This window comes from Leisingera sp. F5 (genome assembly GCF_001593695.1).
The window spans coordinates 1-51,349 of the sequence record NZ_LUKH01000034.1 but is presented as its reverse complement, the minus strand read 5'-3'; the positions used below and the strand labels follow the sequence as shown (position 1 = coordinate 51,349).

General features: G+C 62.4%; 68 protein-coding genes and 1 tRNA gene. 23 read left to right on the top strand and 46 right to left on the bottom strand.

Annotated elements, in window-relative coordinates:
* Both A2I95_RS19635 and trpB read left to right on the top strand, forming a co-directional pair.
* Positions 1 to 211, top strand: a 211-nt coding sequence (locus tag A2I95_RS19635) for a hypothetical protein (RefSeq protein ID WP_291732404.1), incomplete at its 5' end; no start/stop codon positions are given.
* A 65-nt stretch (positions 212 to 276) separates the two neighbouring features.
* Complete coding sequence (trpB, locus tag A2I95_RS19630) at positions 277 to 1,536, top strand: tryptophan synthase subunit beta (protein WP_291732402.1); 1,260 nt, start codon at positions 277 to 279, stop codon at positions 1,534 to 1,536.
* Positions 1,537 to 1,592: 56 nt separating this feature from the next.
* Here trpB and A2I95_RS19625 read toward each other — a convergent pair whose 3' ends face one another.
* The 3 genes from A2I95_RS19625 to ychF all read right to left on the bottom strand — a co-directional run bounded on the left by A2I95_RS19625 (position 1,593) and on the right by ychF (position 3,679).
* Positions 1,593 to 1,913, bottom strand: coding sequence for an antibiotic biosynthesis monooxygenase (locus tag A2I95_RS19625; RefSeq protein WP_291732400.1), 321 nt, complete (start codon positions 1,911 to 1,913; stop codon positions 1,593 to 1,595).
* Positions 1,914 to 2,029: 116 nt separating this feature from the next.
* Positions 2,030 to 2,407 carry a DUF2237 domain-containing protein gene (locus A2I95_RS19620; protein ID WP_291732398.1) on the bottom strand — a complete coding sequence of 126 codons (378 nt, stop codon included), beginning with the start codon at positions 2,405 to 2,407 and terminating at the stop codon, positions 2,030 to 2,032.
* Positions 2,408 to 2,581: 174 nt separating this feature from the next.
* Entirely contained in the window at positions 2,582 to 3,679 is a 1,098-nt protein-coding gene (gene ychF / locus A2I95_RS19615; RefSeq protein ID WP_291732396.1) for a redox-regulated ATPase YchF, read from the bottom strand.
* Positions 3,680 to 3,885: 206 nt separating this feature from the next.
* Here ychF and A2I95_RS19610 point away from each other — a divergent pair, with 206 nt between their 5' ends.
* From A2I95_RS19610 to A2I95_RS19580, 7 genes are all read left to right on the top strand, one after another.
* Entirely contained in the window at positions 3,886 to 4,383 is a 498-nt protein-coding gene (locus tag A2I95_RS19610) for an acyloxyacyl hydrolase (RefSeq protein WP_291732394.1), read from the top strand.
* A gap of 93 nt (positions 4,384 to 4,476) precedes the next feature.
* The gene (gene trpA, locus A2I95_RS19605) at positions 4,477 to 5,268 is read left to right on the top strand and encodes a tryptophan synthase subunit alpha (RefSeq protein WP_291732391.1); all 792 of its coding nucleotides are present in this window, start codon (positions 4,477 to 4,479) and stop codon (positions 5,266 to 5,268) included.
* A 140-nt stretch (positions 5,269 to 5,408) separates the two neighbouring features.
* Positions 5,409 to 6,575, top strand: coding sequence for an alpha-hydroxy acid oxidase (locus tag A2I95_RS19600; protein ID WP_291732389.1), 1,167 nt, complete (start codon positions 5,409 to 5,411; stop codon positions 6,573 to 6,575).
* Positions 6,576 to 6,712: 137 nt separating this feature from the next.
* Positions 6,713 to 7,351, top strand: a complete 639-nt coding sequence (locus tag A2I95_RS19595; RefSeq protein ID WP_291732385.1) for a 50S ribosomal protein L25/general stress protein Ctc — start codon at positions 6,713 to 6,715, stop codon at positions 7,349 to 7,351.
* Positions 7,352 to 7,490: 139 nt separating this feature from the next.
* Positions 7,491 to 8,732 (top strand): FAD-binding oxidoreductase, encoded by a 1,242-nt coding sequence (locus A2I95_RS19590; protein ID WP_291732382.1) that lies wholly within the window; start codon positions 7,491 to 7,493, stop codon positions 8,730 to 8,732.
* Between the two features lie 76 nt (positions 8,733 to 8,808).
* Positions 8,809 to 9,486: an aminoacyl-tRNA hydrolase gene (gene pth, locus A2I95_RS19585; protein ID WP_291732380.1), complete on the top strand. Its 678-nt coding sequence runs from the start codon at positions 8,809 to 8,811 to the stop codon at positions 9,484 to 9,486.
* 16 nt (positions 9,487 to 9,502) lie between these two features.
* The gene (locus A2I95_RS19580) at positions 9,503 to 10,423 is read left to right on the top strand and encodes a nucleoside hydrolase (RefSeq protein WP_291732378.1); all 921 of its coding nucleotides are present in this window, start codon (positions 9,503 to 9,505) and stop codon (positions 10,421 to 10,423) included.
* Between the two features lie 1,116 nt (positions 10,424 to 11,539).
* Here A2I95_RS19580 and A2I95_RS19575 read toward each other — a convergent pair.
* The 38 genes from A2I95_RS19575 to A2I95_RS19390 form a co-directional block, all read right to left on the bottom strand.
* Positions 11,540 to 12,544: a hypothetical protein gene (locus tag A2I95_RS19575; RefSeq protein ID WP_291732376.1), complete on the bottom strand. Its 1,005-nt coding sequence runs from the start codon at positions 12,542 to 12,544 to the stop codon at positions 11,540 to 11,542.
* An 89-nt stretch (positions 12,545 to 12,633) separates the two neighbouring features.
* Entirely contained in the window at positions 12,634 to 12,921 is a 288-nt protein-coding gene (locus tag A2I95_RS19570; RefSeq protein ID WP_291732373.1) for a hypothetical protein, read from the bottom strand.
* A 51-nt stretch (positions 12,922 to 12,972) separates the two neighbouring features.
* On the bottom strand, positions 12,973 to 13,443 hold the full coding sequence (gene ssb, locus A2I95_RS19565; protein ID WP_291732371.1) for a single-stranded DNA-binding protein: 471 nt from the start codon (positions 13,441 to 13,443) through the stop codon (positions 12,973 to 12,975).
* Entirely contained in the window at positions 13,430 to 13,663 is a 234-nt protein-coding gene (locus A2I95_RS19560; RefSeq protein ID WP_291732369.1) for a hypothetical protein, read from the bottom strand. Before A2I95_RS19560 ends, ssb begins: the two co-directional genes overlap by 14 nt.
* The gene (locus tag A2I95_RS19555) at positions 13,663 to 14,901 is read right to left on the bottom strand and encodes a sigma factor-like helix-turn-helix DNA-binding protein (protein ID WP_291732368.1); all 1,239 of its coding nucleotides are present in this window, start codon (positions 14,899 to 14,901) and stop codon (positions 13,663 to 13,665) included. The genes A2I95_RS19560 and A2I95_RS19555 overlap by 1 nt, the downstream gene beginning before the upstream one ends.
* A complete protein-coding gene (locus tag A2I95_RS19550; RefSeq protein WP_291732366.1) occupies positions 14,895 to 15,320 on the bottom strand; it encodes a bacteriophage spanin2 family protein in 426 nt (141 codons plus the stop codon). Before A2I95_RS19550 ends, A2I95_RS19555 begins: the two co-directional genes overlap by 7 nt.
* On the bottom strand, positions 15,317 to 16,066 hold the full coding sequence (locus tag A2I95_RS19545; RefSeq protein ID WP_291732363.1) for a M15 family metallopeptidase: 750 nt from the start codon (positions 16,064 to 16,066) through the stop codon (positions 15,317 to 15,319). Before A2I95_RS19545 ends, A2I95_RS19550 begins: the two co-directional genes overlap by 4 nt.
* A 2-nt stretch (positions 16,067 to 16,068) precedes the next feature.
* A complete protein-coding gene (locus tag A2I95_RS19540; RefSeq protein ID WP_291732360.1) occupies positions 16,069 to 16,191 on the bottom strand; it encodes a hypothetical protein in 123 nt (40 codons plus the stop codon).
* A complete protein-coding gene (locus A2I95_RS19535; protein ID WP_291732358.1) occupies positions 16,178 to 16,528 on the bottom strand; it encodes a hypothetical protein in 351 nt (116 codons plus the stop codon). Before A2I95_RS19535 ends, A2I95_RS19540 begins: the two co-directional genes overlap by 14 nt.
* A gap of 36 nt (positions 16,529 to 16,564) precedes the next feature.
* Complete coding sequence (locus tag A2I95_RS19530) at positions 16,565 to 16,987, bottom strand: DUF4376 domain-containing protein (RefSeq protein ID WP_291732355.1); 423 nt, start codon at positions 16,985 to 16,987, stop codon at positions 16,565 to 16,567.
* On the bottom strand, positions 16,984 to 17,316 hold the full coding sequence (locus A2I95_RS19525) for a hypothetical protein (protein WP_291732353.1): 333 nt from the start codon (positions 17,314 to 17,316) through the stop codon (positions 16,984 to 16,986). The genes A2I95_RS19530 and A2I95_RS19525 overlap by 4 nt, the downstream gene beginning before the upstream one ends.
* 11 nt (positions 17,317 to 17,327) lie before the next feature.
* Entirely contained in the window at positions 17,328 to 18,437 is a 1,110-nt protein-coding gene (locus A2I95_RS19520; RefSeq protein WP_291732351.1) for a hypothetical protein, read from the bottom strand.
* A gap of 13 nt (positions 18,438 to 18,450) precedes the next feature.
* Positions 18,451 to 22,563 carry a DUF1983 domain-containing protein gene (locus tag A2I95_RS19515; protein ID WP_291732348.1) on the bottom strand — a complete coding sequence of 1,371 codons (4,113 nt, stop codon included), beginning with the start codon at positions 22,561 to 22,563 and terminating at the stop codon, positions 18,451 to 18,453.
* Complete coding sequence (locus A2I95_RS19510; protein WP_291732406.1) at positions 22,560 to 22,997, bottom strand: hypothetical protein; 438 nt, start codon at positions 22,995 to 22,997, stop codon at positions 22,560 to 22,562. Before A2I95_RS19510 ends, A2I95_RS19515 begins: the two co-directional genes overlap by 4 nt.
* Positions 22,997 to 23,656 carry a hypothetical protein gene (locus A2I95_RS19505; RefSeq protein ID WP_291732346.1) on the bottom strand — a complete coding sequence of 220 codons (660 nt, stop codon included), beginning with the start codon at positions 23,654 to 23,656 and terminating at the stop codon, positions 22,997 to 22,999. Before A2I95_RS19505 ends, A2I95_RS19510 begins: the two co-directional genes overlap by 1 nt.
* 3 nt (positions 23,657 to 23,659) lie before the next feature.
* Positions 23,660 to 24,328, bottom strand: a complete 669-nt coding sequence (locus tag A2I95_RS19500) for a hypothetical protein (RefSeq protein ID WP_291732344.1) — start codon at positions 24,326 to 24,328, stop codon at positions 23,660 to 23,662.
* A complete protein-coding gene (locus tag A2I95_RS19495) occupies positions 24,328 to 26,394 on the bottom strand; it encodes a hypothetical protein (RefSeq protein WP_291732343.1) in 2,067 nt (688 codons plus the stop codon). Before A2I95_RS19495 ends, A2I95_RS19500 begins: the two co-directional genes overlap by 1 nt.
* Before the next feature lie 174 nt (positions 26,395 to 26,568).
* Positions 26,569 to 27,006 (bottom strand): GTA-gp10 family protein, encoded by a 438-nt coding sequence (locus A2I95_RS19490; RefSeq protein ID WP_291732341.1) that lies wholly within the window; start codon positions 27,004 to 27,006, stop codon positions 26,569 to 26,571.
* A gap of 3 nt (positions 27,007 to 27,009) precedes the next feature.
* Positions 27,010 to 27,420, bottom strand: coding sequence for a phage tail tube protein (locus A2I95_RS19485; RefSeq protein ID WP_291732339.1), 411 nt, complete (start codon positions 27,418 to 27,420; stop codon positions 27,010 to 27,012).
* A gap of 82 nt (positions 27,421 to 27,502) precedes the next feature.
* Entirely contained in the window at positions 27,503 to 27,919 is a 417-nt protein-coding gene (locus A2I95_RS19480; RefSeq protein WP_291732337.1) for a DUF3168 domain-containing protein, read from the bottom strand.
* A complete protein-coding gene (locus A2I95_RS19475; RefSeq protein ID WP_291732335.1) occupies positions 27,912 to 28,310 on the bottom strand; it encodes a hypothetical protein in 399 nt (132 codons plus the stop codon). The genes A2I95_RS19480 and A2I95_RS19475 overlap by 8 nt, the downstream gene beginning before the upstream one ends.
* Positions 28,307 to 28,663, bottom strand: coding sequence for a head-tail adaptor protein (locus tag A2I95_RS19470; RefSeq protein WP_291732333.1), 357 nt, complete (start codon positions 28,661 to 28,663; stop codon positions 28,307 to 28,309). Before A2I95_RS19470 ends, A2I95_RS19475 begins: the two co-directional genes overlap by 4 nt.
* Positions 28,660 to 29,241, bottom strand: coding sequence for a hypothetical protein (locus A2I95_RS19465; RefSeq protein WP_291732331.1), 582 nt, complete (start codon positions 29,239 to 29,241; stop codon positions 28,660 to 28,662). Before A2I95_RS19465 ends, A2I95_RS19470 begins: the two co-directional genes overlap by 4 nt.
* Before the next feature lie 6 nt (positions 29,242 to 29,247).
* Positions 29,248 to 29,646 (bottom strand): hypothetical protein, encoded by a 399-nt coding sequence (locus A2I95_RS19460; protein WP_291732329.1) that lies wholly within the window; start codon positions 29,644 to 29,646, stop codon positions 29,248 to 29,250.
* Between the two features lie 99 nt (positions 29,647 to 29,745).
* Positions 29,746 to 31,041 carry a phage major capsid protein gene (locus A2I95_RS19455; protein WP_291732327.1) on the bottom strand — a complete coding sequence of 432 codons (1,296 nt, stop codon included), beginning with the start codon at positions 31,039 to 31,041 and terminating at the stop codon, positions 29,746 to 29,748.
* Positions 31,042 to 31,098: 57 nt separating this feature from the next.
* Entirely contained in the window at positions 31,099 to 31,689 is a 591-nt protein-coding gene (locus A2I95_RS19450) for an HK97 family phage prohead protease (protein WP_291732325.1), read from the bottom strand.
* The gene (locus A2I95_RS19445) at positions 31,682 to 32,998 is read right to left on the bottom strand and encodes a phage portal protein (RefSeq protein ID WP_291732323.1); all 1,317 of its coding nucleotides are present in this window, start codon (positions 32,996 to 32,998) and stop codon (positions 31,682 to 31,684) included. The genes A2I95_RS19450 and A2I95_RS19445 overlap by 8 nt, the downstream gene beginning before the upstream one ends.
* A 13-nt stretch (positions 32,999 to 33,011) precedes the next feature.
* The gene (locus A2I95_RS19440; protein WP_291732321.1) at positions 33,012 to 34,730 is read right to left on the bottom strand and encodes a terminase large subunit; all 1,719 of its coding nucleotides are present in this window, start codon (positions 34,728 to 34,730) and stop codon (positions 33,012 to 33,014) included.
* Positions 34,730 to 35,209: a helix-turn-helix domain-containing protein gene (locus A2I95_RS19435; protein WP_291732319.1), complete on the bottom strand. Its 480-nt coding sequence runs from the start codon at positions 35,207 to 35,209 to the stop codon at positions 34,730 to 34,732. Before A2I95_RS19435 ends, A2I95_RS19440 begins: the two co-directional genes overlap by 1 nt.
* A gap of 60 nt (positions 35,210 to 35,269) precedes the next feature.
* A complete protein-coding gene (locus A2I95_RS19430; protein WP_291732317.1) occupies positions 35,270 to 35,671 on the bottom strand; it encodes an HNH endonuclease signature motif containing protein in 402 nt (133 codons plus the stop codon).
* A 123-nt stretch (positions 35,672 to 35,794) separates the two neighbouring features.
* A complete protein-coding gene (locus A2I95_RS19425; RefSeq protein ID WP_291732315.1) occupies positions 35,795 to 36,517 on the bottom strand; it encodes a hypothetical protein in 723 nt (240 codons plus the stop codon).
* Positions 36,518 to 37,044: 527 nt separating this feature from the next.
* Positions 37,045 to 37,281 (bottom strand): hypothetical protein, encoded by a 237-nt coding sequence (locus A2I95_RS19420; protein WP_291732313.1) that lies wholly within the window; start codon positions 37,279 to 37,281, stop codon positions 37,045 to 37,047.
* 591 nt (positions 37,282 to 37,872) lie between these two features.
* Entirely contained in the window at positions 37,873 to 38,244 is a 372-nt protein-coding gene (locus A2I95_RS19415; protein WP_291732311.1) for a hypothetical protein, read from the bottom strand.
* Entirely contained in the window at positions 38,241 to 39,884 is a 1,644-nt protein-coding gene (locus A2I95_RS19410) for a phage/plasmid primase, P4 family (RefSeq protein WP_291732309.1), read from the bottom strand. The genes A2I95_RS19415 and A2I95_RS19410 overlap by 4 nt, the downstream gene beginning before the upstream one ends.
* Positions 39,868 to 41,028 carry a CHC2 zinc finger domain-containing protein gene (locus A2I95_RS19405; RefSeq protein WP_291732308.1) on the bottom strand — a complete coding sequence of 387 codons (1,161 nt, stop codon included), beginning with the start codon at positions 41,026 to 41,028 and terminating at the stop codon, positions 39,868 to 39,870. The genes A2I95_RS19410 and A2I95_RS19405 overlap by 17 nt, the downstream gene beginning before the upstream one ends.
* The gene (locus A2I95_RS19400; RefSeq protein ID WP_291732306.1) at positions 41,025 to 41,462 is read right to left on the bottom strand and encodes a helix-turn-helix domain-containing protein; all 438 of its coding nucleotides are present in this window, start codon (positions 41,460 to 41,462) and stop codon (positions 41,025 to 41,027) included. Before A2I95_RS19400 ends, A2I95_RS19405 begins: the two co-directional genes overlap by 4 nt.
* 247 nt (positions 41,463 to 41,709) lie before the next feature.
* On the bottom strand, positions 41,710 to 41,913 hold the full coding sequence (locus A2I95_RS19395) for a hypothetical protein (RefSeq protein WP_291732304.1): 204 nt from the start codon (positions 41,911 to 41,913) through the stop codon (positions 41,710 to 41,712).
* Complete coding sequence (locus A2I95_RS19390) at positions 41,906 to 42,178, bottom strand: hypothetical protein (protein WP_291732302.1); 273 nt, start codon at positions 42,176 to 42,178, stop codon at positions 41,906 to 41,908. Before A2I95_RS19390 ends, A2I95_RS19395 begins: the two co-directional genes overlap by 8 nt.
* Positions 42,179 to 42,398: 220 nt before the next feature.
* Here A2I95_RS19390 and A2I95_RS19385 point away from each other — a divergent pair, with 220 nt between their 5' ends.
* The 3 genes from A2I95_RS19385 (at position 42,399) to A2I95_RS19375 (ending at position 44,341) form a co-directional block, all read left to right on the top strand.
* Positions 42,399 to 42,710, top strand: a complete 312-nt coding sequence (locus A2I95_RS19385; protein ID WP_291732300.1) for a hypothetical protein — start codon at positions 42,399 to 42,401, stop codon at positions 42,708 to 42,710.
* Between the two features lie 226 nt (positions 42,711 to 42,936).
* Positions 42,937 to 43,071: a hypothetical protein gene (locus A2I95_RS19380; RefSeq protein ID WP_291732298.1), complete on the top strand. Its 135-nt coding sequence runs from the start codon at positions 42,937 to 42,939 to the stop codon at positions 43,069 to 43,071.
* Positions 43,072 to 43,273: 202 nt separating this feature from the next.
* Entirely contained in the window at positions 43,274 to 44,341 is a 1,068-nt protein-coding gene (locus A2I95_RS19375) for a site-specific integrase (protein WP_291732294.1), read from the top strand.
* Positions 44,342 to 44,395: 54 nt separating this feature from the next.
* Here the strand turns inward: A2I95_RS19375 and A2I95_RS19370 are convergent, their stop codons facing one another.
* The 3 genes from A2I95_RS19370 to A2I95_RS19360 all read right to left on the bottom strand — a co-directional run bounded on the left by A2I95_RS19370 (position 44,396) and on the right by A2I95_RS19360 (position 45,606).
* Positions 44,396 to 44,599, bottom strand: coding sequence for a hypothetical protein (locus A2I95_RS19370; protein WP_291732293.1), 204 nt, complete (start codon positions 44,597 to 44,599; stop codon positions 44,396 to 44,398).
* A 9-nt stretch (positions 44,600 to 44,608) separates the two neighbouring features.
* The gene (locus tag A2I95_RS19365; RefSeq protein WP_291732291.1) at positions 44,609 to 44,815 is read right to left on the bottom strand and encodes a hypothetical protein; all 207 of its coding nucleotides are present in this window, start codon (positions 44,813 to 44,815) and stop codon (positions 44,609 to 44,611) included.
* A gap of 158 nt (positions 44,816 to 44,973) precedes the next feature.
* Positions 44,974 to 45,606, bottom strand: a complete 633-nt coding sequence (locus A2I95_RS19360) for a recombinase family protein (RefSeq protein WP_291732289.1) — start codon at positions 45,604 to 45,606, stop codon at positions 44,974 to 44,976.
* 113 nt (positions 45,607 to 45,719) lie between these two features.
* Between A2I95_RS19360 and A2I95_RS19355 the strand changes: the two genes are divergently transcribed.
* The 9 genes from A2I95_RS19355 to A2I95_RS19315 all read left to right on the top strand — a co-directional run bounded on the left by A2I95_RS19355 (position 45,720) and on the right by A2I95_RS19315 (position 48,927).
* On the top strand, positions 45,720 to 46,226 hold the full coding sequence (locus A2I95_RS19355; RefSeq protein ID WP_291732287.1) for a hypothetical protein: 507 nt from the start codon (positions 45,720 to 45,722) through the stop codon (positions 46,224 to 46,226).
* A 249-nt stretch (positions 46,227 to 46,475) separates the two neighbouring features.
* A complete protein-coding gene (locus A2I95_RS19350) occupies positions 46,476 to 46,658 on the top strand; it encodes a hypothetical protein (protein ID WP_291732284.1) in 183 nt (60 codons plus the stop codon).
* A 13-nt stretch (positions 46,659 to 46,671) separates the two neighbouring features.
* Positions 46,672 to 46,890: a hypothetical protein gene (locus A2I95_RS19345; RefSeq protein WP_291732282.1), complete on the top strand. Its 219-nt coding sequence runs from the start codon at positions 46,672 to 46,674 to the stop codon at positions 46,888 to 46,890.
* 22 nt (positions 46,891 to 46,912) lie between these two features.
* Positions 46,913 to 47,131, top strand: coding sequence for a hypothetical protein (locus tag A2I95_RS19340; protein ID WP_291732280.1), 219 nt, complete (start codon positions 46,913 to 46,915; stop codon positions 47,129 to 47,131).
* 15 nt (positions 47,132 to 47,146) lie between these two features.
* Positions 47,147 to 47,638, top strand: a complete 492-nt coding sequence (locus A2I95_RS19335; protein ID WP_291732278.1) for a DNA N-6-adenine-methyltransferase — start codon at positions 47,147 to 47,149, stop codon at positions 47,636 to 47,638.
* 18 nt (positions 47,639 to 47,656) lie between these two features.
* A complete protein-coding gene (locus A2I95_RS19330) occupies positions 47,657 to 47,881 on the top strand; it encodes a hypothetical protein (protein WP_291732276.1) in 225 nt (74 codons plus the stop codon).
* An 8-nt stretch (positions 47,882 to 47,889) separates the two neighbouring features.
* Positions 47,890 to 48,168 (top strand): ASCH domain-containing protein, encoded by a 279-nt coding sequence (locus tag A2I95_RS19325; RefSeq protein ID WP_291732274.1) that lies wholly within the window; start codon positions 47,890 to 47,892, stop codon positions 48,166 to 48,168.
* Positions 48,169 to 48,179: 11 nt separating this feature from the next.
* Entirely contained in the window at positions 48,180 to 48,416 is a 237-nt protein-coding gene (locus tag A2I95_RS19320) for a hypothetical protein (RefSeq protein ID WP_291732273.1), read from the top strand.
* 130 nt (positions 48,417 to 48,546) lie between these two features.
* Complete coding sequence (locus tag A2I95_RS19315; protein WP_291732271.1) at positions 48,547 to 48,927, top strand: hypothetical protein; 381 nt, start codon at positions 48,547 to 48,549, stop codon at positions 48,925 to 48,927.
* Between the two features lie 77 nt (positions 48,928 to 49,004).
* On the opposite strand, the gene A2I95_RS19310 is transcribed toward A2I95_RS19315, so the two are convergent.
* Together A2I95_RS19310 and A2I95_RS19305 are read right to left on the bottom strand one after the other, a co-directional pair.
* Positions 49,005 to 49,265 (bottom strand): hypothetical protein, encoded by a 261-nt coding sequence (locus A2I95_RS19310; RefSeq protein ID WP_291732269.1) that lies wholly within the window; start codon positions 49,263 to 49,265, stop codon positions 49,005 to 49,007.
* 248 nt (positions 49,266 to 49,513) lie between these two features.
* Positions 49,514 to 49,601 (bottom strand) — tRNA-Ser (locus A2I95_RS19305).
* 308 nt (positions 49,602 to 49,909) lie between these two features.
* Here A2I95_RS19305 and A2I95_RS19300 point away from each other — a divergent pair.
* On the top strand, positions 49,910 to 50,497 hold the full coding sequence (locus A2I95_RS19300; RefSeq protein ID WP_291732267.1) for a hypothetical protein: 588 nt from the start codon (positions 49,910 to 49,912) through the stop codon (positions 50,495 to 50,497).
* Between the two features lie 610 nt (positions 50,498 to 51,107).
* Positions 51,108 to 51,349 (top strand): hypothetical protein (locus tag A2I95_RS19295; RefSeq protein ID WP_291732265.1); only part of this gene is annotated, 242 nt, incomplete at its 3' end.

Below are 51,349 nucleotides of genomic sequence, written 5' to 3'. Positions count from 1 at the left end.
CTGGGAGCCATTGAGGAAGAAGCGAGCGGAAACCCATCGGGGCTCGCGGCGACGAAATGCCGGGCCGCTCAAAGAAGCCGGATATACATCAGCAATCGTGATCTCCAGACCAGAGCCAGCCAGACCGCTGCAATCAGGCGGGGTCCATATACATCCACACAAGATATTCTGGCAGGGCAGCGGCCTGCGCCGGATGAACCTGCTTGCATGAACCCCTCTTTACCAAGGCAGCGGCGCGCTATAGTCATTGCGGGCGCTGCGAGAGAGGGAACAACCATGGCCGACGATCTTTTCAACAGCTTCATGAACGGTCCGGATGAACAGGGGCGTTTCGGCATCTTTGGCGGGCGGTTTGTTTCGGAAACCCTGATGCCGCTGATCCTGAGCCTTGAGGAAGAATACAACCGGGCCAAGGACGATCCTTCCTTCTGGGCCGAGATGAAAGATTTGTGGACGCATTACGTCGGCCGCCCCAGCCCGCTGTACCACGCCGAGCGGCTCAGCACAGAACTGGGCGGCGCCAAGATCTATATGAAGCGCGACGAGCTGAACCACACCGGCGCGCATAAGGTGAACAATGTGCTGGGCCAGATCCTGCTGGCACGCCGTATGGGCAAGACCCGCATCATCGCTGAAACCGGCGCGGGCCAGCATGGTGTGGCCACCGCCACCGTCTGCGCCAAGTTCGGCCTCAAATGCATCGTCTACATGGGCGCCCATGATGTGAAGCGTCAGGCTCCGAACGTCTTTCGCATGCGTCTTTTGGGCGCTGAAGTCATCCCGGTCACGTCGGGCCGCGGTACACTGAAGGACGCGATGAACGACGCGCTGCGCGATTGGGTGACCAATGTGCGCGACACCTTCTATTGCATCGGCACCGCGGCCGGCCCGCATCCGTACCCGGCGATGGTGCGCGATTTCCAGTCGATCATCGGCAAGGAAGTCCGCTGGCAGCTGGCCGAGCAGGAGGGCGAAGGCCGTCTGCCGGATACTGTGATTGCCGCTATCGGAGGCGGCTCCAATGCCATTGGCCTTTTCCACCCGTTCCTGGATGACCCCTCGGTGAAAATCATCGGGGTTGAGGCCGGCGGCAAGGGGGTGGATGACCGGATCCAGCACTGCGCGTCGCTGACCGGCGGCCGCCCCGGCGTGCTGCACGGCAACCGTACCTATCTGCTGCAGAATGAGGACGGCCAGATTCAGGAAGGCTATTCGATTTCCGCAGGTCTGGATTACCCGGGAATTGGGCCGGAACATTCCTGGCTGCATGAAACCGGACGCGCCGAATATGTCTCGATCACCGATAAGGAAGCGCTGGAAGCCTTTCAGGTCAGCTGCCGCACCGAGGGCATCATCCCGGCGCTGGAGCCGTCGCACGCGCTGGCCCATGTGATGAAGATCGCGCCCAGGCTGCCATCGGACCACATCATCGTGATGAACATGTGCGGCCGCGGCGACAAGGACGTGTTCACCGTCGCCAAGCACCTGGGGTTCGATATGTCCGACACCGAAGAAGGCCGCAGCTTCGAGGAGTAACGGGCGCTTCCCGGAAACGCAAAAGGCGCTCTGCGGGGCGCCTTTTTCTTTTGGGGTCAGGCCTCGTGCAGGACGGTTTCGAACCCTTCGAACTGCGGATGCCCCAGGATCGGGCTTTCGCCTTCGCGTTTGCCCGCATCGCGATGCGCGGCGCGGAACTGTTCGGATTTGGTCCAGGCCTCGAAATCCGCGCGGCTGTCCCAGATCACGTGACTGGAATAGAGGCGGTGATTTTCACCCTCCGGGCCTTTCAGCAGGCGGAATTCACGGAACCCCTTCAGCTCTTTCAAGCGGCTTTCCCGCTGTTTCCAGATGGTCTCAAAATCGGCTTCGCGGCCCGGGCGGATCTTGAAGCGGTTCATGGCGATATAGCTCATGCAGGAGCCTCCTTATAGGTGTGGCGAAATGCGGGGAGGCTGGCGCAGGCGAGGGTCCGGCAGGCTGGCTTGACGATGCAATAACGATACATCCCGCAGCAGGTCAATGCGGCAGATCAGGCCGGGTCGGCTGCATAGCTTTGCAGCACGCTCAGCGGCACGATCTCCAGCGCACGCTGATGCGTGGCCTCCAGATGTACCTTGGGGGCGCAGCCTTCGTCTGCGGCCTGCAGAAAACGGGCAGCACACAGGCACCAGCGGTCCCCGGGCTGCAGGCCGGTGAAGCCGAACTCGGGCCGCGGGGTGGACAGATCGTTGCCGACATATTTGCTGAACGCCAGAAACTCGGCTGTGGTCACCACGCAGACAGTGTGGCTGCCGTGATCCTCGGCGCAGGTGTTGCAGTGCCCATCGCGGAAAAAGCCGGTCACCGGCGCGGTGGAGCAGGGCGCCAGTGCGCTGCCCAGAACGTTGAGACTGTCGTCTTTTTCCATGAAAGTCTGTCCTTGACGCGTTTGCGGGTAATGGTAGCGCGATTGCGCAGCCGGTCCCGGGAATTCAGGTGAGAGATATCTGCTGCGCTCAGGATTGCCCCAGCGGGCTGTAAAACGCAAACCGCCCGCCAGGCGGGCTGACGGGCGGTTGAAAATCAGGCTGCAATCCTCGGGTTACTTGCTGAACAGGAAGTGCAGCACATCTCCGTCTTTGACGACGTAGCTTTTGCCTTCGGCCCGCATCTTGCCGGCTTCCTTGGCGCCTTGCTCGCCATTGCAGGCAATGAATTCATCATAGGCGATGGTCTCGGCGCGGATGAAACCCTTCTCAAAGTCACCATGGATCACGCCGGCCGCCTGCGGCGCTGCAGTGCCGGTGCGGATGGTCCAGGCGCGGGCCTCTTTCGGGCCGACAGTGAAATAGGTTTCCAGATGCAGCAGTTCGTAACCGGCGCGGATCAGCCGGTCGAGACCGGCCTCGGCCAGACCCATTTCCTCCAGGAACATCTGGGCTTCGTCGGCTTCCAGCTGGCTGATCTCTTCTTCGATCTGGGCCGAGATGATCACATGGGAATTGCCCTGCGCCGCGGCCATTTCCGCGACCTTGGCGGAATGCGCATTGCCTTCAACCGATTCCGACTCGCCCACGTTGCAGACGTACAGCACCGGCTTGGTGGTCAAAAGCTGCAGCATCTTCCAGGCCTTAGCGTCGTCCGCGTCGACCTCCACCAGGCGGGCGGGCTTGCCGTCTTCCAGCATCGCCTGTGCTTCGGCCAGCAGGCGGTCCTGCTGCTGGGCCTCCTTGTCGTTGCCTTTCAGCTTGCGCACCAGGTTGGCGCGGCGCTTTTCGATGCTTTCAAGGTCTGACAGCATCAGCTCGGTCTCGATCACCTCGGCATCGGCCACCGGATCGACACGGCCATCCACATGGGTCACGTCGCCGTCTTCAAAACAGCGCAGCACATGGGCAATGGCATCGGTTTCGCGGATGTTGGCCAGGAACTGGTTGCCCAGCCCCTCGCCCTGCGACGCGCCTTTGACCAGGCCTGCGATGTCGACAAATGTCATCCGGGTCGGGATGATCTGCTTGGAGCCGGCAATCGCCGCCAGTTTGTCCAGCCGCGCGTCCGGCACGCCCACTTCCCCCACATTGGGTTCGATGGTGCAGAACGGAAAATTGGCCGCCTGCGCCGAGGCGGTTTTGGTCAGCGCGTTGAACAGTGTCGATTTACCCACGTTGGGCAGGCCGACGATTCCCATTTTAAAGCCCATGCCGGCCTCCTGATACCACTTGGGAGCTGCTTCTAGGCACCATTGGACGCCCGTGCAAGGCACGTATGGCTGGCATATGTGCCACAATCGGCTTTTGTGCGGGGCTGCACAGTAAGCCCTCATATTGCTTTTTCGTGATGCAGCTTGGAAAAGCAGGGCAGATAAATATCTTAGAGCCAAACAATTAATACCGTGAGGGGCTTGAAATGAAGAACACAGCTTTGCTGGCGGCGGCACTTGGTGCTGCCATGACCATGCCTGCTGCGGCGCAGGAAGTGACGCTGGGTCTGGGATACTCCGATTACCACCGGGAAGTCGCTGAAGACGGCGCCGTGTTTGCGCTGGATTACCTGCACACGCCGTTTCACGAACGCGGGCGCCTGTCGGCCCGGTTCGGCGCCGGGCTGGAAGTGCAGGAGACCGGTGATATCTTTGCCGGTGTCGGCATCAGCGGAACGATCGACCTGAACAACAACTGGTTCATTGAGACCAGCGTGATGCCCGGTGCCTATCACGACAGCGAGCCGGGCAATGATCTGGGGTCTGCATTCGAGATCCGCAGCCTGCTAGCGGTGGGTAAGCGGTTCCAGAACGGCAAGGCTGTGTCGCTGGCGTTCAGCCACAAATCCAACGCTTCCACCGCGGATGAGAACCCGGGCGTGAACTCGCTGACCCTGCGCTGGCATGTTCCGCTGAGCCGCTAAGGGACGCATTCACCGGGCTGCGGCGCGGCCCGGGATTGATTTCCCGCGCAACATTCGGCACACCGGGGCGGACAGATTTCAAAAGGCCCGCCCATGACCCGTATCGATGCCAAATTCGCCGACCTGAACGCCGCCGGAAAGAAAGCCTTTGTCACCTATGTGATGGCGGGCGACCCCGACTATGAGACTTCTCTGGAAGTGGTGAAGGGACTGCCTGGGGCCGGCGTGGACATCATCGAGCTGGGCCTGCCCTTCACCGATCCGATGGCGGACGGCCCGACTATTCAGCTGGCCGGGCAGAGGGCGCTGGACGGCGGCATGACGCTGGAACGGACGCTGCAGCTGGCAGCGGATTTCCGGAAGGAAGACAGCACGACTCCGATTGTGCTGATGGGCTATTACAACCCGATTTATAACCGCGGCGTGGACACTTTTCTGGACGACGCCAAGGCGGCTGGCATCGACGGGCTGATCGTGGTGGACCTGCCGCCGGAAGAGGATGACGAACTGTGCATCCCGGCGCAAAAGGCAGGGCTGAACTTCATCCGCCTGGCAACCCCGACAACTGACGATGCGCGCCTGCCCAAGGTGCTGCAGAACACCTCCGGCTTTGTCTATTATGTCTCGATCACCGGCATCACTGGCGCGGCTGAGGCCGAGGCCACCGACGTTGGACCCGAGGTCGCCCGCATCAAGGCGGCCACCGATCTGCCCATCATCGTGGGCTTTGGCATCAACACGCCCGAGAAGGCGCAGAACATCGCCTCGATCTCGGACGGCGCGGTTGTGGGCAGTGCCATTGTCAGCCAGATCGGCGCGGGCAAATCTCCGGCCGAGGTGCTGGCATTTGTAAAGTCCCTGGCGGATGGCGCGCACCAGGGCTGACGCTCGGACATAGCCTGATTTGAAAAGCCGCGCCTTCGGGGGCGGCTTTTTGCGTCTCTGGGGTGCGGCAATCGCGGCGTTGCCTTTGCCGCGATCAATTGGTAAGAAAACTTTACCAAAAGAAAGCGGGAGAAAGTCCAGTGCCGGTGATCACCAATATCAACGACCTGAAGCGCATCTATGAACGCCGTGTGCCGCGGATGTTCTACGACTATGCCGAAAGCGGCAGCTGGACTGAGCAGACCTTCCGCGAAAACACCTCGGATTTTGAGCAGGTCCGCCTGCGCCAGCGGGTGGCGGTGGACATGACCGGGCGCACGACGGCCAGCCGGATGATCGGCCAGGATGTGGCGATGCCGGTTGCACTGGCGCCGGTCGGGCTGACGGGGATGCAGCACGCCGATGGCGAGATAAAGGCGGCCCGCGCGGCGGAAGACTTCGGGGTGCCGTTCACCCTCTCCACCATGTCGATCAACTCGATCGAGGAAGTGGCAGAGGCGACCTCCAAGCCGTTTTGGTTCCAGCTTTATACGATGAAAGACGAGGATTACATCCGCCGCCTGATCCAGCGGGCCAAGGATGCCAAATGCTCGGCTCTGGTGATCACGCTGGACCTTCAGATCCTGGGCCAGCGCCACAAGGATCTGAAGAACGGCCTGTCCGCGCCGCCCAAGCTGACGCCGGCCACCATTGCCAACCTGATGACCAAATGGACCTGGGGATTGCAGATGCTGGGCGCCAAACGGCGCAATTTCGGCAATATCGTCGGCCATGTGCAGGGGGTCTCGGACACCTCGCAGCTGGGGGCCTGGACGGCCGAGCAGTTTGACCCGGCGCTCGATTGGGGCAAGGTCGAAAAGCTGATGGAGCTGTGGGGCGGCAAGGTGATCCTGAAGGGGATCCTGGACGCTGAGGACGCCAAGATGGCTGCCAAGCTGGGCGCCGATGCCATCGTGGTGTCGAACCACGGCGGGCGGCAGTTGGACGGGGTGCTGAGTTCGATCCGGATGCTGCCGCAGATCATGGATGCCGTAAGCAATGACGTCGAGGTGCATTTGGACAGCGGCATCCGGTCCGGCCAGGACGTGCTGAAGGCACTGGCGCTGGGGGCCACGGGCACCATGATCGGCCGCGCCTTTGTTTACGGGCTGGGGGCAAGGGGCCAAAAGGGCGTCACCGAGGCGCTGGAGGTGATTCGCAAGGAGCTGGACACCACCATGGCGTTGTGCGGCGAACGCTCGGTCGAGGGCCTTGGGCGCCATAATCTGCTGGTGCCGCAGGATTTCGGCGGGCGCTGGCAGGAATAACGCATGAGCGGGGCCTGAGCGGGGTCTTTCGGGGGGCTTTACCCCTTCCAAAATTGCCGCAAGCGGTCTATAGGCACGGCTTCACGCGGGGTGACAGCCTTGGAGGCACTCCGCCCTAGATACATTGGAGAATAGACATGGCAAAAGAGATTCCTGATCTCGTCGCCGAAGTACGTGCGGGGACGGGCAAGGGCGCCGCTCGCGCTGCGCGCCGCGCAGGCATGGTACCGGGCGTTGTTTACGGTGGCGATGTGGATCCCGTTGCGATCCAGATCCCGTTCAACGTTCTGCTGAAAAAGCTGAAAGCCGGCCAGTTCAAATCCACCCTGTGGAATCTGAAGGTCGAAGGCCAGGACGACGTGCGCGTGATCTGCCGCGACGTTCAGCGCGATGTGGTGAAGGACCTGCCGACCCACCTCGACCTGATGCGCCTGCGCCGCACTTCGAAAGTCAACCTGTACATCCCGGTTGAGTTCATCAACGAGGACGAAGCACCCGGTGTCAAAAAAGGCGGCATGCTGAACGTGACCCGCCCCGAGGTTGAGCTGGTTGTGACCGCCGGCGACATCCCCGAGAAGCTGGTTGTCGATCTGGCAGGCCTGAACATCGGCGACGTTGTCACTATCTCGTCGATCGATCTGCCGGCCGGCGCCAAGCCGACCATTGACCGCGACTTTGTGATTGCCAACATCGCATCCCCGGGCGGCCTGACCGCGTCGGATGACGAAGACGGTGAAGGCGAAGACGGCGAAGCGCTGGAAGCTGCAGAAGAATAAGATCTGTTCCCAAGCGGAACGGCTGGCGGGCTCCCATCCGGGGGCCCGTTTTCTTGTGGGCGGTGCGCCTGACAGCAAGTGATTGACTTTTCCCTGCACCGCTGTCCCATTTCCGGCTGAGGACAGGGGAGAAACGGGCATGGCGGATTTTGACATTGCCATTGCGGGCGCTGGCGCGGTGGGGATGAGCTGCGCGCTGTGGGCGCAGATGCGCGGGCATAAGGTGCTGCTGTTGGACCCTGAACCGCCCGGATCCGGCACCAGCTACGGCAATGCCTGCACCCTGGCGACCTATGCCTGCCTGCCGGTGAATGATCCGTCGGTGCTCGCCAGCCTGCCGCAGCTGATGTTCTCCAAGGATAGCCCGCTGTCGCTGTCATACGCCCATGCGCTGCGTAATCCGCGCTGGATGCTGTCCTTTCTGGCCAATTGCCGTGCGGCGCCTTCGCGGCGGATTGCGGGCCAACTGGCGGATTTGCTCTCGCACGCAGATGCCGGGATCAATCCGTTGATCGAGGCGGCGGACGCGCAGGATCTGGTGGTCGAGCGCGGCCAGCTGTCAGTCTGGTCAACTGTGAAGGCTGCCGAGGCAGCGACGGCAGGGCTTGAGCGCCGCCGAGCGCTGGGCGTGCCCTGGCGCGAGGTCGCACCTGATGAGGCGCAAGAGATGGAGCCGGGCCTGCAGTCGCCGGTCAAACGCGCGGTGCATTTTCACGCCGCACGGCACTTGCGCGACCCGCAGGAATTCATCACCCGGATGCACCGGGCCTTTACGGAACTCGGCGGCACCACACTGCGGGCGAAGGCAGAGGCGGTCCGGGCCTCGGGCACGGGCGTGGAGGTGCAGGCGGAAGGGCAGAGCATCACTGCGGCCCATGCGGTGATTGCCAGCGGCGCGTTCTCGAAACGGATCAAGGGAGCAGGGACGGATAAGCTGCCGCTCGGCACTGAGCGTGGCTACCATCTTATGTTCAAGGATGAGGCGCACCGGGTGACCCGTCCTGTGGGTTGGGGCGAGGCTGGGTTTTATGCGGTGCCACACGCACAGGGGCTGCGACTGACCGGCACGGTGGAGATCGCAGCGCTGGATGCGCCCATGAACAAGCGCCGGCTGGCCTATATCGCCCGCAAGGGGGCAGAGATGCTGGGCGCATTGCCGGACCCGGACAGCGAATGGCTGGGCTACCGCCCAACCATGCCCGACTCGCTGCCGGTGATTGGCCGCAGTCCGCAGTCGGAGCGGGTGCTTTACGCCTTTGGCCATCAGCACATCGGGCTGACCCTTGGCGGCATCACCGGGCGGCTGATCGCCGATCTTGCGGAAGGCGGTCAGCCGAATGTGGATCTGGCCCCCTATGCCGCTACCCGCCCCTTTGCCTGACGCCGCGCGGCACTGGATTCCGCCGTCCAAATAGGGCATCACTCGGTTTCCTTGACACGCAGATTGAGCACCGCCCATGAAACTCTTTGTCGGCCTTGGCAATCCCGGCCCGAAATATGAGCGCAACCGCCACAACATCGGCTTTATGGCGCTGGACCGGATTGCCGGCGATCACGGGTTTTCCCCCTGGAAATCCAAGTTCCAGGCACTGATCAGCGAGGGCAATCTGGGCGGCGAAAAGGTGCTGCTGCTGAAGCCGCAGACCTTCATGAACCTGTCCGGCCAGTCAGTGGGCGAGGCGATGCGGTTTTACAAGCTGACGCCGGCGGACGTAGTGGTTCTGCATGACGAACTGGACCTGGCACCTGGCAAGGCGCGCATGAAACAGGGCGGCGGCCATGCCGGCCACAATGGGCTGCGCTCTATCCATTCGCATGTCGGTGCCGATTATGCGCGGGTGCGGCTGGGGATCGGCCATCCGGGCCACAAGGACGCGGTCGCGGGCTATGTGCTGCGCGATTTCCCCAAGGCGGATGAAGGCTGGCTGGACGATGTGATGCGCGGCATCTCCGACGGTGCCGCAGACCTGGCCAAGGGCGACGGCGGCAAGTTCATGAATGCGGTTGCCCTGCGCGTGGCGCCGCCGCGCAGTTCCACCACCAAGCCCAAGGCTGAGGTGAAACAGCCCGCCAAGGCAGAGCCGGCGCCGGACACCCGCTCGCCACTGGAAAAGCTGATGGGCAAGTTCAAGTAAACCGGGAGACAGGCAGATGGTGAAACTGATTATCGACACCGATCCGGGCATCGACGATGCGATGGCGATCTTCTATGCCGCCGCGGCGCCGGATATTGATCTGCTGGGTCTGACCACGATCTTCGGCAATGTGACGACCGCCACCGCCACCCGCAATGCGCTGCGCCTGCTGGAGGCCGCCGGGCTGGATGTGCCGGTCGCTGCTGGTGCCACAACGCCGCTGCTGCTGCCGCCCTTCAAACCCTCGGCCTATGTGCATGGCGAAGAGGGCTTTGGCGACATTCCGGCGGCAGAGCCCAAGGGCAAACCGCTGGACGAGGAGGCCGCGGATTTCCTGTGCCGCATGGCGCGGGAGCATAAGGGAGAGCTGGTAGTCTGCCCGATCGGCCCGCTGACCAACATTGCATTGGCGATGCAGCGTGACCCGGACTTCATCCGCAACGTGAAATCCGTCGTGGTGATGGGCGGCTCGCTGGAAGAAGGCGGCAATATCACGCCGCACGCCGAGGCCAATATCTACCACGACCCGCACGCCGCGGATGTGGTCTGCAAGGGGGGCAGCAAGGTGGTGTTTGTCGGGCTGGATGTCACTCACCGGATCCTGTGCCGGCCGGAGGATTTTGCTGCCATCGCTGCACAGTCGCCGGACCTGGGCGGCATGCTGCAGGAGATGTCGCATTTCTATATCAAGTTCTACAGGGAGGTTGCCGGCCTCAACGGTTGCTCGCTGCACGACCCTGCGGCGGTGATTGCCTGCACCCATCCGGACCTGTTCGGAATGCGCGACGTGCCGCTTGAGGTGTCCTGCGAGGGCGAAACCTCCGGCGCGACCCTGGCTGCACCGGACAGCGCACGGGCGCCGGTCAAAGTCTGCATGACGGTAGAGGCGGACGCGGTGAAATCGCTGTTTTTGCGGCGCTTGGCGCTGTTGCCGTAACTCCGGGCGCGGTATTGCGCTCCTTGCCCCGGGGCGTTTCTCTTTGCGAAGACTGTCGATATCAGCTTGATGGTTTGATCACGGGCAACCGGACAACAGGATGCGCTGCTCCGCGGTCTGCGGGGCGGGCATTGGCTCCAAATGCAAGCTGCCGCTGCAGCTTTGACGGGCAGGATCAGCGCCACCCCGCGTCTTTGCCCGCTTTTTCCTTCTGCACCCAAGGCCATAGGCCACTAGTAGGATCGGATGGCTTCACTAGGCGGAGAAACTCAACGCGTGATATGCCTAGGCGAGCAATTCGGGCTATGATTTGTAGCTGTACACGGATGAATGCGGCAGCCAAGAAATAAGCAAGCCAATGAGAATAAACGTGTGTGTCCAGCGTGTGTGGTTTTGTGTGTGGTCACCCATTCATAAGTCATTGAATCTTATGCAAAAAGCATGGGTGGCGGAGACGAAGGGATTCGAACCCTCGAGACCCTTCCGGGCCTACTCCCTTAGCAGGGGAGTTACTTGCACCGTCATGGTGCTGATTTAATTTAAAAATCAAGGGCAGCAAAACAGGGCTGCACGGATTTTGCACGGGTTTCGCATGGGTTTCGCAAAATGCACACCCGGCCGCGCGCCGCAGGCACAAAAAGGCCGGGGCCTTACAAAGCCCCGGCCGCGGCGGCGCCACCCGAAGGACGCGCCGCAGGCACCATGCAAAGCACGCTTTACCGTGCGGACCGGTCAGCCCAGAATATACTCCAGCACCTGGGCCTCCAGCGCCTCCAGACAGCCGGAATTGTCCAGCACCAGGTCCGGCTCCACATCCAGCCGTTCAGAGCTATGGAATTCTCCGTCCTTGGAACCCTCGAGACCCTTCCGGGCCTACTCCCTTAGCAGGGGAGTTACTTGCACCGTCATGGTGCTGATTTAATTTAAAAATCAAGGGCAGCAAAACAGGGCTGCACGGATTTTGCACGGGTTTCGCATGGGTTTCGCAAAATGCACACCCGGCCGCGCGCCGCAGGCACAAAAAGGCCGGGGCCTTACAAAGCCCCGGCCGCGGCGGCGCCACCCGAAGGACGCGCCGCAGGCACCATGCAAAGCACGCTTTACCGTGCGGACCGGTCAGCCCAGAATATACTCCAGCACCTGGGCCTCCAGCGCCTCCAGACAGCCGGAATTGTCCAGCACCAGGTCCGGCTCCACATCCAGCCGTTCAGAGCTATGGAATTCTCCGTCCTTGGCAATCTCCGCCGCGCGGCCCTTCACTTGCCAGACCTGGCGGACGCCCATCAGCTGGTCCACATCAGTGCCCCGGACAGCCGCCGCCTCATTGGCCATGCGCACATCCTCAAAGACCACCCGGCCGCCCGCATCCAGAATGTCGCGTGCCCGACGCATGGCAATTTCCACCCAGAAATCCGGGTGCATCAGATTGCGGCCCCATTCGGTGCCCAGCGTCTGCATGGCATAGCGCGGGCTGCGGCCGCCCAGGTCTACAATCTCCGCCTCTTTCAGGTCGCCCGCCAGCATCCGCTCCGCATAATCCTCCGGCACCCCGGCAGAGGCCATCAGGGCGCGCAGCATGGCTTTCAGCGGATCAGCAAAGGCAATTCGGATGTATCCCAGCCCCTCCAGGAACTCCGCCGCGGTGGTCTTGCCCGATCCGGCCAGGCCGCAGAGACCAATCACCCGCGGCGCGTGCTCCGGCACCTCCAGAACCGGCTCCGGCGCCACCGCATCAAAGGCGGCCGGGGCGGCATGGCGGCAGGCGGCAAGCTCCGGCCCTGCATCCCCCATGCGGGTGATTTCAACATGCACCGTGCGGTCCGGCCCGGCGGCCCGGTCGATGCCAAACACCTTCCGCCCAGACAAACCTGCCGCAAACGCTTCCAGGCATTGTTTGCTGACCCCCACCTCATCGCAGAGCACAGTATCCGCTTTGCTGCCGGTCAGCTGTTCCGCCGGGCAGTCCACACCGGCTTCCAGCATCGCCTGGCGGCGGCGCGCCATCCGCTCCCCCTTGCTGGCGCACAAATCACGGCCGCCAAAATCCGCAGCGCCGCAGTCCGTGCAGACATAACCGAATTTGCGGAACTCCACCGGGCAGCCCTGCTGCGTTTTTTCCATACGCAATTCCTCATTTTGCGGCTTGGCGGGCATCCCAAGGAAGCCCCAATAATCTTCCGGCCAAATATCATCTTTGCGGGTTCCCACTTTCACACCTCATCTTTCTTAACTGGCGGCGGCGACACTGAAAGGCTTTCGACACCCGCACCGAACAGCGCCTCCTGGCAGGACTGGCAGGCATAAGTGTGCCCCTCCAGATACGCGCGCGCGCCTGCGGCGTGCTCTCCGGCAAGGCGGACGGCCACCGCCTCGGCGTGCCCGATCTGGCGGCAAACCGAAGCGCATTTTTCGTACCCCTCACGGGGCAGCCGCGGGCAGCTGTTCTGCGGGTTCAGGCACCAGTTTTCGCCAACCACATAGTCGCCGCATTTCGTCACTAGCGTGCATCTGACACGCGCTTTTGCACATGGCCCCATGATCACACCTAGCTAGAACGGGATTTCGTCATCATCGATAGCGCCAGCAGCGCCGCCGTTGCCGCCAGCATGGGGGCCGCCCTGGCCGCCGCCCTGGCTGTCATACCCGCCGCCATTACTGCCGCCCTGGCCGCCGTCCTGCTTGTCCAGCATATCCATGGTGCCATCGTAGGGTTTCAGCACCACCTCGGTTGAATAGCGGTCCTGGCCGCTCTGGTCCTGCCATTTGCGGGTTTCCAGCTTGCCCTCCAGGTACACATGCGAGCCTTTGCGCAGATACTGCTCCGCCACCCGCGCCAGGCTGCCAAAGATCGCCACCCGGTGCCACTCGGTCTTTTCCCGCTGCTCGCCGCTGTTGCGGTCCTTCCAGCGCTCTGTGGTGGCAACGCTGAGATTTGCCACCTTGTCGCCATTATTGAAGCTGCGCACCTCAGGGTCGCGCCCGAGGTGCCCCACAAGAATAACCTTGTTAATCCGTCCCATTCCGCTTTCTGAACCTCTCAAAAATCCGTCTCAGCACATAGCTACGGCATAGCGATATTGCGGAAAAAGCGGCACCGATCCCGGCCGCCTGGCCCGGCGTCACCGGCAGCCCGAAGACGGGCAGAACCGCCAGGTTTGCCAGCACCGCCACACCCCAGCCAAGCACCACATTGGCCAGCGCCTCCAGCAGGCTGCCCCGGCGGCTTTGCCCGGCCGCCATCAGAACCACCCGGTGAAACGCGCCACCTGGCCGTCATGCGGGCAGTGCAAGAACACCTCCACAGCCTGGCGGTTCACATAGCCGTTGCGGTGGTGCCAGCCGTCCGGCGGCGATGGCGAGCGCACATATTCGATCTGCGGCGCCTGGGTATCCTCCAGCCCAGCATCATCGCGCAGCACCGTCATGCCGATCAGGTCTTTTTCGGTCTGCCGCTTTTGGGTGCCGCGGCCGCGCTTGCCGATCTTGTGGTGCAGGTGGTGCAGATACCAATAGCGGCGGCGGCCGCCGTCCAGGTGCTGCGGCACCTCATCCAGCATCAGCGCGGGCAAATCCGCCTCCTTTGCGCCGTCGCCATGGGTGAAGCCCAGGAGATTGGCGCCAAAGCGGAAATATTTGCGGTGGTTGTGGCTGGTGTTGTAATCGCTGGCATTCACTTCCGGGCAATCCCGGAACCAGGCCCGCACCGCACGGGCCAGGGCAAAGCCGGTGAACCAGTCATGATTGGACGGGCAGTAAAGCACCGTGACCGGTGCCACCTGGCGGCACATATCAATGCAGGCCACATAGAAGGCCAGGGCATCGTCAAACATCACCGCCAGGGTGCCGTCGGTATCCTGAGGGGTGCCGCTGGTGGTGGTGCGGCCGGGTTTGTCGATGTGAATCACGTCATTGCCCAGCACAAACAGGATATGCGCCACGCCGTGCTTTTGCGCCCTCTCCAGCAGCGCGCGGGTGCCCTCAATACCGCGGCGCACCGCCTCGGCCCGGTCATAGGCAAAGCCGGTTTCCTCAAACACGCACAGCTTGCCAATATGCAAATCCGCAATATCCACCACCAGCAGGTTTTCACCGACGGGCTGCGGCCGGGCCGGTTTTGCCAGATCGCCGCGGAACACATTGGCCACCGCATCCTCCAGCACAGCCTCCAGGTCTGCCGCCTCCGGCGCCCCGTCCTTGCCCAGGAAGAAATAGCTGCTGGCCCATTCGCCGGTTTCCGCATCTTCCTTGTGGACCCAGCCGGAATGCAGGCCGGGCAATTCGCCCATGCCCAGCTTGTCCAGCGTCTTGCGGATACCCGGATCAAGCCGGGCCTGCTTATCCGCCAGCTTTTTCTTTGCCGCGTGATAGCTCTTATGGACGCTGGCTTTATCCGCGCCCAGCTGCTCCCCGATCTGCTTAAAGGTCAGCCCCTTGCCGTCCTTCAAATCCACCACCTGGCGCTGCCTGTCCGTCAGCATGGCTGTTCCCCCTTGCTCTTTCGCCGCGCCAAGAGGCTGCGGATTTCATCACTCAAAGCCGCCCCGGCCACCACTGCCGCCCCAAGAGCAAGCAGCAAGACCCAGGGCGGCACCCCGTTGCGGACCGTGACGGATTGCACCGCCTCGGCCCGCACAGCTGTCTCCCCGGCGCTTTGCTCGATCGTGCGCGCCTGCGGGCGCAACAGCTTTTGCTCACTGATCTGGGACCGCCCCAGCACCTGGGCATTTGCCTTGCCCGCCTGCACATTGGCCGCCGCCTTGGGTCCGCCGCCGCCCAGAACACCCGCGGCAGCCGCCGCCTGGCCCGCCAGCCTCACAGGGCCGCTGCAGGCGCCCAGGATGGCCAGAAGGGCCACACAGGCACCTGCGGCCACATAGCCGCGCAAAACCCGCCTCACACCGGCACCGCCTGGACGTGCATCCAGTCAAAGTTTTTTTCGCGGCCCAGACTTGTCCACCCCTCATCCTCCCAGATTTCCCAGAAGCGGGTGGCGTCCGGCTGCGCCAGGCGGGCCTGATCGCGGCCCCAGCGCAGCCGGTTGCGGGCCGGGTCAAAATCAATGGCAATGCCATAGGCATGGGTGGACAGGCTGGTGCCGCCGCGCATGGTGCGGTGATTGAAACAGCCGCCGAACAGGTGCAGGCCGAGGCCGCGGATTTGCACCAGGCTGTGCGCCGCGCCGATCCGGTCAAAGGCCCGCTGCGCGCTTGGCGCCACCAGTTCATGGCAGCGGAAGCTGGTAATCACCTGGGTATCATCCCAGGCAAGAACCATGCGCCAGGGCACCCGCACAACGCCTGCAGTGCAGGCGGCAGACCCGGCCGGGCCGAACCGCTCCGCCTTATCCATGCCGCGCACCGGCAGCCCGGTGCCGCGCCAGGCTGCAAAGGCGGCATCGGTGGACGGCCCCCAAAAGCCGTCAATCAGGCCAGGATCATGGCCCGCCCGTTCCAGCACCAGCTGCGCCGCTGCAATGACCCGGCGCACCGCTGGCCATTCGCCCGCAATGGCCAGCTGCTCAACACCGGGGATGCGCCAGGCGGCCGCCAGGCTTTGCGGCCCGGCCTTGCCGTCGATAGCGCCGCGGTAATTGGCGCCTGCGCGCAGCAGCCGCTGCGCATTTTTAACCCTGTCTGAATACATGCCTACACCTTGAGATAGAGGGAAATAAGCCAGCCCGCTGAGGCCAGCAGCGCAACAATCAGGAACCGCAGTTCCCGCCAGGCCGCGCGCTTGGCGGCCCTTTTGGCCGCCTCATTTTTTGCCATCGGCCGCCGCTTTCTCGGCGCGGAAGCGGCGCAGGGTTTCAATCACAAACCCCGAAAACCCGATGCCGCCCAGGCCGACCACAAAAGAGGAAAATCCCGCGGCATCGCCGCCCGCAGTTATCTTGCCGACCACCGGCGCCAGCACCGGCTCCACCAGCGGGCCGAGGTAAATGGCGCAGATACTGCCCACCACCAGCGACACCACACCATCACGCCAGTTTTCCCGCAGGGTCAGCCAGCGCACCAAGCCGCCCGCCGCCCCGGCCAGCGCCGCCGCCCCGGCATCGCTCTGCAGCCAGGCGGCCAGGTCTGCCGCCCCAAGTCCCCGGAATATCATCGCCCACCTTTCTTGACTTTTGCACGTTTTACCGTGCTATTCACCCACGCGAAAAGCGGCCAGAGCGGCGGCAAAAGCAGCCTCCGCATCAAACCCGGCCAGCTCCGCATCACCAAGCGCCGCAACCTGCGCCTCAACCGCTTCTTCAGCATCAAAACAGCTCTGCACATGGGCCGCGACGGCAGCAGTGATCTGCTCCAGATCCAGGCGTGTCAGCTTGACCCAGCCGTCCGGGGCCTTCCATGAGAACGGCTCGCTTTTGATGCCCAGTTGCAGAGCGCTCAGAGCTTCGGTGAGGTCCGCGCGGGTCAGGCGGTCCGTGCGGGCGTGGAAGCCGCTGGGCAGCGTGATGCCGCTGTTTTGGACGTCCCACCGGGTATCGGCCAGATCGGACAGGAGCGCAGTGCGGGCCGCCGCTGCGACCTGCTCAGCCGTGGTGATTTTCAGGGAAAAGCTCATGCTTCAACCTCGCTGGTCAGGGGTTTGCGGATAATGGGATCAGGCACCGCGCCGATGATGACCATGAACACAGGCGGGACAGCAGGCTGGTCCGGTTCTGCAGCGGCACCGGAATAGAACCAGCGCAGCCGCACATGCAGCCCGCCATTGATCCGCTCGATGCGTCCGATGAATGGGTGGTTTTCGCCCTCAGGGTCAGCAAAGCCTCCGTCAGGCACTTCGGAAAGATCAAAGGGCACGCCATCGACAGTGATCACATCGCCGTTCACGCTGGCGCTGGTTTCAGATTGACGGGGCAGACCGGCCACACAGATGCAAGTAACTTTCATGATGATCTCCTTTAATACCAGCGGCCTTCGGCCCTGAGGCTGCAAGGCGTTGCAGTTCGCCCGCCAGCAGTGTTGTGCGCGTTCCAGGACACTGCCGAAACTGATGGTGCCCGCGCGCCCCCGATGATCGCATTTGCTGAGGACCGGGCGGTCACGTGAACGGCAAGATTTGTCGTTGTTGAGAACGCCGCCGGAAAGGTCCAAACAGAGTCGGCTCCGCTATCCGCGGTGATTGCTATGGTGCAGATCTGGGTACCATCGGCGAGCCGCACATACTCGCCGTTGGCATTGCTGCCGCGCTCGATCACGGCGCCGGTAGGGATGCCGCCGGACTGGGAGACTGTGCCAAGAATGTTTGCACTGGTGAAAAACTCGGCCCAATCGGTAGGCACCCCGCTAGCGAACCGCCGGTAGAGCAAGTTGCCTACCCCACGTTGCCAAATTTGGAACGCACCTGGGCTGCCCGTGCCACCCCCTCGCTGCACATGCAGCAGCGGGCCGTTAACAGGCGTCTCCGATCCTGTTCCGGTTGTATCGGCATCGGTGGTGTAAAACCCGCTCGGAATACCGTCGGAAATGTCATTCGATGGCGGGGCAGAGGTGGAATTGGCGCCAAGCCCAAATGCCCCTGCTAGCAGCAGCTTGCCTGCAGCGGAATCCGTGGCGCTGGATTGCACCGCCGCACCGCTGGCTTGGCCGTCCTTGAGGCGCAGCTGCCAGTCGCCCCCTGCTTTCAGCGCCACCTCATTGCTGGAGGGCCAGCCGAGACCAGTATCCTCATCTCCAAGTTTCACCACATCGGTGGAAAACTTGCCCTGGCCGGGACCGTCCGCAATGGCCTGAAACGTGCCGGTCAGCGCCTGCACGCTGGCCACCAGGTCATGCGCCAGCGACATTGTGGGGAACAGGGCATAGATCTGCCCAGCTGCGGTTGCGCCCTGGTACACAGGGGTGATTGTCAGGACCGTGCCGCTGTTGACTTCCAGCACCTCATAGACCCGCCCGTCCGGGCCGACAAAGCCCCAGCCCGCCTGCGCGCTGCCAAAGAAGCTGGTGCCGGTTCCGGTGACGATTGCGCTGCCGTTCACAACGCTGACTGTTCCTGTCTTTGGCCACGCCATAGGGCTGCCCTCCTTATGTTACCTGGAACACTGTCCATTCGATTTTCGGGTTGTTGAAATAGACGCCCCCGATGGTTTCGAGGTCGATTGCCAAGAACACCCGCTGATCGCTGCCGCTGGACCAATAAGGGTTCACCAGCGCTGCCGGGTCCTTGCGCCAGGACGCCGCCGGATCGGCGTTGCCGCCGCCAAATCCATTCCAGCGCGCGCCGGGCTGGATTGCGGCGTTGAGCGTCCAAAAGGTGTTGCTAGGATCAAGGCCGCCCGGCGCTGTTGCGCCGGATGTGATCGCTGCCGCTGCCACAAGGGCAACATTGCTCGCCTGCCAAACGTCGGACTTGCCAACCCGGATGCCGGTATTCACGAAGGCCCAGCGGGATCCGCCATACACATCGCCTGTGATCGTGAACGCGCCCTGCGCCAGGACCATAGGCCGGGACAGAACCACCCCCGCCGCCTTGATCCGCCCGGTGTCAAAGTTGATCTTTATCCCGGCAGTTGGAATGCCGTTGCCGTCCTGCACATAGTCGTCGCTCTTAATCACATTTGCGATCTCAGCACGCCCGATGGATGCCGCCCCAAGGTAAGCGTTCTCCATGTAGGTGGCCGCTGGATACACCCGGCCATTGATCGTGCGGTCCTCTGTATAGACCACAAAAGGGCTGCTCTTTTGCGCGCCATCAGGTGAGACAATTGCGAATTTGTCCGCTTGAAACGCGATCTCGGATGCGGGTTCTCCCTCGTCATCCAGATCAGACCGCACCACCATGCCGGCCACATGGCCATTGTTGTCGATGCGCAGGGTGTATTCCCCCATCACCCCGTCCACAGTCTGCAGTGTTTGCTGAATGCTGGTGCTGTTTTCCCCTACGTCGGATTGCAGCTGAGTGATGGCCGTGGCCTGGCTGGAAACCTCCCCCTCGGCATCACTCACGCGGGTGTCCAACTGGCTGAGGGCGGTGGCCTGTCCGGCAGCATTGCCCTCGGCATCATCCAAACGGCTGTCCAGGCTGATGAGGCTCTGGCCGTGGCTGGTGATCACGCCTTCCGCACTGGTAACCCGCGCATCCAGTTGCGATTGCGCGGTGGCCTGACCGGAAATACCCCCTTCCGCACTGTCCAGGCGGGCCTCAAGGCTGATCAGGCTCTGGCTGTGGCTGGTGATCGCTCCCTCTGCGGTGCTGACACGGGTTGTCAGCGCGGAGGTGGCGGTGGCCTGCGCTGCAATGTCGCCATCCAGACGGACCTCCAGAGCATCAATAGTGCTGGCCAGTGCGGCGTCGCCGCTAGCGCGCACCAGCTTTTCGGCTTCGATCAGCGCCACGCTGTCTTCAATGGCCACACCAAGGCTTGCAGTGATCGCCGCTGTTGCGGAACGGTCATCATCCACCCGCGCCCGGATATCCTGAGTGGCATAGGCAATCTGGGTTTTCAGGGCTTCGCGCTGCTCATAAGCCAGCAGCAATTGCTCCAGGGTGGCAACATCCTGGGCGCCAAACTGATCATGCAGAGTTCGCACGTCGCTAACGGTCTGAGTGATGGCCGGGCCGTCCAGGGTGCTGATCTGCACCTCAGCCGTGGACAGGCGGCTTTCGGCGGCGTCAAAATCCGCCTGATCCACCTTCAGAGTGATGGCCTCTTGCGCCGCGTCAATGTCCACCTCTGCCGAACTCAGCCGGGCTTCCATCCCGTCCACTTCGGTTTGCGTGGCGCGGAGGGCGATTGCCGCTTCTGCGGCGTCCAGATCCGCTTCCACCTGGTTAACCCGCACCTGCAGGTCGCCGACAACGGGGATCTGGCTGGGATCAAGCACGGCATTGGAAATCTGCTGATTGACCCAGGCTTGCGTCGCCGAAAGTGTGATGGAGGCTTCCGCAGCGGACAGCCTGATTTCCGCTGTGCTGATCCGTTCGGCCTCCGCGTCCACGCCGTAGATCCGCACCGTGCCGGTTGCCGGGTCCTGATAAATCCCGGCGTCCGCCAGGCGCCCGTCGATTTCGGACAGCTTGGTTATCGCCCACAGCACTTTGTCCCCGATCACCCCCAGCGCTTCGGCGGCATGGAAACTCTGCACATCGCGGATGGCCAGATCCCGCTGCACTGCGCTTTCCAGCGGCGCGATCTTGTCGAGGACAAGCTGGTCATCCAGTGCAGCGGCGGCCGCAGTGGCATCATCGGAGATTGCCTGCCAAGCAGCGGACGACAAATCCCCAGTACCCAGGCGCAAATCTTCCGTTGCCGCATCGGCCCAGTCAGTCCATTCGCCGCCATGACGGGACAACACCCGCATTTTGGCCCTGTATCCAGTTGCAGGCAGGACGCCGCCCGACACAATCACTTCCCCTTCGGACGCATCCGCAACTGTCCCCGAGGCCACAGGCGTGCCATCAGCAAGCTGCAGCCGCCACTCCAATACGTCAGCTTCCGCTAACACTGAGGCATCCCAGATCAGCCGCAACGCCGGGCGGCGAGGTGCCGCTGCACCATCCGAAAGGATATGCGCCAGAAGATCAAATCCTGGCACCTGACGCGGCGCGGGCAGCACAACAACCGGACTTGGGTCCGCAATCTCCACCTCATCCGCTTGCGCATCCCAGGAGAAATCCGCGGCATCCCGCTCCCGGATTGCCAGGGTCTGCAGGCAGTTCACCAGATCATCGGTGATTTCCCCAACCTCAAACACTTTTGAGGTGTAGCCCTCACGAGCGCTGGTCCACCCCAGGGTATCCAGCGGTTCCAGCACTGCAGCATCCGGCGGCAGGGTGAGGCTATGGCGGCGGAAACGGCGCTCATCATCAATCCAAGCCTTCATCAGGCGCTGCGCCTGATTGTTCGACCATACCGCAGGCAGATCCACTTGCGCCACCAGCTGGCGGCCGCCGTCCTCAGCCTCCCAATCCGCGTTGTAGCGCGGGGGTGCATCGCGGGTTTCCCACAGCGCAGCCGGGCTTGGATGGCTGGCGTGGATAGCGTTATGCACCCCGTCCAGCCCAGGATAGGGCGCCAGACTCTGCGGCTGGTCCGCCACCACATCCTCATCGCTGAGGAAATACACCGGCAATCCCGGCGGACCAACTCGCACCTTATAGGTGCCGCCGACCTCGGCAATCTCACCGCTGCAAGCGTTCAGCAGCTGGTCAATCACCTCGGCAGGCTCTTGGTCCAGCGACACCTCCAACCCCGCACGGTACTGGGCAACAGTGCCGCCATTCTTTCTGGGCACCTGCATATCGCACTCATTCATGCCCGCAAACCAGCTGTCTAGCGGCAGGTCCTCCACCGCAGCCTTGCCACCCCAACGGGTTCCATCCGTCAGAGTAATGCCGCGCAGGATGTTATAAACCATCACAATAGGGTTTTCGGTATATTCCCAGGTAGACGGGTCCGCCCATCGCTGCGCACCGGAACCGCCAAAGCTGCTATCTTTCCGGGGGTCATAGAGCGGGATGCCCTTCACCTCGAACCGGACGGCGGGCAGCTGGCTGAACAGCTTGCGGTTATAAACAAAGGTCAGCACCGCATAGGCCACGCCAGTGCCCACCATATCCTCCGACCAAGGACGCTCCGGGTGATCAGAATAATTGTCCAGCATCCAGGCATCGGCGGCGGTCTGGCTGCCGTCGTGCCAATTTATCCAGAAATGCGCGCCCGCAGACGTAAACATCCCCTTTTTCTGATGGGTTTCCCCTGCATCTACAGGCACCAGATCATCCACATAATCGCCCGCAACCATCACCCGCGACAGCTGGACGCCGGGAATGTCCGACACGTCCACAACATAGGTAAGCCAGTGGTTTGGCGCCGCGCCGTCATTCGGGTGGCTGTACGGCGGCGCCACCATGTTGCCAGCGCTGGCGTACTTCCCCAGGATAAAAGTTTGCGGATTGGCGCCGCCCGAGGTGGTTGTGTCGGTCTTGATCCCCGCCCGCTGTTGCGGCTTCTTGGCCAGAGCCGTAGACAGCGCAGACAGCGCCAAGGAAAACGCCATGCGGACAACAAATGCCGCAGTTGTGGCGCTGACAGCAAAGGTGGACGCCACCCAGGCGGTGATCGGGTCCGCCGCAGCCGCAACCGGCGCCAGCAGCGCCACCGCCAGAACGGAAGCAAATGTTGCCTTATCCCTCATACGCTGAACGCCCTTTCAATATGCAGTCTGCTGACAAGTGCCAGCCCCTCAGGGCGCAACACATAGGCGGCAGCCCCCTGAACAATCCCTAGCGCCGCGCCGCGGCCGTCAGACGGAAACACCGCCAAATCCCCCGCCTGCGCCAGGGCGGCGGGAACTTCTGGAAAGAGGGACGCGGCCAACGCCAGGTGATCCTCAAACCCGGACGCCTGCAGCGCAGCCTGGCCTTCAGAAAGGCGCCGGTAGGTGTTGCGCCAGGGCGCTGCCAGATCAGCGCCGGTCATGGCTTCAACGGCCCCAGCAGCAAACAGGGCACAATCATGCTGCCCCGGCCGGAACGGCAGCCGGGCCACCCGTGCCACGTAAGCGGCCAGCCGCGGCCGCCAGTCCGGCAGACGGGGCGACGGTGCAAGAGCCGGTGCAGAAAGATCCATCACTTGCCCAACCGAACTTCGGGCGCGGCGGCGGGGGCCGCTGCTACGGGCGCAGTGTCAATCCGCTGCTCCCCCCAGTAGACCGGCACCGAACCGGAAATATTGCCATATTGGCGGAACTTATCGCCGCCGCGCGCCTTGTGGCTCTCATGGGATTTTTTGAGGCCCAGGGTGCGGGTTAGAACACGGGTTTCGCTGACCACCTCAATGGAACAGGACGGGGTGCCGCCCGCCTCCGCGCGGGGAAAGGTAATGGCGTTGATCATGCCGCGAAACACCCGGTGCGGCTCCCCGGCCAGCAGGCGGGTGGACGGGTCCAGCAGGGCGCGGTGGATTTCCACCGGCGCAAAGCGGGTATCATAGCCCTTCACCAGCGCCTCCACCTCGGGGGCAATGGCGGACAGCTGAAGCTGATGCACCCGCACCGACAGCCCCGGCCCAGCGGTGATCGGCTCCGCCTGCAGCAGGCCGCCCGCACCGGAATAGGTCCGGGTTTCGGCGCCGATTTGCACCGTCAGATCATCCTCTGCACTGCACAGCCCGATGGTTTCCACCTGGCCGCTGGAGCGGTTGCGCGCGCTGATCCAGACCAGGCGCACCGCGGCCAGACCGCCGCGGGCGGCCAGCAGTGCGCTGGTGCCGCTATCAAATATCCGCATGGCTCACCCCCTCAAGGTCTGGCGGAACTCAAAACCCATTCCGCTTGTCGTGTTTCCTCGGGTTATGCCGTAACTAACCGACCCCGGAACAAGCACCGCCAGACAGTGCGGCCGCAGCAGATCCACAGCCGCCCCCGCCGTCGCACCCGCCCGCAGCGCCGGGGTCACAGTCAGATAACTGGCGGTTGCGCCGGTGGCATCCGCGGCGCGGCCCTGCACCACCTGATGCAAGGCCCTGCGGGCGCCGGACCCGTTGTCGTAGCTAAATGCCAGGAAATCGCCCGCCGAAAGCTCATAAGACGGCGGTAATTGGTTGAGCTTGATCCGTGCAGGATCGGCGCTGTGAACCTCAGCAAGCTGTGGTGCAAATCCGGTCAGCGCCGCGCCCTGCGGATCAGCAGCAGGGCCAACCTGCTGCGCCTTATAGGCTTCAAACGACCGGCCGGGCGCCTCCAGCATCGCCATCAGCGCCTGCACCTCCGCCGCCGTGCGCTTCTTCATCGGCGCCAAGCTAACGGCACCACGCCACAGCGGCGGCGCCACCTCGGCAGACAGAATTTCACCACCTGCCAGGCCAGTGATCTGGCGTTGCAAATCCAACTGAAAACGCACTTCCTGCACTCGCAAAAGGTTCAGGAATTCAGCCCGCGGAAGCGGGAAAACCATTGCCATTATCCAATCCTCCGGGGGTCTTTACGGATTGCCGCCACAGACCGCGGCAGCTGCACCCGGTCATATTCCTGCAAGCCCTGACGAACGCCCGCCTGCACCATTTCCTGCACTTCGGAATTTCCGGTGGCGCCATCTACCTGCACCGTAATCTGCACCGCACCACCGCCGCCGCCAGACGGCCCAGACTGTCCTTTGGTGTGGTCAATCACGCTTTCATCCGGATGCACCATGGCAAGGTATCCGCCCTTGCCATCCAAGCCGCCGGAACGCGGCCCGCTGCCGGTATAACCGCCGCCGTCAAAGCTCAGCAGGTCGCCCGCCCAGTCAGTGATGCCTGTATCTTTCAGAAAACCGGTGAATGCGGCATTAGCGAACATCTGTGCCCAATTGCTCAGCAGGCCCGAGATAGCATCACTGGCGCTTTGGGCGCCGGTCACAATATCCGTAAAGGTTTGCGCCGCACTGGCGCGGAGACTGTCCGAGGCGTTTTTTGTTTGGGCAAACCTGTCTTCAACCGTGCCCACAGCCTTTTCATAGTCTTCCGCACTCAGCAGCCCGGCCTCATGCATGGCCTGCAGCTGGGCCAGCATATCCTGATAGCCACCGCCAACCTGGACAGCATCGCCCAAAGCACCCTTGATCCGCTCAACAACAGCGGCATAGTCAGTAAGCTCCGGCACAGATGCCTTTGCTGCATCCGCGGTGCTCTGAAACCCGCCCTTTTGGCTCGGCTCAATCGGATTAATCACCGAGCCTTCAACCGAAACCAGACCGCCGCCGGAATTACCGATGGCTTCCTGCAGCGTCGCCATATTCTGGCCGGTGCGCTCCAGCTGGTCCGCCAGTTCATTATCCAGCCGCAGCATTTCCTGGCGGTCTTTAATCAGCTGCGCCAGCACCAGCTGCTGCTGTTCATAGGCATCCCCCATCCGGCTCACTGTATCGTCAGGGCGCGGGCCTTCTGTGGCCCTGACAGCGCCCTGTGCCTGGCTGATCTGGGTGGAGAGATTTGCCCAATCCTCAGACCCCAACACCATTGCCTTATGCTCGGCAACGGCTGCCTTGGCGTTCTCATGCCGGGCCGTGGCTTCCTCCAGCTTTGCCTTGGCAGCCGCCTGGCTGAATGTGATCCCCTTGCCCAGGGCCTGGTCCAGCAGCTGGGACTGGCGGATTTCATCGCCCATGGCCAGCACCAGGTTTTCGGTGGCAATCTGCAGATTGGACTGCGGGTTAAGCCAGTTCTGATACGCATCAATGCCGGAATTGATCGCCCGCACCAAATCGGCCGTTGCCGTTGCTCCGGCAACCAGCAGCGGCGCCATTTCGATCAGCGCACTATTCAGCTGCGCGCTGATCACCCGGCCCATCAGGTCCAGCTGGGTTTGCGATTGTTCCGCGCCGCGGATCAGGTCTTCATCAATGACGATGCCCAAATCACGGGCCTCCTGGCGCATTTTGGCCATGCCGTCACTGCCTTCGCGCAACAGGTTGACCATGGCCACACCTTCGCGGCCGAACAGCGCTGCTGCGGCCGCGGCCTTCTGTGTCGGATCGGGCAAGGCCGCAATGCGGTCAGCCACCACCGACAGCGAGGCATCAAGACCCATGGTGGCCAGGTCGCTGGCCTCCAGCCCCAATGATTTCAGCGTTTTGGCCGCCGCACCGCTGCCCTGTGCCGCCTCTCCAAGCCGCTTATTGAACCGCTCCAGCGAGCTGTCCAAAGACCCCTGCGCAATCCCTGCGCTTTCGGCAATGGCGCGCAATTCCTGCAGCGCGTCTGTGGTCAGGCCGATTTTATCCGCGGTTTTGCCGATATCATCCAGCGCCGCCACAGTGCCCTTCAGCTTGCCAATCACCCTGGCCGCGCCAAAGGCCGCCAGCAGGGGCGCCGCCCGCTTGGCCGCAAACCCCATCACGTCGAACTTGCGGGACACATTGGACAGGTGCTTATCAGACCGCTTTGCAAAGCGCTCAACCCGCCGGATATTGCGGTCCATCGCCTTGGCAAACTCACGGTCGCGGGCGGCCAGAATGATGTTCAGCCGCTCCAAATCAGTGCCGCTCATAATACAGCCTCACAAGTTCATCAGTTTCGGCCCGGCTCGGTGCATCCGCACCAGGCTTTCCCGCCTTGGCCTGATCCGCATAGCCGCGTGAAATCAGTATCCAGTCCCGCGGGATCATCCCCCGCACCTGATCGGGCATTATCCCCAGCGGTGCTGCGCTGCGGATAATCCGCCTCACTCCCCAGGCGCGGGTTTCGTCTTTTTTTCAGAGGTTTCCGCACCCTCACCGGGTGGTTCATCACCGCCGCCCGGTCCGGCCATGTCCGGGAAGAACGCAATCCCGACCAGACCCTGCGCCACCTTGTAAAGATGCAGGTTTTCACCAGGGGAAAGCGCTGCCACCAGGGCATCGGCCTCGGCAGCCTTCACACCACCCCCCACCAGGCCCAGGGCCACCAGGTCGCGCACTTCCCGCGCGGTTGGCTTCTGTGCCCGGCCGAAAAAACCGTCATGCAGGTCAAAAATCCCGCGGTGCAGATCCTCGAAACGCTCGATTTCGCGGTTCCCCAGAACCATGGCCCGGCGGGTTTGGCCCAGCATTTCCGCCAGGCCGCCCCGCGGCGCGGCGACGGCTGCGCCGCCGTCCCGCGCTTCTGTTTCAGCAATCGCCATAGATTACACCGCTGTGAAGGTCACAGCGCCGTCACTGGACAGCGAAATGGACCCGGTGCCCTTGCCGTCTTCTCCAAGCTGGAGATTGACAAAGAAATTGCTTTCGAAAGTGCCGATGCCCGGAAAAAACATCTGAAATTCTGCGGTGGGATCATCAGCCATGGCGATTTCAATGGCTTTATTCTGCGCAGCATTACCGGTGATCAGCGCATAATCACCGCTGGCATCTACCGATTTGGTGCCCGCAAAGGACTCACGCCACTGCACGCCCTCGGGCGTGGCGGGGTCCGGCGCCGTCGCGTCAATCTGTTCATTGTTGATAGACAGGTTCTTGCCGGTCAGCGCCGCAAAGGGCACAAAAGCCGCGTCGATTTTCACCAGCAGCAGAATGGACCGGCCCAAAATTTTACCCATGGGGATACCTCATGTTTTCGCGCACATTGCACGGTTTAGCGTGCTCATTGAGCACAGGAATTGCGGGGCCTATCTCCGCGTGTCAGGCGTCCAGGTGGACCTGCAGGGCCAGGCGGCCCTCATAGTCAGTGCCGTTGCGAGCGCGCACCACGTACCAAGTCTGGATTTCAACTTCAGTGACCTGGAAGCCCTCCGCGGCCACTGCGTCAGGCCGCTTGTGCAAGGCCGTGGAAACCGCCTCGCAAATGCGGGCCGCCTCCACCTTCCCTGCACGGCCCGGCCGGGAATGAACCTCAAGGCCAAACTGCACAATTGCGCCCAGAGTGCTGCCCGCGTCATCCGCGGCAACCTCACTGCGCCCGAACCGCACATAAGGCAGCTGGATATTCTCGCCGGGTTCATCCACCACTCGGGTGCCAACCAGGCCCGCCACGCTCAAGTCTGCAACCAGAGCCGCACGCACCCCCGCCTGGGCCGCCGTCAGATACCCATCAGCCATTGCCAGCCACCTCTTTCGCCGCCTTCTTCACCGCGCGCTTGATCCGGTTCCGGTGCTTTTTGCCGAGAAACTGCCGGGTGCGGTGAACATGGTGGAAACCTTCCGTTGTGCCCCGGCCGCCCTTTTTGCGGCCGTGCTCGATTGAATAAGCCCGGTCCTTTTCTTCCCGCGGCGCATCCGAGGCGATAACAACAACCTCCCCGGTCATGCCGTCGTCACGGTATTCTGTAGTGATCCCGTCACGGGTTTCGCCCGTCACCTCCGGCGCCAGAACCCGCGCCACCCGCGCGCCTTCCTCGGTGGATTTCTGAATGGCTGCGGCTACATGCTTCCGCTGCGCACCGGGAAGCTGTTTCAGCTTTTTAATCAGCTTGGCTGCGTCGGTTTTCATTCCACCGCGCCTCCGCGCTCCAAAAGGAATTCCACTTCCCGGCGGGTGCCGTCAGGATCAAGAGGGGCGCCCTTGATGGCCCAGATATGTCCGCGGGCGGTGATCCGGTCCGCGCCGGTGATAGACCGTGTTTCCGGCCCGCTGCGCAGCCGCAGCGTGCCGGTGGCCGCGTCTTCCAGGCGGCCCGCCGCGACACGTTCCTTGCCGGTGGTTTCGCGCAGGTTGCCCCAGAATTCGCTGATTGGCTGCAAATCCGCCCAACCCCCGGACAGGTTGCCGTATTTGTCGCGGGCGCCATCGCCGATCTTGCGCTCAACCTTCACCCGGTCCCGGTACTGGCGTGCCCGTTTCATGCCACCACCCCGCGGCGGAAGCGGTCCAGGATATGGCGGGCGCCCAGGGGCACCTCTACAACCTGGCCCGAGGCAGTGGCCTCGCGGTTTTCATAGAAATGACCAGCCAGCAGCGACAGCGCCGCCACCAGCCCCGCGTCCACCTCCGCTGCGGTGGCCTTGCCCAGGGTATAGTCCACCTCGACCACACCGGGACCGGCCAGCAGAGCGGGAAGCGCCGCACCCGGCTTGCGCACCAGGCGCGCAGGATCGCGGCCCAGCACCGCGCGGAAGGCGGCGGCGTGGTCCAGGGTCTGCTGATTGCCGTCCACGTCCAGATAGCGGATTTCCGATACCCCGGTAACGGGCCAGCCCGGAAGCACAATTTCATGCGCCCAGCTGTCAAGGCTGCGGGTCCAGGTCTGGGCCATCATCGCCACCCCAGCCCCGTCCGGCCCGTCAATCTCAGAGGCCCCGGCCGCCAGGAACGCATCCAGCAGGCCATCCTCCGCCGCCGTGTCGATCCGCAGCCGGTCCCGCAAATCCTCCACCGACAGGGGCAGCGCCCCGGCGCTTTTTATCGTGACGCTTGCCCACATGCGCGCTTACTCCGCTGCCGTGGCGGTTTCGCCACTCTTGGCGGGCTGCTTTGCCGCCTCGGCCAGCAGCTGCTCAGCGGCGGCTGCGCGGGTCTCTGCCTCGGCCGCCTTTTCCTCGGCAACAGTTGCGCGTGCTTCTGCCTCCGATGCCGCTTTCTCCGCTGCCTCTGCCCGCTGTTCCGCACCCTCGGGCGCGGCCTGGGCTGCAGCTTCCTCGGCCTCGGCAGCCGCCGCAGCCTCGGCGGCTTCAATCGCTTTCAGGGTTTTGGCGTCGGGCGTTTCGCAAGCCCCCTGGCGCACCAGGCGCCCGGCCTCCAAAAGGCCCACCGGCACCACCTCGCCGCGGCTCTGCGCACCATTCGGGCCGGTGCGCGAATTTGTCAGTTTCACCTTGCAGGTATCCATTCGGATTTCCTCGTTTTCGGTTCCGGGATCAGCGGCCCAGGATCACCAGGCCGCCGTATTTTTTGGCAAATCACGTTTTACCGTGCGATGCGGCCAGGCTTAGGAGGCCGGATGCACCAGGGCCTTGATGGCGCGCGGATCAGCCACCGCGCCGTCAAAGCGGGTGTACGCGGCCAGGCCGAAACCGGGCTGGAATTTACTGTCCCGCGCGGTCATCAGAACGGTGCCGCCGATCTTGCGCACGAAGTATTTGCCCATATCGCCCATGACCATGGAACGGGAATTGGCGCCGATATCTGCCATTGCCGGGTTGACCTTGTAGCGGAAACGAACCGGCCCCACCTTGATCATGCCCGCATTGTCCGGCGCTTCCTCAATCAGGAAATTGCCCTGGCCGTCTTTCAGCTTGTGCAGCGCCAGCAGGGTATTGTCATTGAACATGGCGCCGAATTTGGCGGATGCACGGTAAGCCGCGTCAATGGAGTGGTAGAAGTCCAGGACCTCCTCCGCGGTAAGCGCCGAGGTGCTGGCGATGTTCACACCCGAGGCGGTGGCGCCGGTCACAACCCCCAGCGCCTGGCCGGTGCCAGTGCCCACGGTCAAGTCGCGGTTTGCCTTGCGGCCGATGCGCTCGCCCAGCAGTTCCCCCAGGACCGCCTCCACATCGGGCATGGCGCCGGTTGCCAGCTGGATCGAAACGCCGATCCAACCGGTTTCCACCATGTAGTCCTCAAGGGTTTTCTTGGTGAACACCGCATCGGTGCCGGTGCCGAGGCCGGTGCCGGGGTTGCCTTCTTCGGTGTTTGCCGCCGCTTCATTGGCCAGGTCATCAATGCCGGGGATCGGCAGGGACGCGCCGCCGGTGGTCTTCAGCACACGGGCAAAAGTGTCGTCAAACATCGGGCCGAATGCCGCCATTGCCTTCACCAGCGGTGCCATGGCCTCATCCGGGATCAGGTTGCCGCCTGCGGCGCCGGTGCCCGCCAGCTGGGCGCGTTGTTCCGGGGTCAGGTGGCTGAATTGGGTCTGGCCGCGAGCCAGAGCCTGGCGGACCTCGGGCGCTAGCAGATGCGCCTCACCGGCGGCGCCCAGCCACTGGTGGAAGGCGGCGCGGTAGCTGACGGCGTCCGGTTCACCGCCTGCCGCCGACCGGCCTTCACCGCCATTCGGACGGCGCGAATCGCCCGCGCTTTGCGAAGCCTCCAGGGCCTCCAGCCGCTCCACATCCTGGGCGCGCGTCTCCAGGCCCTCGGCCTCGGTGATCATCGCCTTAAACCGGGTTTCCAGTTCCGCGCCGCGGGCCTCGGTGGTGCCCTCCGCGTCGATTTCGGTGCGCAGGCCGCGGGCCTCGGTGATCAGATTGGCGCGCTTGGCGCGCATTTCCTTGGGGGTCATAAGACGTCCTCTTTTCTCAGGTCAGTTTTTCGGTGATTTGGGCGGGCGCGCCCCGTGTCAGGACAGGGCCGCCAGGGCCAGGTCCATGTCCATCCGCACCAGGCGCACAGGCTTGTGCTGCGGATTTCCGGCAGCCAAGGCAGCGCGGGCCGCCTCCAGGCTGCGCAAGCTGATTTCAGTGCCGTGATAGGCAGGCTCGCTCACAATCGCCACGTCATAGAGGCGCACAATATCGGTGATTGTGCGCTTGATCACGTCGCCGGTTTCGTCCCATTCCTCTTTGCCCACGCTGAAAGAAAAGGACATTTTGCTGAGGTCGCCGCGCTTAATTTTCGGGATGATCCGCGCCGCGTCCGGGTCCGCCGGGTCCAAGGTGGTTTCCATGTACAGGCCGCGCTCATCCACGGTCAGTTTCAGGGTGCCCGACGTGGTGCGTGCAAGCGGCAGGCCGCGGTGATTGATCAAAAACTGCACGTCATCCGCCAGAACACCCTCAAAGGCGCCCGGCATGATCCGTTCCTGGAAATAGCTGCCAATGTCGGCCCATTCATTGAACACGGCCGCATAACCGCCCACCTTGACGCCTTCACCCTCAGCTTCCCGCACCTCCACCGGAAGCGATGCGCGGATTTCCTTTTTGTCAGTCATTTTCCTGCCCCTCATTGCTGGCGGCCACTGCCGCCGGTTCATCCGTTCCGGTCTGCTTCACGTGCGCCCCGGCCAACGTAACCGGCACCATGGCCCCCTGAACAAGCGGCTGTCCGCCGCCGGTTACTGGCGGCCGGTTTTCGATTTCACGCTCTTCATTGATCGTGGTCTGGCCGGTGGCGATGCGGCGCCCTGCAGCATCCACGCGGGTTTTAAGATCGCCGCGCATCAGACCGTCCAGTACGTGCTCCGCGTAAACCTCGCCGCCGTCGCGGCCCCAGAGTTTCAGGTTAGCCTCGGCCTCGAACACAGCCGCCCATTGCGCCACCAGGTGTTTAACCAGGTGCAAATCCTGTTGTTCGGTATTGGAAAACGTGCCGTGGGTCAGGTCTTGCAGAAACACCGGCGGCAGACCGTAAATCCGGGCGATTTCCTCCACCAGAAACCGCTTCACCTCCACCATCTGCATTTTCTCAGGGTCCAGCCCCAGGGGCGTCAGCGTGTGCCCTTCCGGCACCGTAATCGCGTTCCCGCCGCCCTCGGCCACATCTTTCACAGCGGCCGTCAGATCGTTAGACGCCCGATGCACACCTCCAGGTGTCTTGATAGGGCCGGACAGAGTGAAGGGCGGAATGCCGCCATTCTTAAAAAACCGCGCACCGTAGCGCGTCACCGCCATAGCCAGACCGATTGTATCGGCGTTATTGTACACCGGACTATAAGAGGACAACCGGTCGCCCGAGGACATAAAGCACAGGTCCAGCACCTCGGAAGCGGCATAGGTCACGCGGCGGGTGCCGTCCTGGTAGTGGTAAAGCGTGCGGCCCTGGCGGCGCTCCACCGTCACCTTGGACACGTCCAGCGGCCAGAGGTTGATTGGCTTGCCGCGGCCGTCGCGCTCAATGAAAGAAATATGGCGGCCCGAGGTGAGCACGTCCTGCCACACCCCGCGGCGCCACTCCAGGGCGCTGGTTTCGTCATTGGCAGCACGGTTCAGCAACCCCGACACAGGATCATCCGGCAGCGCTTTCCGCCCCTTTTCCCCCTTGCCGTAAACCTTCAAGGGCAGCCCGGCCATGGTACGGGACAGGAAGGATACCGCAGCCAGGACGCTGGGCACCTTGAGCGCGCTTTGCACCGTCACCACCTCATCGGTAATGCCCATGGCACCGCCGAAAAAGGCCACAATCCCCGGATCACTGGAGGCAATGCGCTGCACATCATCCGCCGCGCGGGCCTCGGCCTGGGGATCGCTCACGGCAGAAGCCGCCGCGGCGGATGCCGCGCGGCGCTTTTTCTTGAAAAACATGGGTGGTTCCCTCTTATTGGCCGTGAGAATAGGCTGGGTCATCCCAGGGCGACGTGGCCGCCCCGGCAGCTTCCGGGTTGCGGCTCATCAGCATGGCCGCATTGAAAATCCCTATCAGCGGGTCAATTTTTGCTTTCCCTGCCACAGCCTTGGTGATCATCACTGCGTTGCCGCGCTGTTCGGTCTTGGCGTTGCCTACGCACCAGGTCAGCATTTCCTGGCCGCAGGGCACAAAGCTCTTGTCTTTCAGCTTGCGCTCCAGGCCCCAGACCGCAGGCGACAGCCGGGTGCCCTGGCCGATGGCGGTCAGCAGATCGCCCTCCATGCCTGCCGCCCCAAGCTCATCCACCAGCGCGGCAACCCCCATCGGGTCCAGCCCGATCCCGTGTTTCTCCGGCAGCAGCCCGGCCTCATGCACCTGGGCGCAGAGGGCAGCAACTTCGCGCAAGTCCTGCGAGGGGTCTTCGCACATCCTTACATCGCCCTGCGCCGCAAAATCCTGCAACTGGGTGGCAATATCCTGGCGGCGCTCCAGCACCTCGGGCTGCGCCCAGGCACGCGCCCAGCCGTACCATTTCCGCGTCTGCGCATGGCGCCCGATCAGCGCCAGCCCCAGCAGGTCATCCAGCCCGCCGCCGTCAATCCCCGCGGTGATGCAGTCAGATTGCTTTATCAGCTGTTCCAGCGAAACCCGCTCTGCCTTCACCGGCCACAGCCTGGCCCCGATCCAGGTTTCCGAGTGGGTGCCCATGCCAATCTGAATATTCAGATGCTGGGTGGCCCATACCATTTCTTCCTCATGGCCCTTGGCCAGCGCCTGGCGGTACAGGCGCATCAGGCGGTCGATGGTGATAGAGCGGCCGAGGTTCGGCAGCACCATCGGCCACAGCCGCGGATCACGCCACAGCTTATCCTCGCTCTGCTGCACTGCCTCGGAAAACTCATAGAGCATAGGCAGAAGGTTGCCGCCCTTGTGCTGTCCGTCCCGGACTTCACGGGCGTATTTCAACTCCTGCCGGAAAATCCCTTTCGGCGGCTCATCGCTTTGGGTGGTGATGATTAGCAGCAGCGTATCCGGCTGGGTGATCATCCCGCCGCGCAGCTGCGCCATCACCTTGGCGGCTTTGGCGTTGCCGCCGAGAACGTGCAATTCATCAATGATCACCAGCTTGGGAATTTTGCCGGTGACCACCTTTGTATCAAAGGACTTGACCGACAGCTTGGCGCCGTTGTGTCGGTCCACAATCTCTTGCGACCCCTCGCGGACGTTGAACCGGTCCTGCAGATAGCTGCGGCCGGTTTCCGGGTCTTCGGGGTCCGCCTCAATCATTCCCCTGATCTGGCTGAAACAGGTATCCGCCACGTCTTTGGTGGGGCCTACAATCAGCATTTCAGCGTTTGGGGTTTCATTCACCAGCAGCGCGGTAATCCCCAGGGCGCCGGAATTGGTGGTTTTACTGTTCTTCTTGGGCACCAGGCAGAAGATTTCCCCCACCCGGTTTTCGCCCGTCTCAGGATCAGCGCTGCCAAAGGCCGCCCGGACCAGCGCACGGAACCAATCGCCGCAGGCATCCCGCATGAAAGGTTGCCCCGGCACGTCCGGCAGGCGCAATTCGTTGAATATCTCCACCGCTTTCTGCGCGGCCGCCTCATCCAGCGGCAAGTCAGGGATCGGCGCCCGGCCGTCTTTCAGCCGGGTTTCCCAATCCGGGCAGGCAAAATCAAACGCCATCAGTTAAGCAATGTGCTCCAGCGGCCGCTGGGCTGTTTCGCAGCCTCGGCCAACTGTTCTTTCTTGCCCAGCTTCTGCGCCTTACCCCCATCTGCGGCCGCTTCACCTTCCGGCGCATCAATCTGCTTGGGCGGCGGCGGCACGGCACGGCCTTTTTCAGCCATGGCAATCACCCTGTTTGCCGCCGTCACGTTTCCTTCGCGCATCCGCTTATGGATCGCCAGAATGGCCTCGGCCTCGGCCGCGTCCGCGGCGTTCGTCAGCTCAAGGGAAAAATGTTTCCGCAAGGTCTTCACATCGCAGCCCAAATGGTTGGCTATGCGGCCCTGGCGCCAGCCTGCTGCAGCCAATGCGGTAACAAGCTCTTGTTTTTCAACTGTTTTTTCAAACCCCGGCCGCCCCCAGCTTTCCCGGTTCTGATCCACCGGATCGCCCAGCAGGTCGCGGGGCTGCTCGTCTGGCTGAAATTCGTCATTCATGGGAAAAAAAATCTCCGAATGCGGGTATGTGCGGGTTAGCGGCGCCGGGCCTTTGAGGGATCAGCCCCACCCCTCCCCCTTGCCGTCAGGGCGGGCGGCCTTTTCCTGCCGCTGCTTTTCACTGTCATGCCAAGCCTTGCAGACCGCCTGCAGATTGCTCTCATCCCAGAACAGCGCCAGGTTGCCGCGGTGCGGTTCAATGTGATCCACCACCGGGCTGTGCGGGGCAGGGGCCTTGCCGGTCAGCAAGTGCGGCCGGTCGCAGCCCTGGCACATCCAACCGGCCCGCTCCAGGATCACCAGGCGCAGATCGCGCCAGGGCTTGGTGGAGTAGAGCCTGCGCAGGCTGTTGCCCGCGGCCCTGGCCCGGTTGCGGGCACGCTCCGCCGCCTGCCGGTCCGAATAGCCCACAGCCCGCGGCGCCGCCGCCAAGCGTTTGGGCAACCCCTTAAGCCTGGCCATTGCGCGCCCGCCTGCTTTGAATGTCTGGAAATGATTACGGCCCGCGCGCTGTTGCGGGCGGGCCGTTGCCTTGGCACATTTCTGCACCGTTGTTTCCAGCTATCGCCAGACGGTTAGCTGCCGTCAAGCCTCTTGTGCTGGCGCGCGGCCGAGGCCAAGCCCTTCCGCCACGTCTGCCAGCGCCTCCAGGATCGCATCGCGCAACGGGTTCCGGTTGAAGGCTTGCGCGCTCCAGCCATGCGCCCGCAGGATCGCATCCACGCTGGCGCCATCCACGCAAACCGCCATCAGCGCGTCAAAGGCCCTGATATTGCTGCGGTTTTTGCTGGAACGCTTCACAGTCAGCAGAACGCGCGGCACGCTGCGCTGCGGCCCGTGGCGGCGGTCAACCGGCCAGCGATTGGCCAGAGCCTCAATCATCCGCAGCCGGGCCGCGTGCTTTACGCGGGTGGTGGCGCCGCCATCCGACAGCCCGCCCTTACTATCCGCCCCGGCCAGATCAGCACCCCGCACAGAGCCGACACGCTCCACCGCATCGCCCAGCATCCGGGATGCGCGGCGGCGCGGGTCATCCTCGGGCAGCTTTGCCAGGATCGGCGGCAGCGCCCGCCGCGCGGTCTGGTGCCCCGGCAGGGTGATCCGATCTTTCTGCGCCTTGGTGCCGGGCACCGGCCGCGACAGCTCCACCAGCTGCACCGGCGCGCCCGCCAGGGCCGCAGGCAGCCGCTTGCCGGTGCCCTGGCCCTGACGCTGGCGCCGCAGCGCCGCCGCCTTCACAATCGCCAGGTTCCGGCCCGCCAGATAGGCCGCGGCACGGCTGCGGGCGCCGCTTACCAGTTCAGTCATCAAATAACCTCCAGATATAGACCGCCCAACCATAGCACCCGCAACATGTTGAAATTATGCGGGATCAATACGCCCGCCACGGGATCAGCAAGGGATCGGGACGGGATCGACAGGACTGAAATTTCACCCCCATTACTCATTGATTTATAACAGTTTTATTCATCCTGTGGGGTCAATGGGATCAATAATTCAGGGTAATGCGCAACCCCGCCCCGCACCCCTCATGTATAAGAGAACAACCCCGGAAATTGAGCGGTTGATCCCGTCAAGCCCGAGACCCTGATATATCCCGTTGGAAATAAACGGAAATCAATAAGCGAAATGGCCTGAAAACTGATCCCCGGCGCCCGCTTAATGGGGCCAATTGAGCCGTGTTACCCCTTAATGCGGGAGGGGTGCGGGGTGCGCGGCCGTCACGCGCGCAGCCGCCGCAGCCGGAGGAGGCCGCCAAGCGAACAAGCGAAAGGCCCGCCGGGGCGGGCCTGTCATGCAGCAGCAGATCGCACAAACCGGCAGTACGGGCCAGCTTAAGGCAGTGCCCCCAGGCGCGCCCGCATATCCCCGACCCTGGACCCCATGAGGCTTGCCAGGGCCTCGATCTGGTCCAGCGGGCCATCCTCGCTCAGCGCTGCGGCGCCGCTTGCCAGCGCCTCAATCGCTTGCAGCAGCACCTCCAGCCGCTCCAAATCAGGTAGCAACCCCTCGGCAATACTCACAGTTTCAACCTGCACAGCGGCAAGCGCGGTTTTCTTAAATTCCGGCATTTATCCCCCAGATGGAAATTCGTTAACCCTGGTGGCCGGGTGCAAAGGGGTTGGCGTTACTGCACGCAGATGCAGCAGCTGCCCCCTCACAGGAACAGCCCCGCAATGCCCCCGGCCATAGGGGCAAATCTGCGTTTATTGGGAACGCCAATTCCCAGCGCACCTCGGCGCTGGCCTATCCATGATGCGGCCGGGCGTCAGGGTCAAGGGGCTTGCACAACCCAAGGAACCGCAAAAACGCCGGATCGCCCGGCAGGATAGAGAAAAACGCCCGCAAAATTAATTGCGGGCACTTTACGGGATACCGGGATTTGCACCGAAAACCGGGCTACAGCAGACGCGGCTGGCGACTCACTCCAGGATCAGAGGACGGGCGGCGCCGCTTTGCGGCCAAAGGATCATGCTTTGCGGCCAGCGCCGCCACCCGCGCCTCCGCCTGATCATTGCACGCCGTGCAGCCGCAAGTTTTGATTGGCCGCCGCACCGGGATGCCGAGGCGGGGCGGCGGGGCAAAGCCGAACGGGGCCACCGGATCGCCGCAAAAATCGCATGGCAGCACCGCCTGGCGGGCTGCACCCGTAAGGCCCGCCATCACACCGCCCTCTGCATGCGGGTGCCGAAATGGCGCTTGCGGAACCGCCTGTTAACCGCCATCTGGCGCTTTTCCCTGGGGCTGTAGATCGTCACCAGCCTATCGCCGCGGGCAACCGGGTAATAAGCCCCCTCGGGCAGCAGGATACGGTAAAGCGTTGCCCCGTCACCCATATCATAAACCCGCTCCACCAGGTCAGCCCGGCCCAGGCGGCGGGCCTCCAGCACAACCCACATCAGCAGATGCCCGGGAATAGAGCGCACGCCGCGCTCTCCGGCCCGGGCGGCAAAATGGCAAGCCCCGTATTGCCCGGCGGTATCTGCGGGCACGGTCCAGCCTCTGGCGCCTTCCAGGATCGGCCGCAGGCTCACTTCATCCGCTCCAGCTGATCCCTGTAGTTGGCCCTTAGCTCCAGCGCCTTTGGCAGCAGCTGAATGCCCAGATATCCGGTTGTTGACCGCTTCACCGGATAGAACACTTCGCCGCCGTCGCCCTTCACGTTGTTGGCGCGGCGCTTCAGGCTGTTGGAGGTATGGCGCGGCGTCCAAGCCGAGGTGCCGCTATCCAACAGCCAGGCGTTAAAGGCATCCCGCAAATCGCGTGCTGTTTCAAAATTCTCAGGGCTGCCGGTGATCCGGCAATACTCTTGCAAGAAAGTCCGCATCGGGTCGCTTTCGGAGCGGTACTCCTTGGTTGCCTCATCAATCACCGCGGGCACGCGCAAGCCGCCGGCCATCCACTCCAGGCAGCCCTCCACCATCCAGCGCAGAATGCCATCGCGCTCCGCCCACAGTTTTTGCGGCAGCAGCGGGTCCACTTCCTCGGCCGGGATTTGCACCGACCAGGGCACCAGCAGGATGCGGCGCCAAATGCCATCATCTGCGCCGCGCACCTCCGGCTGATAGTTCCCGGAAATGTTCAGCTTGAACTCCGGGAACAGGTCCACGGCCTCCTGGTGCAGGCGGCGGATCGGGATTGGCTCCCCGCCGGTCAAAGCCTTGATCCGGGCCTCTTTCATTTTCTGCCCCTGCTCCGGCTCAGAGGACCGCACGAAACGGGCGCCGGGGAGACGCACCAGGTCCGGGGTGGCCTCCCCGCCCTTGCCCTGGTCGGTGCCGGTCAGGCTTTCAATCGGCAGGGTGGTGGAATAATCCCCCATGATGCGCGCCAGCGTATCCACCGCGGTGGATTTGCCATTGCGCCCCTGGCCAAAGAAAAACGCCAGTTTCTGCTCAGTGGTCAGGCCGGTGAGGTTGTAGCCGCACCAGCGCTTGAAAAAGCCGCGCACCTCATCATCCGGCAGCACCCGCAGAAGAAAGGCACCCCAGGCCGGGCATTTGGCCTGCGGATCGTATTTCGCCTTCACCATTTTGGTGATGCGGTGGCGCCGGTCATGCGGCAGCAGGTCCACCTGCGGCACCTCCACCGCATCATCCCAGGCCGCGGAATGCTCATCCTTGCGCTTTGTGAAATGCAGCACGCCGTTTTCAACGCACAGCATCATCGGATCTTTGTTCAAATCCTCGACGGTCACGGCCACCCCCTTGGCCGTCTTTGCCTCTGCCAGCATGTTGGTAATCTTCCCTGTGTTGCCGCTGCTGTTTGCGTGCGTCGCGTGACGGGCCGCCGCCTTATTGTTGCCGTTTGCGTCAAACTCCGGTGCAAGGAACGGTATTTCGTGCATGATGCGCGCAGCGATACCCTGGGCATCCCGGCGCACCAGGATTTCATCCTCATCCGAGGCCCAGCGGCGCCCATCCCAGCGGAACCAGCCGAGGCGCGGCACAAACAGGAAGTTTTCCCCGTAATAGAGCACCAGGCGCTGGCCATTGCCGTAGTCATTGCGCGGAAACTCCGCCCCCTGGACCCCCAGCACCTCGGCCTGGTAAGCCGCCACAGGCGGCACCTCATCCGGCGGCAGTTCGCCGGGATCATCCACGGCCGGGGAACTGCCCACCACAGGCTCCGCCGCCCTGAAGGCGTCGCGGATCGTCTCAGGCTGTCCCTGCATCTTTCAATTCCCTTTTTCGCATATCGTTCATGTCCGCGCCCTCGGCAGCCGCGACTATCCAGCCCATGAAATCCGGGTGGCGGCTGTGATGGGCCGCGCGCTCCAGCCCCGACAGCAGCCGGGCGCGGGTGGCCTTCGGGTGGCTGTCACCATCCTGGAGGAACGCCAGCTGGCTGATGCAGTCAGGCGGCAGCCAAGCGTCCGCATCCTCCAGGTCCGGCTGGCCGCTCCAGCGGGTGCCGGGCACCTTCAGCATCCGGCCGCCCATGTTGCCGAGGTCGATCCCGGCCCAGAACGCCGCCGCGGGCTTCACACCCGCTGCCAGGGCGCTGCCGGTGGTTTCGATCCCCTCCCCCATGATCATCACGCCCGAGGCGCCCAGGGGCGTGAGGCGGATGGCGCAACCCTTTTTGCTGCCGCGCACCATCTTGGCGGGCCATTTCTTGCCCTTGGGGTCCGCCAGGCTGCCATCGGGGGCGATGATCTGCGCCTTCTGGCCGGGGCTGCCCACGTCCAGCCAAGTCTGATGCACGGCAGTCACCTTGCCCGCCGGGTTCTGGCAGGCCGCAATCAAGCACGGGCCGCGGAACCAGGCCACGGTGCCGCGGCCGGGCCAGAATTTCAGATAGGGGTGATCCGGCAGAAACCCCAGCGTGGGCGGCCATCCGCCGGGAAACCAGACGCCGCGGGCGGCCAGGTAATCCTCCGCCGGGGTGCCCTCCCCCGGCTGCGCCGCGTGCCAGATTTCGCGGGCGTCCCGGATCGCACGGGCGCGGGCCGCGGCCTCCGCTTCCTGGCGCTTGCGCTCTGCCGCCTCAGCCTTGGCCTTGCGACGGGCCACCACGGCCGGGTCGGGCGCCACATCGGCCTTGCCCACCAGGTAATCCAGCGCCTTCACAAAATCACAGGCCAAGACGAATTGCACCAGCTTCAAGCCGTCGCCGCCCTCATCGCAAATCCGGCAGTTGAACAGCCCGCGGTGCGGGTTGATCCCGAAGCGATCCCGGCCGCCGCAAACAGGGCAGGGCCCCACATGCTCCAGCCCGGCCCGGCGCAGGCCGCCGATGCCGAGGCGGGCGGCCACCTCCATAATCGGGATGGCCTTGGCCTCATGGCGGCGGCCATCATCTGCCGGGCCGGTCATGTCAGCACGGCGGGCGCCGCAACCTGCGGCACCACGCCATCCTCAAAGCGGAATGTATTGGGCGCCTCCAGGCAGTACCCAACCCCGCGCCAGGTGGTGATTTCCACCGGCAGGCGCAGCCGCTCCAGCTGCCTGCGGATCATCGCCACCCCGCTCACCACCCGGTCAGGCGATGGCCAGTCATCACTGGTCACATCAAGGCAGCGCGCCGACAGCAGCGCATCCAGCGACACATAGCGGCCGCGCTTGGCGTCCATTGCGTGCAGCATCCGCAATTCCGCATTTGCCAGGGTCAGCCCCATATCGGCGCAGCCCTCATAAAAGGCAGGCAGCGGCGCCAGGTAATAGGACAGCAGGTCAAGCGCGTACTCCACCCGCTCCCCCTCGGGCTGCGCCATCACCTCGGCGCGGATCGGGGCCATGGGATCATGCATCGCGGGCCGCCTTCCGTTCCCAGCGGGAACAGCGTGCCGCCGAGGCGCGACAGTCTTTTGCCAGCTGGAAATATCCGCAAACGCCGTGCCGCGGGCCGCCGCGCAGATCGCCCTGGAAATGTGCGCAGGTGCCGCAGATGCGCTGCAAATGCAGCTGGCAGCGCGGATCAAAGGGGTTTTCCTCGGGCGCGCGGGGCGTAAGCCGCTCACATGCCGCGCCAACTTCATCCAAAATGCCAGACATAGCTCAGCCCCCGGATTTGCGGATGGCATTGGAGGCCATGCGCCGCAACGGGTTGTCCGGCATCGCCTCGGGGGCGCCGCGCACCAGCGCGAAATAAGCGCGGACAACCTCCAGCACCATGGCCTCGGGGTTGCTGCCCGCATCGGCCGCCATTTCCCGCAGCAGGCGGCGGTCAGGTTTCGGAAGCGCGTTCACCAGATCAGCCATGGGCGCGCACCTCCACGCGGGGCAGCTGCACTTGCTGATCTGCCGCCATTTCGCGCAACTTGCACGTTATAGCGTGCGCAGAGGACATAGCGATATCGCGGTCGGGCGTGTTCAGAAAGGTGCGCAGCACATTCTTGCCCAGACCGCACTTGAGGGCCAGCGAGGTGGCCGAAACACCCTTGAGCGCGGCCAGGCTGCCCTGGACCCATGCCCGGAAATCCTCCGGCGGTGCCGTGTAAACAGGAATAGTATTCCTTACTTGCATTATTGCCTCCATTTTGAAGGGGCGCGAAGCGGCCCCAATATCTAGTTATGGACTGCCGCAATGCACGCTAAACCGTGCATTGCCATCACTATCTAGCGGGTTTCACACGGTTTTCAGTGCAGGCCCCGCAGAGTTCAAGTTTAACTTGATTTTAGGTGCGGTTCCCGCTTTTGTGGGATATGCACGCAAAACCGAACATTACATTCCAGGAATTAGACAGATGAAAGAAGCAGATCCGCGGCTTGAAATAGCCCGCAATAACTTGCGCCTGGCGATTGCCCTTAGAAAGACGAACCTGTCAAGAGCGTCAACCGATGCCGATATGGGCAGAAACGGTCTAAGTCAATTCACCAGCGGCAGAACCTCTCTCACCTACCCGAACATGTTAAAAGTCTGCGACGTTTTAAACCTCCCCATTGGCATTATTCATCGTGCCGACGCCATTACCGAAAACCGTATCCGGCTGTACCAGAAGCTTGAACGGCTGCCCGAGCACAAGCTGCAACAGGCGCTGGACGCTGTGGAAGCCTGAACACTCTGAACCACCATTTGAACGGACCACCGGACAGGCGGCAGAATTGGGCTGCGTCATAGCCCGCACCTCTTTTCTTTCGGCCCTGGCGGGGATGAAACCGCCGGGGCGCTGCTCTCCCCTATAGTCTTAGGCGCAGCACGGTTAATCGTGCAATACCCTTTTTGTGTTGCGATGGCACTTTTTTGTGTGCTAGCCATTTTGCACGGTAAAAAGGGCACTGCACATGAGACAGAACAAGAGCGCATCGGGCCGCGACAGGTTCACCCAGGCAATCCTGGAGATTACGCAACCCGTTGCCCTGCTATCTGCCATCGTCGCCGCAGCGGCAGCGGCAGCACGTTTCACCGGGGGCCTGTGATGGATCAGCCCGGCGAAGAAAGGAACCTCTCCACCGCCGAGGCGGTGGAATACCTCAGGCGCCGCGGGGTTCAGACCTCCCGGCGGAAACTGGACGCCCTGCGCCAATCCGGCGGGCTGCCCTACATACCAACCCACGGCCGGGTGAAATTCTTATTCAGCCCGGCCAGCCTCCGGGCCACATTTCTGAAGGAGCAAACGGAATGTCCCTCAAGCTCATCCGACGCAAAAACAAAGAAGGGAAGCCAAGCGGCAACTACTTCGCGCGCGGTGCCGTCGCCGGACACAATGTTTACCAAAGCACTGGCACTAGCAAACGCAGCGAAGCGGAAGCCTGGGCAAACCGCCTCGAAACGAAATTACGGGAACGTCACGCCTTTGGCGCCAAGGCAACGCTGACCTTTGCCGAAGCCGCGCATGAATACATGCTAGCAGGCGGCGAAGGCCGGTTTCTGGCGCCGATCCTGGAGCACTTCGGGGCCGACACCCTGGTGGAAACCATCGGCAATGACACCCTGCTGGAGGCCGCCGCCAAGGTTTACCCGGACGCCGCACCGGCAACCATTAACCGCCAGCTGATCGGGCCTGTTTCCGCTGTGATTGCCATGGCCGCCGAGAACGGTCGGGCCAACGCCCGGAAGTTCCGCCGCCTGTCCGTCAAGAACGCCCGCACCAGGTGGCTGACACCGGCAGAATTTGAACGCCTGCTGACCAATGCCGCCGATCACCTGGCGCCCATTCTGGCCTGCCTGATCGGCACCGGCTGCCGCGCCTCTGAGGCCCTGGGCGCCGAGGTGGACAACTGGCACCCCGCCACCGGGGAGCTATGGCTGCCGGAAACCAAGAACGGGCACGCACGCATGGTGCAGATGCCGGAACGCGCCCGCGACCTGATCCTTGCGGCAGGGGTGCCTGAGGATGGCCAGCTATTCCAGACCCCCAAGGGCCAGGGATACATCATGCGCCACAATGGCGGCGGGCAAATACAGACCGCATTCAACACCGCCAGGGATAACGCAGGGCTAGGACCGGAAGTCACTCCGCATGTGATCCGCCACACCTGGGCCACCTGGTATTATGCTGCAACCAAGGATTACGGGCGGATGCTGGACCTGGGCGGATGGCGCACTGCCAGCACCGCAGAACGCTATCGCAAAAACTCCCCCGCCGATCTGCCCGCCAAACTGCTGAAAGCAGGCTGGAACTTCCACCGCCTCGGCGCCGATCTGCCGGACCAGGTGGAACGCCGCGCAGGGCTGCGGGCCGTGTAAACAGAAAGGCCCCAGGAATATCCCAGGGCCTTTTGCACACCTCTTGATCGCTCCTTATTGTTGCGCTGGCTGGGGCACCACCTCACCCCATTCAGCAACCTGGCTCTGATACATCGTGTACTCAACGCCAAACAAAGTGATAGCAGCACCGGGGCAATCCCCCTCAATTTCAGCCAACACCCATTCCCCCGCGCAATAGTCGCTGGACGGGAAATCAACATCATCACGAAACTTTACCCACTGGTATCTGACACCCATTTTCCGCTCCTATTTGTCGCTATCCTGCAAGGCTGGCAATCGCCTCATATCTTCATCGGAAAGCCCCGACATAAACGCCTCGCTTAGCAAATCAGCCAGCACAGCGCGGCTTTTATGCTCCTGCCGATATTCAGGGTCCGGGTGCCGATCCGCCGCCACCAAATGCCGACCACTCATTTTTTGAAGGTGAACAACTACCTTTGCCCAATCCATCATTTTTTTCCTCCTATTTGTTGCAGCCCTTGCCGGGCTTGCAGTATCCACCGGACCACCATTCAAAATCATTGGGGCCGTATTCAAACGGGACGAAGCGCCCGCAATTGTCGCAACAAGGCTGCGGATATTTCTTGGCTCCACTCACTGCAAATCCGCTCCTATTCTATGCCTGGGAAACCGTCACGACGCCAACGGCGGAACGTTTCCAGGCTGGTGATTTTCGCCGCCGCGGGATCGGCAGCGTTCAATATTTCCAAGGCTGCCCGCGGCGTCATTTCCAAGGCGGTGCCATCCTCCACATGCGGACGGAAGGCAGCCAAGCGCGCGGCATTGTCGCGGATTGAATGCAACCGCCCGAACCGCACCCCCATAGCCTGCCGGACCCGGATACCTGCGGTGGTGCGCTCAGAAATCAAATCCCGCTCCAATTCCGCAAAGATTAGCGCCATGCGAAAGAACGCCTTGCCCATCGCGCTTTTCGTGTCGATCCGCTCATGCAGCGAAACCAGATTGACGCCCTGGCGGTCCATTTCCTCCACCGTTTCTATCACGCCGGTGAGGGTGCGGCCGAGACGGTCCAGGCGCCACACCACCACGCTATCGCCGCGGCGCATAGAGCGTAGAACCCGGTTCCAAACAGGCCGGTCCATCTTTCCGCCGCTGCCGTGTTCTTCAAGAATATTCCCAGGCTCAACACCATGCGCCAGCAGCGCCTTGCGCTGGAGGGCCAAATCCTGGTCATCGGTCGAAACTCGGGCATAGCCCAAAAGGCGAGTGTCTGCATTTTCCATATTTCCGACATACCGCCGCACGTAATTTTGTGCAATGCTTTTTTAGAAAGCTGTTGCACGGTATTTAGTGCAATGCTAAGGGTGATGGCAGGACGAAACGAAAGGAACCCAAAATGGCAAAATCTGAAGTTTGCAAAAACTGCTGCCCTGATGGTGGCGCGATTTTTGAGCTGGATTTTGGGTGCTGGCCGCACGTATCCACCAAAGAATGGATGGCGGAACCGGCATGGGTAAAGGTCTGCAATAACTGCGGACACTACAAGCCGAAACGCAAGTCCAAGCCCAAGCTGACATTTGATGAAATCCTGAACCTGACGGACGAAACCCGGCTGAAGAACAAACGCGACAGGGCAATTTTTCATGCATTCGCAGAAGCTGGGGCATGGAAAAAGTACAAGGCCACCTGCGAAGAATACGCCCAGAACTGCAAAGACAATGGAATTGAGAAATTCCCGGTTGTCGCACACCACTGGATAAACACTTACCACCGGGACAAGTTGGCCGAACACCAAAAAGAAAGCGCATGGGCGGTCAACTATCATGTGTCCAGGCTGAAAGCCGACGCCGAAAAGGTAAAGGCGATGCTGGCACAAGATTTCCCGACACGGGAGGCCCAATAGATGGCCGCCTCCTGCAAAAACTGCCGCCATCGCGTCGTGCTAGAATATGGCCCCGGCATCGCCGCCGGGGTCCGGAGAGACCATTGCCGTGAATTTGTCACCTCGACGCATAGCAAGGTGACAGGCACGCAATTTGAACCACTGCCCTGCGACTACGCCATGGGCAGATTTTGCAACCTCACATCATGGAAGCCAACTCTTTGGCATCAAATCAAACGCGCTTTGGCGCGCAACTAAAAGGACCGAAACATGAAGGCGACAGCCACTGCTTTGATGATTGTTCTGACCGCACCAAACGGGTGCAAGATCGACAACATTGACCGCGCCGAAGCCACAGTTTTCCCAATGGCGAGCATGGAAGAATGTGAAACGCAGGCGGAAAAACTTGATGCCGAATATGGGGTGCGCGCCCTGTGTATCCCCGACAACTGAAAGGACCACCCCAATGGCCCACAGCCCGATTGAGCGCGCCGGAATGGTGAGCGCACCCGAACACCGACCAGAAGAAAACGACAAACGCCCGTGGGCAGTCGATTATGTCAATGGCGTGCGTTTCGACGGCACACGCTCCGGCGCGGGCACACTCTATTTTAAGGAAGCGACAGCCGCCGTTTGTTGGCGCCACGCAGTGACCAACGGTCACCCCCAAGAAATCCCGTTTTGACCCCCGGCAAAGGATCAGCGGAATGAACTGGTTTGCAGAAAGACGCCAAGAGTGGATCGCGCAAATGCTGGCGGTTTACGGCTTCATCAATCGCCAGCACCTAATGCGCAATTTCGGAATATCGGGCGCGCAGGCCGCATTGGACTTCAACCGCTTCAATGATGCGCACCCAAACGCCATGACCTACGACAATCGCCGCAAAACATATGTGGCGACGACACCACCAGAAACCCGCAACTAAAAGGACCATCAGAACATGGCCGCATATGAAGCCGCTGGCGAAACCGATGAATGGTACACGCCCGCATATATCTTTGACGCCCTGGGCGTGCGCTTCGATCTTGACGTGGCAAGCCCGCAAGATGGCCCGCGCCACGTTCCCGCTGACAGGTATCTAACTCCCGCCGATGATGGGCTTGCAAGCCCGTGGCGCGGCCTTGTTTGGATGAACCCGCCATTCGGCCACCAGTCAACCAAGCGCCAATGGCTGCGGAAATTCTTTGAACACGGCAACGGCATTGCGCTCTTGCCCGACCGGACATCCGCGCCGTGGTGGCAGGAAAATGCACCGCTGTCCGATGCCGTGCTGTTCATGGCCCCGAAGGTCAAATTTGAAAGGCCCGACGGATCGCGAGGCGAACAACCCGGAAGCGGAACAACGCTCTTTGCCATCGGGCCAACAGCAGCACGCGCACTGATCCGCGCGCAATCACTTGGCCGGGTATTCCTGCCCGCCGCAGCAGCATAAACAAAAAGGACCAGAAAGATGCTTAACACGTTTGGCGGAACACCCATCTTTATTCGAGACGATATGACCGACACGGTGCCGCGCTTCCCGGACAAGAAATGGACGAAACGTCGCCGCCGCCGGGTGATCGGCAAATATGGAAGCTGGACCCACGAAAAGCCAGCCGCCTACCGCGTCGGCCCTGCACTGTTCGTACATCCGAAAATCTACGCCGAAATGAAACGCCAGACGGCGCAACAATAAGGACCATCATGCCCGATCTGCACATACCGCTGAAAGGTGAATATTTCGACCAGATCAAGGCCGGAATGAAACCCTATGAGTACCGCGAGACAACCCCATACTGGCGCAAGCGGTTGGTCGGCCGGGACTATGACAGCATCATTCTGACACGCGGCTATCCAAGCCGTGAGGACAATGAACGGCGCATGAAACTGCCCTATCGCGGCTTTCGCGTCATGGACATTACACACCCGCACTTCGGGCCGAAACCTGTTGAGGTTTTCGCTATCGACGTGCGCCCAACATAGGACCGGAAGCTATGAACCTGCCCAACATGTTTTCAGGCGTCAAAATCACAGTCTCAGATCAAGCCTACAAAATGGTTCCGATCTACCCCGACAAACCCAAATCCAAGCGGCGGCTCAGACGCACGCGCGGCAAATTTGGCCGCACAGATAGAATGCTGCCCCTGGCGTTCAAAACCCCCTTCGGCCTGGTGGTGCATCCCAGAATTTACTCCGAAATGCGCCAGAGCGGCGCAATCCTCAACAACTAAAAGGACCGCCTGGCGCAGACCAACCGCCAGAGACCAAAAGGCCCCAGGGATCAACTGGGGCCTTTTCCTTGCGACACCCCAGGGGCTGCGGCATAGTTCCGCTGAATTTCCAGCACGGGATTACAGTCTCATGAAACCATTACAAACCGCCGCGGCGGGCATTTTCGCCGCGGGGATGGGCGCCAGCGCCGTACTATTCGCCATGAGCACGGACGAGGCCGAGGACGGATGCACAAAGCTGGCCGCCTACAGCTTCACCCAGGCCGAAGTCACCAGGCGCCTGTCCTCCCCCGGCACAGCGGCATTTCCGGCAGACCCGCCCGCGCCGATGCACGTTAGCGAGGATGTGATAATAGCAACCAAGGGCGAATGCCTGTTTGGCGTCTCCGCATGGGTCGATGCGCAGAACGCACTTGGGGCTATCCGGCGCACCAATTTCAGCGCCGATGTTGAATATCAGACCGGCACCGGCAGATGGGCATTGAGGGACATACACCTGGCCCCGCATTAACCCGCCCCGCCAGCAGAAAGGCCCCAAGGATCACCTGGGGCCTTTTCACTTTCAGAGCCGTACCTGGAACGTTGCCTCTAGGATTTCCCGAGGAGGCCCGCCAGGGCACTCTGCACCCGCTTGGCCTCGGCTTCCTCTGCATCCGCCGAGGCAATCACCGCGCTGCCTTCACGCCGCACCTGGCGGGCAACGGCCTCGGCATGGGCGATTTCTGCCTGTGCATCCTTGCGGCTGGTCTGGGCGGTGGCAATCACATCCGCCAGGCCAGCCAGGGCGGCATTGAACGGCGCCAGGGCCTCGGCAACAGTGGCCGGTTTGTTTTTCTTAAAGAAGCTCATAGGATTTCCTCTGTGCAATGCAATTCACGGCTTAACGTGCAAGACGTGACCGCACGGTATCCCGTGCTCACTTGGCCGAAAAAGCGGACGTTGATTCGGATAGCGTGTGCTGGGGGCTGCACGGATTTTGCACGGGTTTGCCGGGAAATCTGGGAAACCGTCATACATTGCGATGCACTGCACGGTAAACCGTTTCACAGCAAGCACTGATTGCACATCAAAATTGCACAGCAATTTCAGGGGGTTAATGGCGGAGACGATGGGATTCGAACCCACGAAACCTTGCGGTTTACTCCCTTAGCAGGGGAGCGCCTTCGACCACTCGGCCACGTCTCCGCTGACCCGTATATCTGCGCAAGCATAAGGAATGCAAGGCGAAATTTCCCTTTTTCTCACAAATCGCACCGGCGGCTCCAACCCCTTGAAATGGCGCTAAAAGGCCTGAAATTACGGTGGTTATGAGTAAGATTTGGTCATCGCTCAAAGCGTGTATTTCCTGATCACTCTTCCACCTTTGGATCACCCGGAGGTGCGAACCCCGGCACTCACACTCCTGAGCGCCCCCCTGGCCCCATTCCATATGGTGGAGCGTTTCCGCCTTTCGAGCCGCGAACCAACCTCCTCCAGAGAGCGGAGGTCTGGTTATGAGCATCAACCATCAAACGTCACAGTCGGCAACTGGCAGGCGCGCGCCCTTGAGCGGGCATACGTTGGCGCCGAACACCAATCTGAAGGACCGGCAATCTGAAACCGTGAGGCCGCCGAGTGTTTTGGGTCTTCAGCAGATTCCCGACAGCATCTGGCCGGTGGCCACAGAGAATACCGAAGCGCGCCTTCATTCGGACCGAGGGCCTGCATCGATATTGGTCGAACCGACGCGCACACCACGCGAGACCCGCGCAATCGCGATTGCGCTTAGCAGAAACCCTCTCCCGAGCTTTCCCAAGGCCGACTGGCTGGCAAGCAGCACCGTTTCCGCCCGACGCTCGAAGCCGCTCAGCGCTGGCGCGCCTCGAACCCTTAGCCACGCGCATGACCCCGCCGAATTTCCCTCTTTGCGAGGAGGCGAAGCGCGTCCTTCGATCGACCGGATGACCGCCCCAGAGGCCGATTTTGACCCGGACATCTTGTCGGACCTGGTTCAAGGGCCCGACACCCTGTTTGCGTCAAAACGGCCCTCCAGTCCCGATCTGGCTGTGTTCGGAGTCGATTTTCGGCGGATCGTGCCGTGAACCCGCCGCAGCATCTCCCCGAAAAATAGCCCGAAATCCGGAGAATTTACTATGTTCGTTGCATCACACACCAACTCAACTCCTGCACTAACACCGCTCCTTGTTGAGGAGAACCTGAAGGCCGACCGCTATGACGGCAAGTGGAAGGGCCAGGGGACCCGGGACCGGAAGCGGGCCGCCATACATAGAGCTGAAAAAGTCTTCAAACGCGCAGGCGGCTTTCCTTCCCAAGGCGATGTCCCAGGCTCCCGTCCAGAGCTCGAGTTTTCGCGGCCAGTCGCCTTCATACCAATGATCTCGCACGCCAGGCCGGCTTCAAGGACGCCGATCACGCAAGGAAATGGGTAAAGGAATACGCAACGGTTCTCGATGTCGCCTCTGGGCGTCGCAAATTGCCTCTGTGCCGACGTCACCGGCCAACCGCTTCTTTCCGGCTTTGACGGCTTCCTTCGACCATTTGCGGCGATCACCCTGTGATATACCCTCCCGGCGGCGCAGTTGCGAATTTCTGTCCCCGTTACACGGCCCTCCTCAAGACGGATCTGATCTTCTCATCAAAGGAATACTGCTTGCCGGGCGCCTGCCTGATGTACTTGACGATCTTCCCGCCATGATTTTTGAGTTCATTTCTCATCTGCCACTTTCCGGTGGTTGTGATGAGCCAAGAGCATTTTTATATCAAATTGCCCTCGTTGGATCCATCATAGCGCCGTCATTGCAATTGAGCATCGCCGCTCAATGGAGGCTGGCGGGTGCTTTGGATTGCGGGGGAGAAACCGGTCCGCGCCGGAATTCCGCGCAGCTTTGGTTGCCGCCGCTGCGCGGAAGAGCTCCAGGGTTACCGCCGCCGGG

Excerpts from the sequence above, each read along its gene's own strand:
- A2I95_RS19575 (WP_291732376.1), bottom strand. The coding sequence starts at position 12,544 with ATGGAAAAAACGCAGCAGGGCTGCCCGGTGGAGTTCCGCAAATTCGGT.
- A2I95_RS19535 (WP_291732358.1), bottom strand. The coding sequence starts at position 16,528 with ATGATATTCCGGGGACTTGGGGCGGCAGACCTGGCCGCCTGGCTGCAG.
- A2I95_RS19325 (WP_291732274.1), top strand. The coding sequence starts at position 47,890 with ATGCCCGATCTGCACATACCGCTGAAAGGTGAATATTTCGACCAGATC.
- A2I95_RS19560 (WP_291732369.1), bottom strand. The coding sequence starts at position 13,663 with ATGGCGGCCGGGCAAAGCCGCCGGGGCAGCCTGCTGGAGGCGCTGGCC.
- pth (WP_291732380.1), top strand. The coding sequence starts at position 8,809 with ATGAAACTCTTTGTCGGCCTTGGCAATCCCGGCCCGAAATATGAGCGC.
- A2I95_RS19420 (WP_291732313.1), bottom strand. The coding sequence starts at position 37,281 with ATGCCGGAATTTAAGAAAACCGCGCTTGCCGCTGTGCAGGTTGAAACT.
- A2I95_RS19435 (WP_291732319.1), bottom strand. The coding sequence starts at position 35,209 with ATGAATGACGAATTTCAGCCAGACGAGCAGCCCCGCGACCTGCTGGGC.
- A2I95_RS19625 (WP_291732400.1), bottom strand. The coding sequence starts at position 1,913 with ATGAGCTATATCGCCATGAACCGCTTCAAGATCCGCCCGGGCCGCGAA.
- A2I95_RS19320 (WP_291732273.1), top strand. The coding sequence starts at position 48,180 with ATGAACCTGCCCAACATGTTTTCAGGCGTCAAAATCACAGTCTCAGAT.
- A2I95_RS19360 (WP_291732289.1), bottom strand. The coding sequence starts at position 45,606 with ATGGAAAATGCAGACACTCGCCTTTTGGGCTATGCCCGAGTTTCGACC.
- A2I95_RS19480 (WP_291732337.1), bottom strand. The coding sequence starts at position 27,919 with ATGGCTGATGGGTATCTGACGGCGGCCCAGGCGGGGGTGCGTGCGGCT.
- ssb (WP_291732371.1), bottom strand. The coding sequence starts at position 13,443 with ATGGGACGGATTAACAAGGTTATTCTTGTGGGGCACCTCGGGCGCGAC.
- A2I95_RS19445 (WP_291732323.1), bottom strand. The coding sequence starts at position 32,998 with ATGTTTTTCAAGAAAAAGCGCCGCGCGGCATCCGCCGCGGCGGCTTCT.
- A2I95_RS19555 (WP_291732368.1), bottom strand. The coding sequence starts at position 14,901 with ATGCTGACGGACAGGCAGCGCCAGGTGGTGGATTTGAAGGACGGCAAG.
- A2I95_RS19520 (WP_291732351.1), bottom strand. The coding sequence starts at position 18,437 with ATGGCGTGGCCAAAGACAGGAACAGTCAGCGTTGTGAACGGCAGCGCA.
- A2I95_RS19545 (WP_291732363.1), bottom strand. The coding sequence starts at position 16,066 with ATGTATTCAGACAGGGTTAAAAATGCGCAGCGGCTGCTGCGCGCAGGC.
- A2I95_RS19345 (WP_291732282.1), top strand. The coding sequence starts at position 46,672 with ATGGCCCACAGCCCGATTGAGCGCGCCGGAATGGTGAGCGCACCCGAA.
- A2I95_RS19315 (WP_291732271.1), top strand. The coding sequence starts at position 48,547 with ATGAAACCATTACAAACCGCCGCGGCGGGCATTTTCGCCGCGGGGATG.
- A2I95_RS19405 (WP_291732308.1), bottom strand. The coding sequence starts at position 41,028 with ATGACCGGCCCGGCAGATGATGGCCGCCGCCATGAGGCCAAGGCCATC.
- A2I95_RS19355 (WP_291732287.1), top strand. The coding sequence starts at position 45,720 with ATGGCAAAATCTGAAGTTTGCAAAAACTGCTGCCCTGATGGTGGCGCG.
- A2I95_RS19490 (WP_291732341.1), bottom strand. The coding sequence starts at position 27,006 with ATGGCGATTGCTGAAACAGAAGCGCGGGACGGCGGCGCAGCCGTCGCC.
- A2I95_RS19330 (WP_291732276.1), top strand. The coding sequence starts at position 47,657 with ATGCTTAACACGTTTGGCGGAACACCCATCTTTATTCGAGACGATATG.
- A2I95_RS19380 (WP_291732298.1), top strand. The coding sequence starts at position 42,937 with ATGAGACAGAACAAGAGCGCATCGGGCCGCGACAGGTTCACCCAGGCA.
- A2I95_RS19505 (WP_291732346.1), bottom strand. The coding sequence starts at position 23,656 with ATGCGGATATTTGATAGCGGCACCAGCGCACTGCTGGCCGCCCGCGGC.
- A2I95_RS19335 (WP_291732278.1), top strand. The coding sequence starts at position 47,147 with ATGGCCGCATATGAAGCCGCTGGCGAAACCGATGAATGGTACACGCCC.
- A2I95_RS19485 (WP_291732339.1), bottom strand. The coding sequence starts at position 27,420 with ATGGGTAAAATTTTGGGCCGGTCCATTCTGCTGCTGGTGAAAATCGAC.
- trpA (WP_291732391.1), top strand. The coding sequence starts at position 4,477 with ATGACCCGTATCGATGCCAAATTCGCCGACCTGAACGCCGCCGGAAAG.
- A2I95_RS19595 (WP_291732385.1), top strand. The coding sequence starts at position 6,713 with ATGGCAAAAGAGATTCCTGATCTCGTCGCCGAAGTACGTGCGGGGACG.
- A2I95_RS19540 (WP_291732360.1), bottom strand. The coding sequence starts at position 16,191 with ATGGCAAAAAATGAGGCGGCCAAAAGGGCCGCCAAGCGCGCGGCCTGG.
- A2I95_RS19470 (WP_291732333.1), bottom strand. The coding sequence starts at position 28,663 with ATGAAACGGGCACGCCAGTACCGGGACCGGGTGAAGGTTGAGCGCAAG.
- A2I95_RS19425 (WP_291732315.1), bottom strand. The coding sequence starts at position 36,517 with ATGACTGAACTGGTAAGCGGCGCCCGCAGCCGTGCCGCGGCCTATCTG.
- A2I95_RS19525 (WP_291732353.1), bottom strand. The coding sequence starts at position 17,316 with ATGAAAGTTACTTGCATCTGTGTGGCCGGTCTGCCCCGTCAATCTGAA.
- A2I95_RS19510 (WP_291732406.1), bottom strand. The coding sequence starts at position 22,997 with ATGGATCTTTCTGCACCGGCTCTTGCACCGTCGCCCCGTCTGCCGGAC.
- A2I95_RS19500 (WP_291732344.1), bottom strand. The coding sequence starts at position 24,328 with ATGGCAATGGTTTTCCCGCTTCCGCGGGCTGAATTCCTGAACCTTTTG.
- A2I95_RS19310 (WP_291732269.1), bottom strand. The coding sequence starts at position 49,265 with ATGAGCTTCTTTAAGAAAAACAAACCGGCCACTGTTGCCGAGGCCCTG.
- ychF (WP_291732396.1), bottom strand. The coding sequence starts at position 3,679 with ATGGGCTTTAAAATGGGAATCGTCGGCCTGCCCAACGTGGGTAAATCG.
- A2I95_RS19370 (WP_291732293.1), bottom strand. The coding sequence starts at position 44,599 with ATGGGTGTCAGATACCAGTGGGTAAAGTTTCGTGATGATGTTGATTTC.
- A2I95_RS19350 (WP_291732284.1), top strand. The coding sequence starts at position 46,476 with ATGAAGGCGACAGCCACTGCTTTGATGATTGTTCTGACCGCACCAAAC.
- A2I95_RS19375 (WP_291732294.1), top strand. The coding sequence starts at position 43,274 with ATGTCCCTCAAGCTCATCCGACGCAAAAACAAAGAAGGGAAGCCAAGC.
- A2I95_RS19465 (WP_291732331.1), bottom strand. The coding sequence starts at position 29,241 with ATGTGGGCAAGCGTCACGATAAAAAGCGCCGGGGCGCTGCCCCTGTCG.
- A2I95_RS19450 (WP_291732325.1), bottom strand. The coding sequence starts at position 31,689 with ATGACTGACAAAAAGGAAATCCGCGCATCGCTTCCGGTGGAGGTGCGG.
- A2I95_RS19460 (WP_291732329.1), bottom strand. The coding sequence starts at position 29,646 with ATGGATACCTGCAAGGTGAAACTGACAAATTCGCGCACCGGCCCGAAT.
- A2I95_RS19475 (WP_291732335.1), bottom strand. The coding sequence starts at position 28,310 with ATGAAAACCGACGCAGCCAAGCTGATTAAAAAGCTGAAACAGCTTCCC.
- A2I95_RS19385 (WP_291732300.1), top strand. The coding sequence starts at position 42,399 with ATGAAAGAAGCAGATCCGCGGCTTGAAATAGCCCGCAATAACTTGCGC.
- A2I95_RS19495 (WP_291732343.1), bottom strand. The coding sequence starts at position 26,394 with ATGAGCGGCACTGATTTGGAGCGGCTGAACATCATTCTGGCCGCCCGC.
- A2I95_RS19530 (WP_291732355.1), bottom strand. The coding sequence starts at position 16,987 with ATGAGCTTTTCCCTGAAAATCACCACGGCTGAGCAGGTCGCAGCGGCG.
- trpB (WP_291732402.1), top strand. The coding sequence starts at position 277 with ATGGCCGACGATCTTTTCAACAGCTTCATGAACGGTCCGGATGAACAG.
- A2I95_RS19610 (WP_291732394.1), top strand. The coding sequence starts at position 3,886 with ATGAAGAACACAGCTTTGCTGGCGGCGGCACTTGGTGCTGCCATGACC.
- A2I95_RS19300 (WP_291732267.1), top strand. The coding sequence starts at position 49,910 with ATGAGCATCAACCATCAAACGTCACAGTCGGCAACTGGCAGGCGCGCG.
- A2I95_RS19440 (WP_291732321.1), bottom strand. The coding sequence starts at position 34,730 with ATGGCGTTTGATTTTGCCTGCCCGGATTGGGAAACCCGGCTGAAAGAC.
- A2I95_RS19455 (WP_291732327.1), bottom strand. The coding sequence starts at position 31,041 with ATGACCCCCAAGGAAATGCGCGCCAAGCGCGCCAATCTGATCACCGAG.
- A2I95_RS19390 (WP_291732302.1), bottom strand. The coding sequence starts at position 42,178 with ATGCAAGTAAGGAATACTATTCCTGTTTACACGGCACCGCCGGAGGAT.
- A2I95_RS19400 (WP_291732306.1), bottom strand. The coding sequence starts at position 41,462 with ATGCATGATCCCATGGCCCCGATCCGCGCCGAGGTGATGGCGCAGCCC.
- A2I95_RS19620 (WP_291732398.1), bottom strand. The coding sequence starts at position 2,407 with ATGGAAAAAGACGACAGTCTCAACGTTCTGGGCAGCGCACTGGCGCCC.
- A2I95_RS19395 (WP_291732304.1), bottom strand. The coding sequence starts at position 41,913 with ATGGCTGATCTGGTGAACGCGCTTCCGAAACCTGACCGCCGCCTGCTG.
- A2I95_RS19410 (WP_291732309.1), bottom strand. The coding sequence starts at position 39,884 with ATGCAGGGACAGCCTGAGACGATCCGCGACGCCTTCAGGGCGGCGGAG.
- A2I95_RS19515 (WP_291732348.1), bottom strand. The coding sequence starts at position 22,563 with ATGAGGGATAAGGCAACATTTGCTTCCGTTCTGGCGGTGGCGCTGCTG.
- A2I95_RS19580 (WP_291732378.1), top strand. The coding sequence starts at position 9,503 with ATGGTGAAACTGATTATCGACACCGATCCGGGCATCGACGATGCGATG.
- A2I95_RS19590 (WP_291732382.1), top strand. The coding sequence starts at position 7,491 with ATGGCGGATTTTGACATTGCCATTGCGGGCGCTGGCGCGGTGGGGATG.
- A2I95_RS19365 (WP_291732291.1), bottom strand. The coding sequence starts at position 44,815 with ATGATGGATTGGGCAAAGGTAGTTGTTCACCTTCAAAAAATGAGTGGT.
- A2I95_RS19340 (WP_291732280.1), top strand. The coding sequence starts at position 46,913 with ATGAACTGGTTTGCAGAAAGACGCCAAGAGTGGATCGCGCAAATGCTG.
- A2I95_RS19430 (WP_291732317.1), bottom strand. The coding sequence starts at position 35,671 with ATGGCCAGGCTTAAGGGGTTGCCCAAACGCTTGGCGGCGGCGCCGCGG.